This window comes from Bradyrhizobium sp. SMVTL-02, assembly GCF_051853005.1.
GTDB lineage: Bacteria > Pseudomonadota > Alphaproteobacteria > Rhizobiales > Xanthobacteraceae > Bradyrhizobium.
Map to the genome: position 1 here is coordinate 394081 of NZ_CP182469.1, position 56505 is coordinate 450585.

Below are 56505 nucleotides of genomic sequence, written 5' to 3' on the forward strand. Positions count from 1 at the left end.
GCCAATTTCGCCGGCCTCACCCGCCACATCATCGCGGTGTCGATCCCCGACACCGAGAACGCGATGCCAGTCGACCGTCTCGCGGATGCTGCGCGCAGCCTCGGCATGCGCATCGAGATTGCACCCGGCATTGAGGCCGCGCTGCGGGCCTTGTCGAAACTGGCTTACGAGGTGCCGCCGCGCATCCTGATCACCGGCTCGCTCTATCTTGCCGGCCACGTGCTCGCCCTCAACGGCACGCCTCCTGCTTAGCTGATCGCGTAGCCCGGATGGAGCGAATCCGGGATCTCGCCACAAGCGATAAAGCCCCCGGGTTACGCTTCGCTCCATCCGGGCAACAGGAAATGCCCATGCGTTTTGCCGCGATCGCCGACGTCCACGGAAACTACCTCGCGCTGGAGGCCGTCCTCGCCGACATCCGCGCCCACGGCATCGCCGACATCGTCAATCTCGGCGATATGCTGAGCGGTCCCCTCGATGCACGCCGCACCGTCGAGATGCTGATTCGGCTCGATGCCGTGCATGTGCTCGGCAATCACGACCGTTACCTGCTCGACCGTCCGCCGGAGAAGATGGGCTCGTGGGACCGTCCCGCCCATGCGCAGCTCAACGCCGCTCAGCTCGACTGGCTGCGCGCGCAGCCGATGACGCGCGTGTTCCGCGAGCAGGTTTTCCTCTGCCACGCGACGCCCGCGAACGATGAAGTCTACTGGCTCGACACCGTGCACCCCGACGGTACCGTCGCGCTATCGCCGCTCGACCGCATCGAACAGTTCGCGCAAGGCATCACGCAATCGCTGATCCTGTGCGCCCACACCCATCTCGCTCGCGCGGTGCGGCTTCGCGACGGCAGGTTGATCGTCAATCCCGGCAGCGTCGGCAGCCCCGGCTATCGTGACAAGCATCCGTTTCCACATGTCGTCGAAGCCGGCACGCCGCACGCGCGTTATGCCATCCTCGAATTGGCAAGTGGTGCCTGGGATGTGACATTGCGCCATGTCGCCTACGATCACGAAGCGATGGCAGCGCTGGCGCGCCGCAACGAACAGCCGGAGCTGGCGCACGCGCTGGCGACGGGGTGGATCAGTTAGTCGTCCGTTAAGAAGGCGAATTGAGCGGGGCGGGACGGCCGAACGTGCGCCATAGCTGGAGCAGGATGAGGCACAAGAGTTCTCTGAGCCAGGCGAGGATGCGGCGGAAGTTGTGGCCCACGGCTGAGAGGATGACGTTAGCCGCATCGCCGGCGCGGCCTTTGAGGTAGCAGCGGCCGAGGTGACCATCGGCCTTCAGGTGTCCGATGATGGGTTCGATGGCGGAGCGGCGGCGCAGCTCGCGCTTGATGACACCGAAGACGCCGCGCTTCTGGCCGGAGATGAAGATCCGTCGGGGATTTTGTGCGTCGTGGCCGCGGTATCCCTTGTCGACATAGGCCCGCTCGATCGCGCAGCCGGTGAGTGTCTCGGTGCGGTCGATGACGTCCCGCAAGGTGTGACCGTCGTACGGGTTATCGGGTAGCGCCCTGGCGTGCAGCACGAACAGGCCCCCGGGAGAACGGCGGTTGTTGGTGACGATGGAGGCTTTGACGCCGATCTATGGACCACGCCCGCGTTGCAAGAGGAATCGACAAAGGGATGAAGCGGTTTGCGCCAATCTATCCGGCTTCAATTTGGGGCTGTTGCCCCGAGCCATCATGGATATCCGCTCACTTCTGTCCTCAATAACTCGCCGGCCTCAAGAAGGGCCATGGAGTCGAACCAGGCTTCAGAAGTGTCGGTGGAACCGTTTCTCCATTCGTCCTTTCCGTCTCGCAAACCTCGGCGGGTTATTGTGCCTTCTGATCCCGACCTTGGATTTTCCTTTCCGGCCCTGTTTCTTATGCGGTGCGGCCCAGGAGGTTGGCGTCGTAGTCACGGCCCTTTGCGAGCATGCTCCAGGCCATGCGCGCAAGTTTTGCGGCCAGGGCAACAACCAAGACATTGGAGTGGAGCCGCTTCGACGCTGCCTCTAACCAGGCTGCGAAGCCATGCCGAGGCCAACTCTGACGCTGCAGAAGTACGGCTCTGGCACCTTGAATAAACAGCGTTCGCAGGTACCGATTACCGCGCCTCGATATGCGCCCGAGAATGGTTCGATCGCCGGTCGAGATTTGCTTTGGTACCAGACCAAGCCATGCTGCAAAGTCTCGGCCTTTATGGAAGGCATCACCGGTTCCGATGGCGGCGACCATCGCGCTTGAGATGATCGGCCCGACGCCGGGCGCACTCATTAGGCGGCGACAGTGTGGATCTTGATCAGCGAGTTCGTCGATTTCTTTCGTCATTGACGCGACCCGTCGGTCGAGATAGCGCCAGTCCTCGGCCAAGTCCTGAATGAGCTGGATCACGCGAGGCGATAAGTTGTCGTTTGGCGCTGAGAGAATCTGAGGAAGTGCCAGTCGGAGTGCTGCCGCTCCCTGCCGCACTGGTAGCCCTCGCTCAAGCAAAAAGCCCCGGATTTGATTGATGACCGCCGTTCTCTGCGTCACCAATCGACTGCGAACTCTGTGTAGTGCCTGTAAATCAAGTTGTTCGGCTGACTTCACTGGAACGAACCGCATTGTCGGCCGCTGAGCGGCCTCGGCGATCGCTTCAGCATCCCGAAAGTCATTCTTGTGACCCTTGAGGTATGGTTTGACGTACTGCGCCGGCAAGAGCCGTACTTGATGGCCTAATTTCTCGAGCCTGCGCCCCAGATGATGTGCGCCTGCACACGCCTCCATTCCGATCAGACAACGCGGAATATTGCCCAGCGACTGGTCAAGCTGATTTCTCGACCGCTTCTTGCGTAGCGTAATTGCGCCTGTGGCATCGAGACCGACGACGTGGAATGTGTTCTTCCCGAGATCGATGCCGATTGTGACAAGGTTCGTATTCGACATGGCTTGCGCTCCTGCTGCTGCCCCCCGCCGGGCTGCACGTTGCCGCTGAGAGCGGGCGTGGTCCATGCCATTAACTCGTAAGGCGCGGCTGCTTTGCCCTTGCCGATGCACTCCACCTCCGGGGCGTGGAAGGAATAAAGCTTGAAGCCGCGCTGGCGTTGCTGCTGCGAGCGGATCTGCGAGGCCCGGCTGAGCGGGAGGGCGAACGTGTTCTCAAGCACAGCCTGACCTTCGATCTTGCGGCGGATATCGCGGATGATCCGGCCCAGTCGGCTGCGCAGGATGCGCAACTGCCGCTGATGCCGCTTGAATTGCTTGGCATGGCCGTAGCGTCCCGCCATCATTGTCGCGGTTTTGGCAATGCGCAGATAGGACTGCCGCAGCTTGACCCCGTGCTTCCTCGCCAGACGGTTGAGCCCCTTGATCGCCGCGTGCAAGAGCTTGGCATCGGTCGGGAAGGTGATCGCCTTCGGCTGCACGGTGGTATCGACTGTGACCCGCTTGATGTCCTGGCTGCGTAACGCGCCGGCCTCGTGTGCCACCCGCAAGCTCTCGGCCAGCAACAGCTCCAGCTTGTCGCCGAGCCGCTTGCGCCAGTGGCTCAGGTCCGAGCGCTCGTGCGGGAATGCGTGCTGGAAGAACTCTTCGCCGGTGAAGTACTGGAAATATGGGTCGTGGACCCAGCGCTCGCACACCCCCTCATCGGACAGCCCGTAAATGTGCTTGAGCAGCAACAGCCCGATCATGAAGCGGCTCGCGATCCCGGGCCGACCATTCTCGCTATAGAGCGGCGCGATCTCGCCGTCGATCCAGTCCCAATCGACCTTGCCGGCGAGCTGAACCAGCTCGTGCTTCATATTGATGATTTGGTCCAGCCTGGCCCGGAACAGATCGCCCGATCCCGTCGTCCTGTGCTTCTTCGGTCGCATCGCCACCTCCGATGTGATGACGGAATCATGGTTGGCGATTCGACGGAATCTTGAGGGTTCTGTGAGGTCGCGTGGCAGGCGCGAGCCGCGCGCTCTGTGGTGCGTGCGACCTCATAGAAGCCGGATTGAACGAAGCTGCGGAGTTGTGGGCGCTATGGGAATAGTGCAGCGGGTGCGGCTGCGGGGAACGCTCGCCTGTGGTCGCCGCGCGTCCGCGAGTCATTCATCGGATGTGAGGGGCCCGATTGATCGGGCCAAGGGCGCGATCCAGCGAGCGATTTGCAGCGCTGGGATGCGCTACCGAACGATTGGCGGGGTGTTCGGTGACGAGCGCGGCCACGGCGACTTCGGACGTTGCCACCAAGAAGGTGATTACGGAAGGGGTGGATGGTACAGACGCTGGTCATGACGTATCACAATGAAACGGCTGGTCGCGCGCGCAGGCTCGCGGGACGATATCGACGCGCCGCATGGTGCCGCCACAATGCGGGCAGACGGGGATCTCGCATTTGGTGAGGGGATCGGCGCCGGCTTCTTGATCAGTCGGAGCGTTGCGGACAGCAAGGAGTTGACGGCAGAAAGCGATTTTATCGTTGCGTCCGCCATTGGCGAGGAAACCATAGTGGCGGATGCGGTGGAAGCTGTCCGGCAGGGTGTGCAGGAGAAAGCGACGAATGAACTCATCGGCCTTAAGCGTCATCACTTTGGTTTTACGATTCTGCCGATAGTCCTTCCAGGCAAAGCTCACCTTGCCGTCGGCAAGCGAGATCAGCCTACTGTTGGCGATGGCGACGCGATGCGTATAGCGGCCGAGATAAGCCAGCACCTGTTCGGGCCCACCGAATGGCGGCTTGGCATAGACGACCCAGTCGGTCCATCGAAGTTGAGCGAGGCGCTCGGCGAATGCGGCGGGATCGGCGAGACGGGCGAGATCGCCAAAGAAGCCCAACTGGCCAGCCGCGAAGGCAGCTTGCAGCTCTTGCAGAAACAGGCGGCGGAACAGCCTGGAGAGGACGCGCACCGGCAGGAAGAAGCCGGGCCGGCAAGCGACCCAGTGTGTGCCGTCGAGTGAAGGTCCACCACCAGGCACGACGCAGTGGATATGCGGATGGTGTTGCAGGGTTTGACCCCAAGTATGGAGGACGGCGGTCAGACCGAGCTGAGCGCCGAGATGCTTGGGGTCGGCCGCGATGGTGGTGAGCGTCTCGGCCGCGCAGCGGAACAGAATGGCATAGACCACCGCCTTGTTCTGGAAAGCAATCTCTCTGGCCGGCGCCGGCAAGGTGAAGACGACGTGGAAGTATGGCACGGGAAGGAGTTCGGATTGTCGCTCGGCAAGCCATTGCGCGCGCGCCGAGCCTTGGCACTTCGGGCAATGCCGATTGCGACAGGAGTTGTAGGCGATCCGGGTGGCACCGCAGTCGTCGCATTGCTCGATGTGGCCGCCAAGCACAGCCGTCCGGCATGCCGTGATCGCGCCCATGACGCGCCGCTCGACGCGACCCAGATGTCCGGCACGAGCTTGCCGAAACGCTTCGCCGTGGCGGCGGAAGATATCCGCCACTTCCAGAACTGGAGTCATCAGGTCCGCTCAGCCGGGCGGCACGACCTCCAGGCGGAGCCGGTCAAGCGGACTTGGCGTATTGCTGATGGTCTTTGTGGCGACTTGGGTATAGCGCGCCGTGCTCTGCAGACTGGCATGGCCGAGCAGCACCTGGATGATGCGCACGTCGGCCCCGTTCTCCAGGAGATGGGTCGCGAATGTGTGCCGCAGCGTATGCACTGTCACCGACTTGCTCAAGCCGGCCGCCGTACAGGCTGAACGGCAGGCGGCGTGCAGCACGTTAGGGACGAGCGGACGCTCGTCGTCGCGGCCGGGAAATAGCCATCGTTTGGGCCGAGTGAGCCGCCAATACGTCCGCAGAATCCTCAAAAGCTGCGGCGAGAGCATAACGTAACGGTCCTTGCCGCCCTTGCCGTGCTCGACCCGGATCAACATCCGCTGGCTATCAATGTCGACAACCTTCAAGAGGACCACTTCCGATACGCGCAAGCCTGCGGCATAGACGGTGGTCAGCGCGGTACGGCTCTTGAGGCTTGGGATTGCTTCCAGGAAGCGCACGACCTCGTCGGCGCTCAGCACCACCGGCAGTTTGCGCGGTTTACGCGCATAGGCGATGCGCTCCGGAACGGTGTCATGACCCAGCGTCACACCGTAGAAAAACCGCAGTGCGCAGACGATCTGGTTCAGCGCCGGCCAGGACATCCCCGTCGCAACCAGATGAACCTGGAAAGCACGGATATCCTCCAGGTCGAGGCGGTCAGGAGAACGACCGAAATATCGGCTCAACTTCGCTACGGCGTTGAGGTAGGATTGCTGCGTCGCCGGTGACAGATTGCGGACCGTCATGTCCTCGATCATGCGGCGGCGAAGTGGGCTGATCTCAGCCATCGGAAAACCTCCTGTCTAAAGGGTTGGGCTTCGAAAACCCGCAATCCTCTCAGACAGGAGGCAATCCTTGCTATGCCTCCCTACATGCCGCGCCAGCGGCTTCGTTCAATCCTGAAAATGAAATTGCAAGGTTCCGACGCCCGAAGCATCAAACCCCTGCAAACGCAAAACAGTCCACAACGACAAATGCGATTCTAGCTCAATCGCTTAGCCACTCTTCACGGACGACTGATTAGCCTCATCCTGAGGAGGCGCGTAAGCGCCGTCTCGAAGGACGAGCGTGCGCGCAGGCCGCCGCAACGAGTCATATGCGACAGCCCTGACGCAGGCGGGGAGAGGTGAAGCGACCATTGCGCCCCGTTACCGATTCTGCGCGACCCTTCAGTCACTTTGCCGCAACCACCGCCCCTCGCGCCGTCGGCGGCGTTCTACTGTGCATGGGGTTGTTTTCGCAGTTTCATTTTCCGAAGGCCGCAAACTCTCGCGCCACGGCCTGATAGACCTCGCGCCGGAACGGCACCACGAGGTCGGCGACACGGTCGAGGCGCTCCCAGCGCCAGGCGTCGAACTCCGCGGGCTGGCCGTTGCGCGGCGTCAGCGGATCGATCTCGTCGTCCTTGCCGGTGAAACGCAGCGCGAACCATTTCTGCCGCTGGCCGCGGAATTTTGCGAGGCGATGCGTCTGCGGTCCGTCATAGGGCGGGAATTCATAGGTGAACCAGTCCGTCTCGGCGAGGAACTCGACGCTGACGACGTTGGTCTCCTCCCACAGTTCGCGCATCGCCGCATCGCGCAGATTCTCTCCCTGGTCGACGCCGCCTTGCGGCATCTGCCAGTCGAAGCCCGGCAGGATGATCTCCGGCCCGTCGCCCTTGAAGCGGTGCCCGATCAGGACGCGACCGTCGGCATTGAACAGGGCGATGCCGACGTTGGGGCGGTAGGGCTTTGCATTCGTCACGCGTAAATCTCTCGTCGTCATTCCGGCGATGCATTAGCACCGAAGCCGGGACGACAATTTGATTTATTGATCCGCCAGCGCGGAAAATTCCTTCACCACGCGCTCGTAGACCGGGCGCTTGAACGGAATGATCAGCCCGGGGAGGTTCTTCATCGGCTCCCAGCGCCAGCTCACGAATTCGGCCTTGTGGCCGCCGCCGCCGGGCTTCTCGACGTTGATCTCGCTGTCCTTGCCGGTGAAGCGCACCGCGAACCACTTCTGGCGCTGGCCGCGGTAGCGGCCTTTCCAGGCGCGGCCTGCGACCGTGCGCGGGATGTCGTAGATCAGCCAGTCCGGGACCTCGCCGAGCCGCTCGACCGAGCGCACGCTGGTCTCCTCGTAGAGCTCGCGCTTGGCGGCTTCCCAGGTGTCCTCGCCGGGATCGACGCCGCCCTGCGGCATCTGCCAGACATGGGCATCGTCGACATGCTCGACGCCGCCGGCGCGGCGGCCGATGAATACCAGCCCCTTCGCATTGATCAGCATCACACCGACGCAGGTCCGGTAGGGCAGATCCTCGTAACGCGCCATTCCGCCAGACCTCTTCCCTGCACTTGGTGGCATGCCGGTCCCGCGCGACCCGTGCCGTACCAATCCGTTGATTTAGCTGGATTTTGATTTCAGCATCGCGGTTGTCAATGGCACCAAGAGGATACCTCGGTCGCCCAATGTCTTGGTCCAGGCACTGACGCGCTCGATCGAGACCGGCAGGGCCGAGGCGATCCCGACCGCGACGCCGCGCTCGCGGGCCGTCGCTTCCAGCTTGGTCAGGGCGCGGTCGATTTCGGTCGGGGTCGGCACCACGTCGATCGCGATGTCGCCCTTGCCGAACGGCATCGACGCGTTCGCCGCGGCCTGGGGCGCGATGCTGCGGGGCGAGGAACCATCGTCGAAGAAGCCGAGGCCGCGCTTGGCCGCCTCGCGGATGATCGGCTGCATCGCCGGCTCCGTCGCGATGAAGCGGGCGCCCATGAAATTGGTGAGGCCGGCATAGCCCTGCATCCGGCTGAGGTGCCAGTACAGGCGGTCCATGTTCTGGTCGGGGCTGAGCGAGGTCAGCAGCGTCTGCGGCCCCGGATCGTTGTCCGGGAAGTCGTAGGGCTCCATCGGGATCTGCAGGAAGATCTCGTGGCGCTGGGCCCGCGCCCGCTCGGCGAGCTTGCCGCGATCGGCGCCATAGGGCGTGAAGGCCAGCGTCACCGCTGGCGGCAGCTTCATGATCGCATCTACGGTCTTGGCGGCGCCGACGCCGAGGCCGCCGATCACGATCGCGACCACGGGCATCCCGGCGGCCTTGGCGCGGTCGGCATCCGCCGCATAGACGTTGAACGGCTTCATGTCGCCGGCGGCCGCGGGGATCATGCCGTAGCGCGACTTCTCCAGCAGCTTGGGATCGATCTCGGCCATGACAGGCGGCGGGGCGGACGCCGCCTCGCCCTTGTCGGCGGCCTCGCCGGCGCCGATCACCACGTCGTGCCGCGCGCCGGTCGAGCCGTCGATCATGGTGACGGTCTTCTGCTCGCCGGGCGCGGCCTGCTTGGGTGCCGTCTCGTGCTTGCCCTCTGGCTTGCTCTCCTGGCTCGAGGCCGGCTTCTCGTCCGTGACCTTCGGCTCGCGAATCGCGATCCGCGTCACCGGCTCGCCGCCGAGCGGGTCCTTGTTGAAGATGGCAAAGCCCGCAAAGGTCACCAGGAACAGGCCGAGCAGGCCGGCCAGCAGCTGCATGGCGGTGAACGGCAACCGCAGCCGGCGCTTGCGGCGCGGCTTGTCCTGTCCGAGCGGGGCGCTCAGATCATCGGCCGTTTCAGTCATGCCCGATCCCGAATCACTGGTCTCGACGATACCACGGCGCGGTCAAGCGGCGGCAGGCCGGGATAGGCCGGGGACGACAGGAGTTCCAAGCAAAAAGGGCGGCTCCAGGAGCCGCCCTTTTCGTGAGATCGCGCGGTGCGCCGACTTAGTTCGTCGCCTTGTTAGTTTGCCGCCTTGGGCTTGTCGGCCGCCGCCTTGTCGCTGCCCGGGGTGGGCGCGGCGGAGGCGCTGTTCTTGATGCCGTGGAGCAAATCGTCGGCGAGCTTGAGCGCCTTGTCGTCCTTGGCGTCCGGCGGCACGTAGGACTGCGAGCCGGTCTTCTCGTCGCCGTCGTTCTTGAGATGGCCTCGCAGCGAAGCCTCGCCCTTGGTGTCGGTGCGCGACTTCAGCTCGTCCGGCACGTCCTGCAGCACTTCGATGTCGGGCACGATACCCTTGGCCTGGATCGACTTGCCCGACGGCGTGTAGTAGCGCGCCGTGGTCAGGCGCAGCGCGCCGTTGCCCGAGCCGAGCGGGATGATGGTCTGCACCGAGCCCTTGCCGAACGAGCGCGTGCCGACGATGGTCGCGCGCTTGTGGTCCTGCAGCGCGCCGGCGACGATTTCCGAGGCCGAGGCGGAGCCGCCATTGACCAGCACGATGACCGGCTTGCCCTTGGTGAGGTCGCCCGCATGCGCGGTGCGGCGCTGGGTCTCCTCGGCATTGCGGCCGCGGGTCGAGACGATCTCGCCCTTCTCGAGGAACGAGTCGGAGACGGTCACCGCTTCCTCGAGCAGGCCGCCCGGGTTGTTGCGGAGATCGATGATGTAGCCCTTCAGCTTGTCGCCGATCTGATTCGAGAGGTTGGCGACCTCGCGCTTCAGGCCTTCGGTGGTCTGCTCGTTGAAGGTGGTGATACGGATATAGGCGATGTCGTCGGCCTCGACGCGCGCACGCACCGAGCGGACGCGGATGTTGTCGCGCACCAGCGTCACGTCGATCGGATTGTCCTGGCCCTTGCGGATGATCTTGAGCTTGATCTTGGTGTTGACAGGACCGCGCATCTTCTCGACCGCCTGGTTCAGGGTCAGGCCCTGCACCGCCTCGTCGTCGAGATTGGTGATGATGTCGTTGGCCATGATGCCGGCGCGCGAGGCCGGCGTGTCGTCGATCGGCGAGACCACCTTGATCAGGCCGTCCTCCATCGTGACCTCGATGCCGAGGCCGCCGAACTCACCGCGGGTCTGCACCTGCATGTCGCGGAAGCTCTTGGCGTCCATGTAGCTCGAATGCGGATCGAGCCCGGTGAGCATGCCGCTGATGGCGGATTCGATCAGCTTGGTGTCGTCGGGCTTCTCGACATAGTCGGAGCGCACGCGCTCGAACACGTCGCCGAACAGATTGAGCTGGCGATAGGTGTCCGCGGTCGCGGCTCGCGCGCTGGAGCCCATGAACACCGCGCGCGGCTGGGTCACGAACAGCGTCAGCGCCGCACCGGTGGCTGCGCTGAGGAGGATTACTGAAGTCTTGCGCATCATCCGCGAACCTTCTCGCCTTCATTTGCGGCCCACCATGGGCCTGGATCGATTGGAGTGCCGTCTTTACGGAACTCGACATACAGCACAGGTTGACTCGCGTTCGTGGCGAGAATGGAGGCGACTTGAGAGGTCGACCCCATGTTCGCGACAGGCTCCCCCGTGAGCACAAACTGTCCGATGTTGACCGAAATGCGCTCCATCCCGGCGATCAGGACATGATACCCGCCCCCGGCGTTGAGGATCAAGAGTTGTCCATAGCTGCGGAACGGGCCGGCATACACAACCCAGCCATCGCACGGCGTCGTGACCTGGGAGCCGGGCTTGGTCGCCAGCGAAATGCCCTTCTGCACCCCGCCGACCCCGTCGGAACCGCCAAAGTCCCTGATCTTGTTACCGTTAACCGGAAGGGGCAGGAGGCCCTTGGCCGAGGCGAAGGCGATCGCGGGGGTGGTCCGGGACCGGTCCTTGAAAGCGGCGGGGCCGGATTTGGCGCTGGCGGCCGCATTTGCCGCCGCTTTGGCCTCGGCCTGCCTTGCGGCCTCGGCGGCCTTCTCGGCAGCCTTGGCGGCGCTCTGCAGGTCCTGCTCCATCTTGGTGATGAGCCCCTGGAGGTCGCCGACCTGCCTTGAAAGGGCGATGGCGCGCGAATTCTCGGCGTCGAGATCCTTTTCGCGCGCCGCCTGCTGGCGCTGCCGCTCCTCGACCAGAGCGATGAGGCGGGTCTGGTCGCTCCTGACCCGGTCGCGGTCGGCGGCGAGCTGGTCGCGTTCGCTCGCGATGTTCTTGCGCAAGGCGATGAGCTCGCCGAGCTCGCCTGCTATTTTTTCCGCGCGGCCGCGCAATTCCGGCACGACGGCGCCGAGCAGCATCGCGGTGCGTAAGGATTGCAGTGCATCCTCAGGGCGCACCAGCAGCGCCGGCGGCGTGCGCCTTCCGGCCCGTTGCAGTGCCGCCAGCACCTCGACGATGTCGGCGCGGCGCGAATCAAGCGAAGAGCGCATCTGCTGCTCACGGCCGTTCAGCGCCTTCAGCCGCGTTTCGGCTTCGTCGATCTTGGCCTCGACGCCTCGCACATTGGCGGCCGTGTCGATCAGCTGCTGATTGAGCTGGGTGCGGTCCTGGCCGAGCGCCGTGATCTCGGCCTTCAGCTTGGCTTGCGCTTCCTCGGCGCTCTTCTGTCTTGCGCGCGCAGCTTCCAGCTCCTGCTCGCGCTGCTTGATGGCGTCGGGCGAGACGGCTGCGGTCTGCGGCGCAGGCGCTGCCGCCTGAGCTTGTGCGAGGCTTGTGCCTGCGAGGTTTGCGCCTGCGAGGCTTGCAATCAGCAGGTTGAGGACGGGCGCTCGCATCGCTTCAGGCAAAGGCTCGTTGTGGCGCGCATCACGCGCGGTGATAGGGGTGGCCGGCCAGGATGGTGGCGGCCCGATAAAGCTGTTCCAGAAGCATGACGCGGACCATTTGGTGCGGCCAGGTCGCAGAGCCGAACGCGATCGCGAGCTTCGCCTTACGGCGCAATTCGGGCGAAAGTCCGTCCGCCCCTCCGATCACGAAGATAGTATGTCCGGCACCCTCGTCGCGCCAGCGCCCGAGATGCCGTGCGAATACGGTGGAGTCGAGATTCTGGCCGCGCTCGTCCAATGCCACCAGGACGGATTTTTCAGGGATATGCGTCGAGATCGCCGCGGCTTCTTCAGCCATTCGCGTCGCGGCGTCGCGCGCGCGGCTTTCGGGAATCTCGTGGATGCTGAGCTCGCGGAAACCAAGCTTGCGGCCGGCCTCGTCGAACCGCTCGAAATAGCGGTCGGCAAGCTCCCGTTCGGGGCCCTGCTTCAGCCGGCCCACCGCAATGACTGCAACGCGCATGATGGTTTCAGCGTCGGGTTTTCGAGGTCGCGCGCATCAGGCGCGCGCACGACGCTAGCATGCGCGTCAGCCGATTCGAAATCGGCGTCGTCAGCCTCTAGATCGCCTTCGCCGCCCCTGGGCCCTGCGTGTACAATCTCTCGAGATTGTAGAACTCACGGACCTCGGGTCTGAACACGTGCACAATCACATCGCCGGAATCGATCAGCACCCAGTCGCAATTGGGCAAGCCCTCGACATGGATGTTCCTGATGCCGGTTTCCTTGAGGCCCTTCGTCACGTTCTCCGCGATCGCACCGACGTGCCGGTTCACCCGGCCGGTGGTGACGATCATGTAGTCGGAGTATGCCGATTTGCCGCGAAGGTCGATGGTGACCGTCTCTTCCGCCTTCATATCCTCGAGGCGGGAGAGGATCAGGCTCAGCGTCTTGTCGGCGTCGGGTTGCGCCTGCAAGGCCGCAGCTTTGGTCGATGTTTTACGCGTAGGCTTAGCAACCTTGGGTAAAACAGACTTGGACAATACAGATGTGGCCAGGGACCATTCCTTTCACTGTATCGCGAGGACCGAATCCGGCGCTCGCTTGTGACACTACATCATGTGGGGTTAAGGGTTTCAATATGCCAGAGAGGCCGACATCCGCAGGAAGCCTGCACACTCCATCTCATTTCGTACCTTTCCAGCTCCCGTCCGGGTTCCGCAGCCCGGTCGAGGACAGATTCAGCTTCAATCCGGTCAGGAACACCCAGGACGGGGCCGGCCGGTCCGCAAGCAGCGCTGCCTTGTTCTCCGGCAGACGGTAACGAGATAGCGCTTGGGCGGCGGGCGAGGCGAGGGCGCGAAAACTCTGCGGCGGGCGATCGATGACCGCCATCGGCACCTGGCCGGCGATGCGCCGCCAGTCCTGCCAACGATGGAATTGAGCGAGGTTGTCGGCGCCCATGATCCAGACAAAGCGCAGGCCCGAGAAGCGGCGGCGCAAGGTGTTGATCGTGTCGATAGTATAGCGTGTGCGAATGACGGATTCGAGACAGCTCACCTCGATGCGCGGATCATCGGCGACATCGCGCGCGGCCTGCATGCGCGCACCGAGCTCGTGCAGATTGCCGTTCTCCTTGAGCGGATTGCCGGGGGTCACCAGCCACCAGACGCGATCGAGCTGAAGACGCTTCAGAGCAAACCGGCTGATCGCGCGATGCGCCTGATGCGGCGGGTTGAAAGAGCCGCCGAGCAGGCCGATGCGCATGCCCTCCGTGTGGGGCGGGACCGCTTGCGCCACAAAACGCGGCACGACGAATTTGTTGCTCAATGCCCGCCCTGCAACATGGCTTACGGCCGCGTCTGCCCGGTTCCGTGGACGCGATACTTGAAGCTCGTGAGTTGCTCGGCGCCCACAGGGCCGCGGGCGTGGAAGCGGCCGGTGGCAATGCCGATCTCGGCGCCGAAGCCGAACTCGCCGCCATCGGCAAACTGCGTCGAGGCGTTATGCAGCACGATAGCGGAATCGACCTCGCTCAGGAATTTCTTCGCCGCACGCTCGTCAGCGCTCACGATCGCATCGGTATGATGCGAGCCGTGATTCTGGATGTGCGCGATCGCGCCGTCGACGCCGTCCACCACCTTCGCCGCGATGATCGCGTCGAGATATTCGGTGTCCCAATCCTCGTCGTTTGCAGGCTTTACGCGTGCATCGGCCTTCTGCACGGCATCGTCGCCGCGCACTTCGCAGCCGGCCTCGATCAGCATCTCGACCAGCGGCTTCAGGCTCGATCCAGCAGCCGCGCGATCGACCAGCAGCGTCTCGGCCGCGCCGCAGACGCCAGTGCGGCGCATCTTGGCGTTGAGCACGATGGACTTCGCCATGGCGAGGTCGGCGCTGGCATCGACATAGACGTGGTTGACGCCTTCGAGATGCGCGAACACAGGCACGCGCGCCTCCTGCTCGACGCGCGCGACGAGGCTCTTGCCGCCGCGCGGCACGATCACGTCGATGGTGCCGTTCAACCCCGACAGCATCATGCCGACCGCCGCGCGGTCGCGTGTCGGCACCAGCGTGACCGCAGCCTCGGGCAGGCCGGCCTCGCGCAGGCCCTGCACCAGGCATTCATGGATCGCGCGGCACGAACGGAAGCTGTCCGAGCCGCCGCGCAGGATCACGGCATTGCCGGACTTCAGGCACAGCACGCCGGCATCCGCCGCAACATTCGGGCGGCTCTCGAAGATCACGCCGACGACGCCGAGCGGCACCCGCACGCGTTCGATGGTCATGCCGTTCGGCCGCTGCCAGCTCTCGGTGACGACGCCGATGGGATCGGCGATGCCGCGCACGATGCCGATGCCCTCGGCCATCGATTCGACCCGCGCCGGCGTCAGCGTCAGGCGGTCAATGAAGGAGGAGGTCATGTTGCCGGCGGTGCGGGCCTCGGCGACGTCCTCGGCATTGGCGGCGAGGATCGCCGCCGAGTTGGCGCGGATTGCCCGCTCCATGGCTTCCAGGGCCCGGTTCTTCTGCTCCGGCGGCGTCAACCCCAGCGCGCGCGCGGCAGCACGGGCACGGGTTCCGAGATCGGACATCAGCGCCAAGAGATCGCTAGTACGATCGGCATTGCCGTCAACGGCTTTGAGGGGGGCGGCCATGGGGTTCAACCTTCTGCTAAGGCGGTGTCCTAGCACGGAAATCCTGCTTTTGCGAAGGGCGGGGAGGGTATGGCAGGTCTCCCCGGTGGCGGGCTGGCCAGGTCACTGGCCTAGCAAAAAGGGCCGCAGCGGGCCTTACCCGCCCACCACCAGATCGTCACGGTGGATCATCTCGGCCCGGCCGCTGATGCCGAGGATGGTCATCACGTCCGGCGAGGAGCGGCCCTTGATGCGTTCGGCGTCGTCGGCGTCGTAGGCGATCAGGCCGCGGCCGATCTCGCTGGTATCGGGGCCGCGCACGATCACGGCATCGCCGCGCGCGAACTGGCCCTCGACCTTGATCACGCCGGCCGGCAGCAGGCTGGCGCCGGCGCGCAGCGCCGTCACCGCACCGGCGTCGATCGTCAGCGTGCCCTTCGGCTCCAGCGTGCCCGCGATCCAGCGCTTTCGCGAGGTGATGGGATTGGCGGGCGTCAGGAACCAGGTGCAGCGGCCGCCATCGGCGATCGCCTGCAGGGGATGCTCGATCTTGCCGGAGGCGATCAGCATGTGGGTGCCGCCGGTCGTCGCGATCTTGGCCGCTTCGACCTTGGTGCGCATGCCGCCGCGCGACAACTCGGACTCGGCATCGCCCGCCACGGCCTCGATCTCCGAGGAGATGCTGTCGACGACGGGAATGAGCTTGGCGTTCGGGTTGTTCTTGGGCGGGGCGTCGTAGAGCCCGTCGATGTCGGACAGCAGCACCAGCAAATCGGCACTCGCCATGGTGGCGACGCGCGCGGCGAGGCGGTCGTTGTCGCCGTAGCGGATTTCGGTGGTCGCGACCGTGTCGTTCTCGTTGATGACGGGGATGGCGCGCCACTCCAGCAGCTTGCCGATGGTGGAGCGCGCATTGAGGTAGCGACGGCGCTCCTCGGTGTCCTGCAGCGTGACCAGGATCTGGCCAGCGCCGATGCCGTGCGCCCCCAGCACCTCCGACCAGATCCGCGCCAGCGCGATCTGCCCGACCGCGGCGGCGGCCTGGCTCTCTTCCAGCTTCAGCGGGCCGCGTGGCAATTTGAGCCGGCTGCGGCCGAGCGCGATCGAGCCGGAGGACACGACGAGGACGTCGCGTCCTTCCTTGTGCAGCTTGGCCATGTCGTCGGCGAGCGCGGCGAGCCAGGACGCCCGCACCTCGCCCTTGTCGGAATCGACCAGCAGCGCGGAGCCGACCTTGACGACGATGCGGCGGAATTGACTGAGTTCGGGGCTGGCCATGTGTGTATGTGCTGGGCGCTACGGGACGAAATTGCTCTGAAAACGGCGGCGCGACGGGCGGTGCCGACGAGGCTGCTTTTGCAGCAGGACGATGGCCGGCGCAAGGCGGCCGGAATGGTAAAGGGCGAAGGTCGGCCTTGTGTTGCCCGCTGACCCGGCTCTAATGCCGCCAACCAATAACGGGCTGGACGAGGAAACGAATGGATCGCCGCAAATTCCTGGCCGGATGTCTCGGATTGCCGCTGCTAGCGCATGTGGATGCGGGACATGCGCAGGTTGGCCTCACCAAGATCATCTTCCCGTTTGCGGCGGGGGCCGGCGGCGACACGCTGTGCCGGCTGATAGCGCAAGAGATCGCGCCGGTGCTGCAACGGACCGTCGTGGTCGAGAATCGCACCGGCGGTGACGGCCTGATTGGGATCAAATCGGTGAGGGGCGCGAGCCCCGACGGCAGCATGGTGCTGGTGACGACAGGCCCGACCATGTACCTGCTGCCGATGGTGGAGACGACACCGAGTTTCGACACGGCCAAGGACTTCGTGCCGGTGTCGCTGCTTGCGCGGTTCGAGTTCGCAGTGGTGATCGGCCCGGCCATCGATGCCGCCGATTTCAAGGGATTTGTCGCGTGGCTGAAGGCGCATCCCGACAAGACCTCGTTCGGTGTGCCGAGCAACGGCACCATTCCGCATTTCATGGGCTCCAAGCTTGAGAAGGACCTCGGCATTCCCCTGACGCGCGTACCCTATCGCGGCAGCGCGCCGATCCTCAACGACCTCGTAGGCGGTCACATCTCCTTCGGGATCACGACATTGGCCGATGCGCTGCCTCAGCATCGCGCCAAGGGCGTGAAGATCGTTGCGGTGTCGAGCGCGCAGCGTTCGCCGTTTGCGCCTGAGGTTCTGACGCTGAAGGAGAGCGGCATCGATCTCGTCGCGGACGCCTGGTACGGAATGTGGCTTCCCGCCGGCAGTCCGCCGGAATTCGCGAGCAAGCTCGGCGCCGCCGCAAGCGCGGCGCTTGCGAAGCCGGAGGTGAAGGAGAAGCTCACCGCGATCGGCCTGATCCCGGTCGGCAGCAATGCGGAAGGACTGTCGAAAGAGCTCGCCGCGAACACGGCGTTCTGGCAGCCGATCGTCAAGGCGACAGGATACAGGATCGAGAATTGAGGTCCGCTCCCTCGCCCCGCTTGTGGGCAGAGGGGCGGGTGAGGGGGAGTCAGCGCCGGGCGGTGAGAATCGAATTCTTCGATGCTGCCCATCGTCATTGCGAGCGGAGCGAAGCAATCCAGTGTCTTTCCGCGGAAGGATTCTGGATTGCTTCGCTGCGCTCGCAATGACCTGCTGAAAGATCGGGGTTCGAGAGGCGAAGACTAGCTCACATCTTCGCGCGCTGGGCGATGCCGTCCTTGATCGCGGCGAGCTCTTTCTCATCCCAGATGCCGATCAAGATCCCGCCCTTCACCTGGAGCTGGTTGTCGGCATAGGCAGCGATTTTCTCGCGCGACGTCGTGATGTGGTCGCTCGGATGCAGAGCCCAGTCGAACAGCTCGGCCTGCAACCGCGCGATGACGCCGGCGCATTCGGGATCATCGCCGCGGTCGACGTACTCTTCCGGATCGGTTTCGAGGTCGTACAACATCGGACGGAAGCCGGAGGCGTGGATATATTTCCAGCGGCCGTCGAACACCATGAACAGGCGGCAGCGTTCGATCGGCTGGTTCAGCTTCAGCCGCACGTCCTGCATGGCGTAGTCGTATTCGGAGAACACGACCTTGCGCCAATCCGGCGGCCTCTCGCCGCGCAGCAGCGGCAACAGCGAGCGTCCTTCCAGGATGTGGCCCGGCACCTTGCCGCCGAAATAATCCACGAAGGTCGGCGCAAGGTCGATGCCTTCCACCAGCGCGTCGCTGCGCGTGCCGCGCGTAGCGTCGGCTTCCCTGGAGGGATCGATGATGATCAGCGGAATCTTCGCCGACTGTTCGTGGAACAGGTCCTTCTCGCCCATCCAGTGATCGCCGAGATAGTCGCCGTGATCGGAGGTGAACACGATCGTGGTGGTCTCCAGCAGGCCGCGTTCACCCAAGAACTTCATCAGCACGCCCATCTGGTCGTCGATCTGGGTGATCAGGCCCATATAGGTCGGGATCACCTTCTCGCGGGCATCGTCGCGCGCCATGTTGCGGGAGTAGCGCATGTCCATATAGGCGCCGAACACCGGATGCGGATTTTGCCGCTCGCGCTCGGAGCGGATCACCGGGATCATGTCGTCGGTCGAATACATGCTGGCATAGGGCTCTGGCGCGATATAGGGCCAGTGCGGCTTGATGTAGGACAGATGCAGGCACCACGGCCGTCCGTCCGTCTCGGCCTCGGCAATGAAGTCCATCGCGCGCCGCGTCATGTAGGGCGTCTCGGAATGCTCCTCCGGCACGCGCGCGGCCTTGTCGGCATGCACCAGCAGCCAGCCGTTTTGCAGCGAACCATCCTCGGCCGCGCCCGAATTGGCCCAGTGCTCCCAGGGATTGGTCGCTTCAAAGCCTTGGCTGCGCAGATACTCGTCGTATTTCGGGCGCGGCCGTCCGGTCGGGTGCAGACCGTCATCGCGCTCATAGGGCTCGAAGCCGCATTCGGCGACGTGCACGCCGATCATCGATTCCGGCGGGATGCCCAGCGCCTTCATGCCTTCGAGGTCGGGCGCCATGTGGGTCTTGCCGACCAGCACGTTGCGCACGCCGATCTTCTTGAGGTGATCGCCGAGCGTGGGCTCGCCGACGCGCAGCGGCCAGCCGTTCCAGTGTGAGCCGTGCGAGCGCATGTAGCGCCCGGTATAGAACGACATCCGCGACGGACCGCAGATCGGCGATTGCACATAGGCCTTGGTGAAGAGCACGCCGCGCTTCGCCATCGCGTCGATGTTCGGTGTCTTCAGCGTGGGGTGGCCGGTACAGCCGAGATAATCATAGCGAAGCTGGTCGCACATGATCCAGAGAACGTTCTTCGCGCGCGCCATGCTTGTCGCTCCAACACTTCGTTTGCCGGATATTGCGCTATTGATGGCGCGAAGAAAACCTCTCCCGAAGGGAGAGGTGTCGAGAGAGCGGTGCTTAACTCACGCCGACCACGGCTCCGCTTCGGCCGCGCTCTTCGCCTTGGCGGAGACCGGGCTTTCGCCGATCACATCGGCCAATGCGCGCAAGGCTTCCTTGACGCCCTGGCCGGTGACGCCCGAGATCAACAGCGGGGTCTTCTTGGCGGCGCGCCTCAGGCGGTCCTTCTGCTTCTTCAGCTCGTCCGGCTCGACCGCGTCGATCTTGTTCAGCGCCACGATCTCGATCTTGTCGGTGAGCTGCCCGCCATAGGCGTCGAGCTCGTTGCGCACCGTCTTGTAGGCCTTGCCGGCGTGCTCGCTTGTTGCGTCGACGAGATGCAAGAGCACGCGGCAGCGCTCGACATGGCCGAGGAAACGATCGCCGAGGCCGGTGCCTTCATGCGCGCCTTCGATCAGGCCGGGAATATCGGCGAGCACGAACTCGCGGCCGTCGGCATTCACGACGCCGAGTTGCGGATGCAGCGTGGTGAAGGGGTAGTCCGCGATCTTCGGCCGCGCCGCGCTGACCTTGGACAGGAAGGTCGACTTGCCGGCATTGGGCATGCCGACGAGGCCGGCATCGGCAATGAGTTTCAGCCGCAGCCAGATCCAGCGCTCCTCGCCGGGCTGGCCGGGATTGGCGTTGCGCGGCGCGCGGTTGGTCGACGACTTGAAATGCGCATTGCCGAAACCGCCATTGCCGCCCTCGGCCAGCACGAATTTTTCGCCGACCTTGGTGAAGTCGTGGATCAGCGTCTCGCGATCCTCGTCGAAGATCTGCGTGCCCAGGGGGACCTTCAGCACGATGTTCTTGCCGTTGGCGCCGTGACGGTCCGAGCCCATGCCGTTCTCGCCCTTCTGGGCCTTGAAGTGCTGCTGGTAGCGGTAGTCGATCAGCGTGTTCAGCCCGTCGGCGACCTCGATGATGACATTGCCGCCGCGGCCGCCATTGCCGCCGGAGGGACCGCCGAATTCGATGAACTTCTCGCGGCGGAACGCCACGCAGCCGTTCCCGCCGTCACCGGAGCGGATATAGACCTTTGCTTCGTCGAGGAATTTCATGGGCCATAGGTAGGCCAGCCAGCCCCCTCCGGCAACCCGGATTGACCCGCAAATCGGCTGAAATTCCGCGAATTTCGGCCCTTGCTTAACCAGTCGGCCGGCGCCGGATCAGGAATTTCTGCATGCCCTCCAGCACCAGCTCCTTGCGCTGGTTGAACACGGTGCTGCGAAGCGTCACCACGCCGGTGGTGCGTCCCGGCACCAGCTCGGTGACCTCGAGCGCGGGATAGATGGTGTCCTCGGCGAAGACGGGTTTGAGGAACCGGCTCGATTGCTCGAGGAAGCCGACCAGGGAGTCCTCGACCATGAACGGAAACAGGCCGGCGCCGGGCGCGGTGTGGATCAGGGTCTGGAAGCCGTGGGCGAGCAGATGCGGCATGCCGCGGCTGCGGCAATATTCCACGTCGTAGTGCACGGGATGGGTGTCGCCGCTCGCGGCCTGGAATGCGGCGAACACGGCCGAGGTCTGGGTGCGGCTCGGCAGCACGAAGCGCTCGCCGACCACGAAATCCTCAAACCAGCGTTGTGTAGGGATCATGCGATGCTGGGTCGGATCGAAATCGGTCATGTCCAAGCTCTCTTGTCGGTGCGGGGCTTATCGCTACCGCGACGCGAACGGTGCGACAATCCGTTCAATTCAGCGGTAGTGGGCTTGTCGCGGTCGCTCACGTCATTAAAACGACCGCAAGCGACACTATTCGCCGATTCCTGACGCTCTCTCCCCGTCATTGCGAGCGCAGCGAAGCAATCCAGGCTGCTGCGGCGGAAAAATTCCGGATTGCTTCGCTGCGCTCGCAATGACGATCCCTCGCAGTCCGATCGATGCCCTTCTTCAAGAACCTCTCCGCCTACGACGATCGTTCCGCGCGCCTTGCCGGCATCGCGCTGATGGTGCTGTCGATCTTCATGTTCTCGTTCGGCGATGCCATGGGCAAGTTCCTGGTCGGGACTTATTCGGTGGGGCAGCTGCTGTTCCTGCGCGCCTGCGCGGCGCTGCTGTTGCTGTCGCCGCTGATCTGGAAGCAGCGTCACCGGTTCCTGCATCTGGAGCGGCCGGGCCTGCAGCTGTTTCGCGTCGTGCTCTCGACGCTCGAGGTCGCGGCCTTCTTCCTCGCGACCGTCTATCTGCCGCTTGCCGACGTCATCACCTATTATCTCGCCGGCCCCATCTTCGTCACCGCGATGTCGGCGATCTTCCTCGGCGAGAGGGTCGGCTGGCGGCGCTGGACCGCAATCCTGATCGGCTTCTGCGGCGTCCTGATCGCGCTGCGGCCGTCGGCCCAGACCGTCAGCCTGCCGGCGCTGATCGCGCTCGGCGGCAGCCTGTCCTTCGCAACCCTGATGCTGATCACGCGCAGCCTGCGCAAGACGCCCGACATCGTGATGGCGTCCTCGCAATTCATCGGCACGTTCTCGCTCGGCGCGGTGCTGTCGGCATTCCACTGGGTGCCGCCGACGCCGGGCAGCCTCGTGTTCTTCGCGCTGGCGGGGCTCATCTCGGTGACGGCGCTGTTCTGCGTCAACCGCTCGCTCAAGCTCGCGCCGGCGAGCGTGGTGGTACCGTATCAATATTCGATGATCGTCTGGGCCGTGATCTTCGGCTTCGTCGTGTTCGGGGATGTGCCCTCGATCGCGACCATCGTCGGCGCGGCGATCATCATCGGCGCGGGATTCTACATCTATCTGCGTGAGCGTGATCTCGGGCGCGAGAGCACGGAAGTGAATCCGCCGGCGTGATGCCCATCCTCCCCTGAAGGGCCGGGGGAGGGTGATCGGGACCTACCTCACCCGTCGCGCGCTGCTCCAGCTCTTCAGCGACGCCCACACGCCGCGGGAGAGGCGGAAGCAGTCGACGGGCGTCGAGGAGCCCAGCGCCAGGAAGCGGTGCAGCTGGACGCCGCTCCACTGGAAGCCGCACTTCTCCAGCACCTTGCGCGAGGCCGGGTTGGTGACGCGGGCGCCGGCATGGAGATGGTCGTCCTCGTACTCCTCGAAGAAGAAGTCGATCGCGCCGCGCGCAGCTTCGGTGGCGAAGCCCTGGCCCCAATGCTCGACGCCGAGCCAGTAGCCGAGTTCGGCGTGGCCGGGCTTGGAGCAGTCGATCCCGACCATGCCGACCGGGCCGCTGTCGTGCTCGATCAGGAACACGGTCTCGCTGCCGGGCTCGGCGGTGGCGCGGATGAACTCGATGGCGTCGTCCTGCGAATAGGGATGCGGCAGGCGGCGCGTGTTCTCGGCGACGCGGCGGTCGTTGGCGAGCCGGGCGATGGTCCTGACGTCGGCGAGGGTCGGCCGCCGCAAGGTCAGCCGCTCGGTGGCGACGACGCTGGGTCTCGCCTCCCGCAAGGTCACGCTCGAGAAGTCCTGCAACATGTCCGGCTCCGTGAAAGTCACTAAATCAAAGTGAGCAAGTCAAAGAAAAGGGGAGGCCGGTTTCCCGCCTCCCCTGGAGCCTTCGATCTGTTGATCTATGGGACTCCGCCGGTTTGGTAGGACCCGGCGGACTCCGATTTGATCCACCGTTCTATTCAGCCGCCTCTGCGATCGGGAGCACCGATACGAAGGTGCGGCCGTTGGCTTTGGCCTGGAACGCAACACGACCTTCAACCTTGGCGAACAAAGTGTGGTCCGTGCCCATGCCGACATTAAGGCCGGGGTGCCAGGTGGTGCCGCGCTGACGCGCAATGATGTTGCCGGGAGTGACGATCTCCCCGCCGAACGCCTTGATGCCGAGGCGCTTGCCCTTCGAATCGCGTCCGTTGCGCGATGAACCGCCTGCTTTTTTGTGAGCCATGGCTCGTCTCCGAAATCCTGCGTATTTCTAGATCAATTCCTTGACGGAATCATTTCACGATTTCTCACGCATCAATTCGTGAATTGGCGTGATCACATCCCGTTATTCGGCGGCTTCCGCTGCCGGCTCCTTGGCCACCTTCTCCTTCTTCGGACGCGGGCCCTTGGTGGGCTTGGCGCCGTCAGTCAGAATCTCGGAGATACGGAGCACCGTGATCTCGTCGCGGTAGCCGCGCTTGCGGCGCGAGTTCTTGCGGCGGCGCTTCTTGAAGGCGATGACCTTCGGGCCGCGCTTGTGGTCGAGCACCTCGACCGCAACGGACGCGCCTGCGACCGTCGGAACGCCCAGCACGGGCGTGTCGCCGCCGACCACCAGGACTTCATTCAACTGCACGATCGTGCCGACTTCGCCGGCGATCTTGCCAACTTCGAGAACATCATCCGGCACGACGCGGTATTGCTTGCCGCCGGTTTTGATGACTGCGAACATCGTTCTTTCTCCGTGTTCAATCCCGGCCTCGGGACGAGCATCGTCCGGGTCGGCTTTTTGTCAGTCGCTATGGGTTTATATGCGTTTTGTGCGGACGGGAGTTATCCCATTGAAAGCCCACGCAAAAACATGCGGCGCGAGAAACGCCCCGCGCCGGCTGGGGGACTTATAGCGGCCAACAGCCGCAAGTCAAGGAAAACCGGGCGAAAACGGCCCGGATTTGAAGGATTTGGCTGCGCCGGCGGCCTTCCGCCAAATCTCGGCCGGCTTTGCAACAAACCGGTTCCCCCGCAGTTAGTTCGCCGCAACAGATATGCGGGCAAGGGCTCCCATGGCAACAGACGAACTGGTCAAGACGACGGGCATCGCCCAGCACGGGGCGAGCCGCCTGCCGTCGGTCGATGTCGACAGCTTCAACATCGAGATCAAGGACGACGACGGCTTCCTCGGCGATCGCGCCAGCAAGGGTGCGTTTCGCGAGATTCTCGAACGGTGGCGCAAGCCGCTGCGCAAGAGCGGCGAGGACCCCTTCGGCGACGAGCCGTCTGACAAGATCAGCAAGAAGGTCCTCGATGCCGTTCTGGTCGGCGACGACACGGAGGCAACGGCCGTCGTGCACAGCGCGATCGAGGATTTTGCCCAGGAGCTCGCTTACGTCACGCGGCGGTTCCTCAAGACCAAGGCCTGGGCCAAGACCGAATGCATCGTGGTCGGTGGCGGCTTTCGCGCCAGCCGGCTCGGCGAAATCGCCATTGCCCGGGCCGAGATCATTCTGAAAGCGGAAGGCTTCAAGGTCGACCTGCTGCCGATCCGCTTCGATCCCGATGATGCCGGCCTGATCGGAGCCCTGCATCTCGCGCCGTCCTGGATATTCGAGGCCTATGACAGCATCCTCGCGGTCGACATCGGCGGAACCAACATCCGTTGCGGCATCGTCGAGACGCGCTGGAAGAAGGCGCCTGACCTGTCGAAGGCGGTGGTCTTCAAATCCGATCTGTGGCGCCACGCCGATGATGAGCCGAGCCGGGAAGCGGCAGTCAAACGGCTGGTCAAGATGCTCCAGGGCCTGATCGATGACGCCCAGGCCGAAGGCTTCAAGCTGGCGCCCTTCATCGGCATCGCCTGTCCCGGCGTGATCAACGCGGACGGTTCGATCGAGAAGGGCGCGCAGAACCTGCCGGGCAATTGGGAAAGCAGCAAGTTCAACCTGCCGGCGAGCCTGGTCGAGGCCATCCCCGAGATCGGCGGGCACGACACCGCGATCCTGATGCACAATGACGGCGTGGTTCAGGGCCTCTCCGAGGTGCCGTTCATGCAGCATGTCGAGCGCTGGGGCGTGCTCACCATCGGCACCGGGCTCGGCAATGCCCGCTTCACCAACCGCCGCAAGGAGAACGGCAACGGAAAGGACCGGGACTCTACGGAGAACGGGAAGAAAAAAGGTAAAGCGGACAAGGAGTAACCTTGATCGGTTAGGTTAAGGACCGGATTTCGTTGCGGCGTGCTGGCGTTGCACGCTAGGGTGGAATCGTCGCTTTACCTGGCCGGCGAAGCCGCCCTTCACGGCCAGCATTGCAATGAGCGGCACGGGACCGCCAGTGTTTACCGCGTCTGGCGGTCCCACCCCGTTTTTTTGAATGTCGGTGAGCCTCAGCTCCAGCCGACGCGCTGAAAGAACGCCGCGATCTCCGCCGCCGCGCGATCCGGATCTTCCCGATGAGGGAAATGGCCGACGCCGGGAAACTTCGCGAGATCGAGCGCACCGAAGGTCTCGGAGAGCCGATCGGTCCACGCATAGGGAAACAGCGGATCGTGCTCGGCCCAGCGCACGCAGGTCGGCACCTCGATCGGCGGAAGCTTTGGTGCTTCGCCCCTCATCATCGCGACCCGCCCGGCATGCGAGGCCCGATAATGCGCAAAGCCGCCGGCGAGATTGCCTTCCTTGAAGTAATTGTCGGCGAAGGCGTCGAGCACGTCGTCGAACGCGTTCTTCCGGTGCGCCCAGCCCTTCAGGAAATGGCGGATATAGACCCGGCAGCTCTCGCGGCTCGCCCCGACCAGCGCCGGTGCCATCTCCATCTGGTGGAAGGACTGATACCAGATGTGGTTGAGCCGATCGGGTGCCGCCATGCGCGGCCCGATCCCGGGATAGACGAAATCGAAGAAGAACAGCCCGGCGAGCCGCTCCGGCGCCTGACGCGCCAGCGGCTGCATCACGGCGCCGCCGACATCGTGGCCGACGACGCCGAATCGCTCGATGCCGAGCCCCTCCATCAGCGCCAGCATGTCGGCCGCATGGCCGTCCGGCCCATAAGGCCCGTCCGGCTTGTCGCTGTCGCCGAAGCCGCGCAGATCAGGCGCGATCAGGGTGAAGCGGTCGGAAAGCCGCGCCATCACCGGCTCCCAGGTCAGCCAGAATTCCGGCCATCCATGCAGCAAAAGCAGCGGTTTGCCGCGTCCGGCGCGAACCAGGTGGAAATCGGCGCCGTTGGCGCGGGTCGTCAGGTGCTCCATGGCAGTTCCTTCCCAAGGAGGCGGATGGAGGTGAAAGAGGCAGCTGATTTTCCCCCTTCGCGCCTTGTCTGGCCCGCCATCCTCGCCTATTAACGCCCCCAACCACGGGGGCCGCAGCTCCTATATGGCGCCTTCAGGAGAGGTGGCAGAGTGGTTGAATGCACCGCACTCGAAATGCGGCATAGGTGCAAGCCTATCGGGGGTTCGAATCCCTCCCTCTCCGCCATCGTGACCGGTTGTCCAGCCCGGACACATAGGTAACGGGTCGTACCTAAGACATGGGTGACAACCTCGTGCCGAACGGGTTGTCGAGAGGCTGCAGGGTTTTCTGCTCCAAGTCGAAATATCCAAGATCATAGTGCATGAAGCTGACGAGCCAAATGCCATCGTCGACTTCCTTGATGCCGAGTTTCTGGCCGGCCAGCACGAGGGAGATATTGATTCTCTTGCGGTACAGGCAGAGGCGACCGCAGGAGGTGACGAAGACGTCGCGGTCATGGAAGGGATAAGCCAGTTCCGGCAAGCCGTCGTAGCGGCGGGTTGAGGCTGAGTAGAGGTCTGCGGGGCGTTTCATGTCGAGAGCCTCATGCGGCCGCTCTTCATTGAACTCGTGCAGGAAGCTGTCGAAGCGGTCTTGCTGTTGCAGGCTGTTGAATCCCGGCGGGCGGGTCGCTTCCTTTTTGAGAGTGAGGTGCATCCGCTCATGACGTCCGTTCTGCTGTGGATGGCCCGGTTTGATGCGCTCGATGGCAATGCCGAGCCTGAGCCACCACACCGATAGCTTTGAGAGATTGAACAGAGCGTTGGGACTGGCAAAAGGCACGCCATTGTCGGAACGAATGGCAAGTGGCAGCCCGCGGTCGCGGAACAGCCGCTCAAAGGCCGTTATGGCAGGTTCTTCGCGTGTCGAGTCCAGAGCTTCGCAGAGCAGCAGGAAGCGCGAGGCATGGTCGGTGACGGTCAGCGGATAACAGTATCGGCCATTGCCGAGCTTGAACTCGCCTTTGAAGTCAGCACACCACAGATCGTTCGGGGATGTGCCCTGCGACAGCGGCGTGCCGCGCGCGCGGTGGCGCGGCCCGCCGCCGCGCTTGACCAAGCCGTGGCGATCGAGAACCGCATGGATGGTACTTTTGGCCGGAACCCTGACATCACCGTCGAGCCGCCTGACCAGGAGCTCACGGATCTTGCGCGCCCCCCAATGCGGCTTCTCTTGCGGGAGATGCCGAACTCCCGGCAGACCTCGACCATGCCTTCCCCATCCAGAAGCCGGGCCACAAAACGCAGGCGCTCTTCCATAACCGAACTCGCTTTCCACGGCATCCACACCTCCCGCAGAACAAAAGCGGAAAGTGTAACCCATGTGTCCGGTACGTTCTGTCACCTATGTCTCGGACCGCTCACGGAAATCGAGAAAACTCCTGAAGACGGGTCTCTTCTGGATGCCAGGCTTCTGGCGCCGTCCAGCCCGACCATGCTCTCTCAGATCCTGCGTCGAAAATGACGGAAGACCCGCCGATGACGACGGGCCTTCCGTGATCAATGCCGTTCAACGCGCGTGCGCGACTCCCGCGACGCCACCGCTGTCGTGGCGGGAGCGCGCGTCCAGGCTGAGCGCGCCGGCGCCGAAGGCGACGATCTGAAGCAGGCCGCCTGCCATCATCACGTTCTTGAGGAAATGGATCATCTGGTTCTGGTCGGCAAAGTTGTTGTAGAACGAGATTGCTGCTGCCACCGAGAATACCGCCAGCGCCAGCGCAACCGCGCGTGTCTGATAACCCGCGATCAGCAGCAGGCCGCCACCGAGTTCAACGAGAACGGCAATCGCATAAGAAAGCGGCGGTACGGGTAATCCGGCAGAGGCGATGTAGGCGGTCGTCGCACCATACGCAGCAAGCTTGCCGAAACCGCTCATGGCGAAGGGAAGGCCGATCAGCAGTCGGCCGATGAAAGAAGCATAACGGGTCGTATCCATTGTAGTCACTCCTGTGCTTGGTTGAAGTCGCATGACAACGACACGACGTGTTTCGTTGCCGGGTGGGAATCTGGTTTGTTGAGATCAGACGGACGGAGAATTCAGGGCGTGTAGACGTGGTCGGGATGCAGGCTGCGAAGATCGCCCGCGAACTCGTCGAGTGCGTCGTGTCCGACGATGACGCCCGGAGGAGCATGGACGGCTGCATCCTCAGCGAAAAGGTCGCGGATCGCAGCCCTGCGGCGGTCAGGATTGTTCTCGCCGAACACTTCCGCGACATTGCGCTTCAACAACGTCGCGATGAGGTTTGGGTCGTCGCTTGTAGAGGGCCTGACGTCTTCGACGTGCGTCTCGCTCGATTGCTTGGTCATGACGAGAGCTCCTTGGTTGCGCCCTCAAACTGACCTCGCTTGATTGAGATTTAAATAGAAATGAAAGAAAGGCATCGTTTCTATTTTTGTCCTATTGGTTGCACCGTGTGCCAAGTCCCGACTGTTGCGCCAGCACCGTCCGGGCCGTCGCCACGAACGCCCGCGCCGCCGGCGACAGCGTCCGGCCCTGGCGCTGCAGCAGTGACACGGGTCGCGTGAGGGCCGGCCGGACCAGCGGCCTTGCGATCAGCGTCGGAAACTGGTCGGCCGGCAGCATCGTCGCGGGGAGGATGGCGAGGCCGAGGCCCTGCGCCGTCATGGCAAGCGCGGTGTTGATCAGCGTCACTTCATAGGTCGGATCGAGGCGCTTGCCCTGCGCGCTCAGCGCCTGATCGATCTGCATGCGGATCCGGCTCTCGCGGCGCATCGCGATGGTCGGCAGTTGCGCCAGCTCGTCCCATGTGAGGGCACGGCGTGCGGCGAAGTCGGCGGTGCGGCGGCCGATAGCGCTGAGGCGGCCGCTTGCCAGTGTCTCGGTCGTCATGTCGGCGAATTCGCCCTCCACGCTGCCGATCGCGAACTCCGCGTCGGTCGCGCTCAGGCGCGCCACGAGATCGTCGGCGGCAACATCGCGCATGTCGATTTCTATATTGGGATGGCCAGCGCGGAATCTTGCGAGCACAGACGGCATTAGCGCCGAGGCGGCGCCGGCCGAGGCAAGAAACGCGACGCGGCCGGCGCGGGCCTGCGCGAGGTCGCGCATCCGGCGCGACAGGCCTTGCGCATCGCTCAGCATGCGTTCGGCGGCGTGGATCGCCTCTTCGGCAGCCAGCGTCGGCTGCACCGAGCGCGTGGAGCGGTCGAACAGTTTGACCCCGAGCTGGGCTTCGAGCTGCTGGATCAACAGGCTCGCCGCCGATTGTGTGATCCCGAGCTCGCGGGCGGCCCGCGTGATGCTGCGCGTCCGGTACACGCCCGTGAAGGCCTGTAATTGGCGCAACGTGATATTCATAGGCGAACCTCATGAATTGATGAGTTCTTTCTGGCTTATCTTATAAGCGAGCCTGCAATAAAATGCATGCTGACGGACGACGAAGCCGCGGGTTGCGAAGGGATGAAACGAGCATGAAGACACAGGTGCTGGTCGTGGGCGCCGGGCCCGTCGGATTGACCGCGGCGATGGATCTGGCCTCGCGCGGGATCGACGTCGTCGTGGCTGAGATCCGTCACGCCGGCGATCCGCCCAGCGTCAAATGCAATCACGTGTCGGCGCGCTCGATGGAGATTTTTCGACGGCTCGGCGTGGCCGCCAAGCTGCGCGATGCGGGGCTACCTGCGGACTTTCCCAACGATTGCTCCTACCGGACCACGGCGACCGGCATCGAGCTCTGCCGCATCGACATTCCCTCCCGCGCGCGCCGCTACAGCGCCACCGGTGGTCCCGACACCTGGTGGCCGACGCCCGAGCCGCCGCACCGGATCAACCAGATCTATCTCGAGCCGATCCTGTTCAGCCATGCCGCGGCGCAGCCGCGGATCAAGATTCTGGCTCGCACGGAAATCACCGAGATCGAACAGCACGGCGATCACGTGGTCGCGCTCGCGCGTGATCTCGACAGCGGCAGCCCGCTCCGCATCGAGGCGTCCTTCGTGATCGGCTGCGACGGCAGCCGGTCCCTCGTGCGCAAATCGATCGGCGCCAGCCTGTCCGGCACGCCCGTGATCCAGCGCGTGCAGTCGACCCTCATCGAGGCGCCGCAACTCAAGGAACTGATGGGCGCGCACAAGCCGGCGTGGATGGTGCTCTCGCTCAACCCGCGCCGCTCCGGCACCACGGTTGCGATCGACGGCCACGACCGCTGGCTGATTCACAATCATCTGAAGCCCGACGAGCCCGAATTCGACTCGGTCGATCGCGACTGGTCCATCCGCGCCATTCTCGGTGTCGACGAGCGCTTCGAATACAAAGTTCTGAGCAAAGAGGACTGGGTCGGGCGGCGTCTCGTGGCCGATCGCTTCCGCGACCGCCGGGTCTTCATCTGCGGCGACGCCGCGCATCTGTGGATGCCCTATGCCGGCTACGGCATGAATGCGGGCATCGCGGATGCGGTCGACCTTTGCTGGCAACTGGCCGCGCATCTGAATGGCTGGGCGCCGGCCGCGATCCTCGATGCCTATGAGGCGGAGCGCCAGCCCATCACCGAGCAGGTGTCGCGCTTTGCGATGGACCACGCGATGAAGATGATGGCGCAGCGCGGCGGCGTCTCCGTGGAGATCGAGGACGACACGCCGCGCGGCCACGCTGCGCGCGCGGCATTGGCGAGAGCGGCCTACGATCTCAACGTGCAGCAATATTGCTGCGCCGGCCTCAACTTCGGCTACTATTACGATGCCTCGCCGATCATCGCCTATGATGGCGAGACGCCGCCGCCTTACGCGATGGGCAGCTTCACGGCCTCCACCGTGCCGGGCGCCCGCGCGCCGCATCTGTTCCTGAGCGACGGGCGGTCGCTCTACGATGCGTTCGGCGCGGGCTACACATTGTTGCGGTTCGACCCGGCGATCGACGTGACACGGCTGCAATCCGCAGCAAGGGAGCGCGGCGTGCCGCTCGCGCTGGTCGACATCGCGCCAGAGGAGGCGAACGGTGAGTATGCTGAAAAGCTGGTGCTGGCCCGGCCCGATCAGCACATCGCGTGGCGCGGGCAGGCCGCGCCCGACGATCCAGTGGGCTTGCTGGCGCGGATCACCGGCGCAGCGGCGTAAGGCGACTTCAAACGGACGGCCTGGCGGCGAAGGCCGCCAGCTGCGTTCCAAGAACAAAAGCACACTGAGGAGGAGGAGAACGTGGTTCACGTTGCAAGGCGCCGCATCCTGGCCATGCTGACGGCTGTGGCTTTCGCGGTGTTGCCGCTGGAGGCGGGCCGCGCCGCCTATCCGGAGCAGTTGATCAAGATCATCGTGACCTTCCCGCCCGGCGGCAGCGCCGACACCGTGATCCGCGCGCTCGAGCCGCTCGTCACGGCCGAGCTCAAGCAGAGCCTGGTGATCGAGAACCGAGCGGGCGCCGGCGGCAACATCGGCATGGCCGCGGTCGCGCAGGCCAAGCCCGACGGCTACACGCTCGGCGTGGCGCCGGCGGGTGCGCTCACCGTGAATCCGCACCTTAATGCCTCGATGCCGTTCGAGCTGAAGGATCTCGTGCCGATCACCCTGCTTGCGGAAATTCCCTTCGTGCTGGTCGCATCAGCGAATGTTCCGGCGCACTCCACCGCTGAGACGATCGCGCTCGCCAAGGCCAAGCCGGGCGCGCTGTCGATCGGGCATGGCGGCAACTCGACGGCGATGCATCTGACCGCCGCGCTGTTCACGCAGAAGACCGGGACCTCCATGGAGTTGGTCCCGTATCGCGGGACCGCGCCGGCGACGGTCGATGTTCTCGCAGGCCATGTCCCCTTCGCGGTGCTGGACATTCCGTCGTCGCGGCAATTGATCCTCGACGGCAAGCTCAACGCGATCGGCGTGTCCTCGGCGCGCCGCCTTCCGTCCTTGCCCGACGTCCCGACGCTGGCCGAGAGCGGCATTGCGGGTTTCGAATCCGTGGGCTGGTTCGGGCTCGTTGCTCCCGCCGGCACGCCCGCGGATGTCATTGCCAGGCTGAGCGAAGCCTTCACCAAAGCCCTGAAGGATCCCTCGGTGGCGGAGAAGATCAGAACCCTCGGCACGGAGCCGGCACCCATGGCGCCCGAGCAGTTCGGCCGCTTCATTCAGAGCGAAAGCACGAAATGGGGCAAGCTCATCAGGGAGGCCGGCATCAAGGGAAACTAGACACGAGACGGTGACGCTGCACGTTACTGTGACACTGGGGCAACGGGCTCCTCGCCGTCATCATCTTCAGCGCTCGCTGCCGGCGACACGCGTGGCCGCGCGGCGGTTGGCCTGAGGCTGAAAGCCTCAGGCCTGTCCCAGCACCGTTCGCGCCTGCGCGCTCTTTGCGAATTTCTTCAGCGGCATCGGCTTGCCGAACAGAAAGCCCTGCACGAGGTCGAAGCCGAGCTCGTTGGCGGCGACGAGGTCGGCGCGGCTCTCGACGCCTTCGGCGATGGCGCCGACACCGTAGCCTTGCGCAAGCTCGACGATGTGGCGGCACACCGTGCGCTTCAGCCGGTCATCGCCGCTGCCGGTGACGAAGTGCCGGTCGGCCTGCAGCTTGATGAAGGGGATCTTGCCGAGGTCCATCAGCGACGGCCAGTTGGCGCCGAGATTGGCGATCGACAGGCCGATATTGTGCAGACGCACCTCGCGGGCGACCTCGACGAGCAGATCGAGGTCGCGGATCGCCTCCTCGCTGTCGATCTCGATCGTCAGTCCGCCGAAGGCCGGATGCGTCGGCACACGGCGGCAGAGATCGCGCACGGCCTGCGGCTCCTTCAGGTAGGAGGCCGGCAGGTTGATCGAGAGATCGACCGGGCCCTGCCGCTCCAGCAGATAGTGCCAGTCCTGCACGGCGCGCTCGATCACGAATTCGGACAGGCTGCGCAGATGCGGATCGTCCGCTTCGGGAATGAAATAGGCGGGCGGCACCACGCCCCAGGTCGGATGCCGCATCCGCACCAGCGCCTCGGCGCCGCTGCGGATCAGCGTCCTCGCGTCGATCTTGGGCTGGTACCAGAGCTCGAGCCAGCCGGCATGCAAGGCCTCGCCGACATGCACGGCCGGGCTCGGCGCCGGCTCCTCCGGCAGCAGCATCGCGACGCGGTCGCGCAGCGTCTCCGCGGCAAAGGGCGTGGTCAGCGGCGGCAGCATCGCAAGACCGTATTCCTCGCCGACCTGCTGCACGGCCCTGACGATGATCGACTCGCGCGCGCCGACGGCGAGGACCTTGCCGTCGAAGGACTCGCGCACCAGCGTCTCCAGGAATTTCCCGGGCTCGATGCCGTCGGCGGCGATGCCGAGCAGGATCAGGTCCGGCAATTCGCGCGTCAGCACGGATTGCAGCTCCTCCGCGCTGGCGCATTCGCTGGTGACGAAGCCGAGGTCCTCCAGCACTTCGGCGAGGAATGCACGCAGGTGGCGCTTGCCGTCGGCGACGCAAGCGCGCGGCGTCATCTTTCGCCGCCCGAAGGTTTTGGGCCTTCGTCCGGCGAGCTCAACAATTTCATCGTTCATCGCAAACCACTCCCGTTCCGCGAACGGTGTTAGCGACGGGAGCAGTTTCAAATATGGAGAGCTTCGGCCGATTGTTGAATTATCTGGGTAACGTTAAAGCGCGCACCACGTCTAAAATTGTCCGGATCTCGTTGGAGAAGTTTTTACGCCTCACCTCGCGTGACGGCCGCGTGACGCCGTCATCGCGGAAGAATCTCGAATGATGCGACTAGCCGCTGGCGCGAGGTCGGTGTCCTGCAATAGGACGAGCCCGTTCGCGGTTCGCCCAATTGAATAATGGACGCCCTCAATTGCTTGTGGCCTTGTCGTGTTGAGCCATCCCGACCGCCTTGTAGTCGTAGGTCGGATAGAACTCGGTGCGGTACGGACCCCATGCGGTATCCTCGATCACGCGATTGACCTCGCGCAGCCGCGAAGGGGGCAGGCGCAGCGTGACGACCTGGCCGATGCCCATCACCACGTACCAGCTCACGACCTCGATGCCGGGCGGCGGAAACGCCTTGCGGAAGCCCTGCTTGTCGAGCTGAGCATTCAATTCGCTCAAGGGACGCGACTGGTCGTGCTTGAAGAAGATGGTGAGCAGCACCGCATTGTCCGCGGTCGGCGCCGCATCGCCCTGCGGCGGCGACGTCTGCGCCATCGTCGTCGATGTCAGCGCCAGCGCGACCGTCAGCAGGGCAGCCATCGTCAACGTCCGTCGGTTCGATCTCATCGCGGATTCCTTCCCATGCTCGTGCGATGGACTGGAGCATAGAAGCGACGCACGCAGCGGGAGAACTCATAATCGCGCGATGCGCGCATGTTCCGCCGCCGCCCGTGACGGTTCTGCGACAATTCGGGCGGGCGAGACGGCGCGCGTGTGAACCAGATCACATATGCATTGCCGCAGCTGCGCTATTGCTCAGCTCAGCCGATGGTGGGCTGTGTTTGGGATTACAGCTATGTCGATGCGGCGAATGATGTATTGGTGGTTCAGGTTCGTGCTGTCAGGGCGGTTTATGGATCGCTTCCTGTGCCTGCCGCGTTAGCGCGCTGCGCAACGTGGCCCTCTGCCGCCGAATCCCGATCTAGGTCTGTCCGATCAATTTGCGAAACGCCGCCGCGCCGTCCTGCACGGCGTCGCGCCCCTTCCAGGCGAGATAGGAGAGCTTGCCGCCGAGCGTGTCGTGGCTGCGCAGCCGGCGCGAGCCGAGGATGTGGCCGACATTGGCCGGGAAGCGGCTCACCTCCGCGGACACCAGCGCCGCGATCGCGTCCATCAATCGCTGGAGGCGGATGCCCCATTCGCTGGCCTCGATGCCGTCGATGCAGACCTTGAGCGCATGTTCGGTGTCGTAGATCTCGGTGAGCAGGTCGCGGGCGACCAGCACCCGGTTGTGACGGAGTGCCATCCTGAGAGCGAGGCGCTTGTCGTCGAGCCGGTCGAGCACCATGTGCACGACACAGGCATAGGGCGTGGCGGCGACGTGGGCCGCAGCCTTGCTCGCGGCGGGCCGTGTGGCAAGGCGCACCAGTTGCCAGGACGTCTTCAGCCGGCGCGCCACCAGCGCCAGCGCAAAGGGCAGCGCATCCGGGTGAGATTTCTTGAAGGCATCGAGCTGCGCGGTGATCCTGGCCACCAGGCCGTCGTCGAACTTCGCGATCTTCTCGGGCAGCTTTTCGTTGAACTTCGGCAGCGTGTCGCCGGCGCGCAGCACATGCTGCATCTTCCTCACGTCGTCGAAGGCGGTGCGCGAGGCCGTGTACTGCGCGAGCTTGCCGCGGGCGAGTTCGGTGCTCTCCACTGATGCAAGGGTGTTCTCGAGCACCTTGACGACCTTGATCTGGAAGCTCGACGCGATCTTTTGCACTTCCTTCGGGTTGTTGGCGGCGACCTGGTCGTTGATCGCCTTGATGTAGTCGCGCGCCATGGTCGGCAGCAGGTCGCGGCAGATCCACTCCCAGATCGGGGTCAGGGTGTTGCGCGAGATGCGTCCCGCATTGGCATGCTCGGGCGCGCCATCGATCAGCAGCAGCTCGAGCGGGGCGAAGAAATAGCGCGAGGGGCTGGCCGCGCGCGCCTGGGTCGATCCGTCCTTGCGAAATTCGGCGCGCAGGCGGGCCTGAACCTCGGCCGAGCCGGGCATGTCGATGCCGCACAGCTCGAGCCGCTCGAGTTCGCTGAGCAGACAGCTGCGCGACAGCGGCGTCAGCCTCTGCAGGAATTCCGACAGCCGATCGATCTCGTTCATGGCACGCAATCTTCCGCAACGATTCCAGCAGGCTGACCAGCCCAATGCATGGAGGCATTTGCGCGCTCGCAATCCTGCCTAGAGAAGCAAGTCGCCGTTAATTAATCCGTAAAACCTGGGGCCGGGGCGTCCGGGCCGGGGGCGACCAATCGGCGAGACTTGGCCTGTTTGCCCGGGATTTGGGCGAAGTTCTCAACCCCTGCATGGTCGGGACCTGCCGCGCGCAAGCATAAATTGTGCCCATGCCCACGTTTTAGCGCAAAACTGACAAAATCACCGTAATCATACGGAGCAAAAAGTTAACCACAGACCGACCCCGGTTCCGCTAAACAGGTCACATGGGGTCACAGAATGATACGGCCGCCGATTCGCGGCCGTCGGAATGGTACGACAGCAGCACCGCTCCGGCTGAAGAGCTCGATTTCGTCCGCCTGAACGCCGTCCGGGCCAAGGCAGCCGACGACATGGCGGCCGCCATCGCCCGCGAGCTCAACGGACCCCTGACCGCGCTCCTGCTCTACATGGGCGAGATCAAGCATCACAGCGATCAGCTCGCGCCTGTCACGGCCGACCGCGCCTATCTGCAACGGGTGGTGGAGAATGCGCTGGCGCAGACCGAGCGCGTCTGCGGCCTGGTCAAGCAGCTTGCCGGCCCCCACAAGGGTGCCCCGCCGATTCCGTCCCGGATCGAAGACGCAGAATCGAACGCCCCGCGCGCACCGCAAGCCCGGCGCGTGCCCAGCGCCGAACCGATGGGCCTGTCGGGCCAGAAACGGCTGACCAAGCGCGAGCGCGAGGTGCTTCGCCTGATCAGCGAGGGGTGTTCGAACAAGCAGGGTGCGCTTCGGATGCAGATCAGTCCGCGCACGTTCGAGAGTCATCGCGCCGAGGCGATGCGCAAGCTCGGTGCGCGCAACACGGCGGATCTCGTCCGGGCCGCGCTGCTGCATTCGATCGACTGAGGTTCTTCTCTTGCGCTGCCGCCGGTTGTGCGGGGGCGGGAGAAGCCCGATCGCGGTCAGAAACAATCTTCTGTGAAGGGACGTGCGCGCGATGTGGGCCGCAGCGGCTTGAGGTCTTCCTTCGGCGCATTCGGGATGATCGTGATGGTCCAGCGCGGAGGGCTCGATTCCTGTTCCAGCACCGAGCGTACGAAGCCAGTCACCGTCGAGTCGCCGGACTTCACGGTCGCCATTCGACCGTTGAACTGAGCGATGCGGAAGCGACGGACCTCCTTCTGGTCCGCAGTCTCATAGGTGAACATGGAAACCCTCCTGGTTTCCCGCGACTATCGCCACCTATGATTAGTCATCTCTAAAAATCGCAAACCGTAGAAGTACGGCGGGTTTAGCCCGCGCTTTAGCCTTGCGGCTCCTGCGCACGCGCGGCGGCGTAGGCCGCATCCATCCGGTCCAGGAGATCGCGGAATTCGGTCTCTTGAAGCGCCTCCGCAGTCTTCTCCAGCCGCAACGCCAGCGCCGCGAGCCTGACATAGCCGAACGTTCCCGCCGCGCTCTTGAGCGAATGCGCCTCGCGCGCGATTTTGCCGTGGTGCTGCCAAAGCGGAAGCGTGCGAAACAGCTGCAGACGCGCACAGGTCTCGCTCCAGAACACGGCGCGCACCTCGCCGGCGCCGTCCTCGCCGATCTCGCGCACCAGCGCCGCGTATGCGCCCGGCTCGCGTGCGGGCTCGAAATCGAAGGTTCCCTGCGCGGGTGCAACGGTCACGTCAAACATGGTCTCGCCCTGGTCACGGTTCACCGGTCGCGCGGCGCATGCAGCGCGCGACTCGCCCCCGTGTCTAGGGCGTCGGAATTTCAGTTCCGGTAGCGGGACCGAAGGTGTTTGCAGGCCGCCGTTAGCCGCCGGTTTACCACGTGCCGCTCAGCGCTGGCCGAGCAGGCGGTCGTACTGGGCCTTCACCGCGCCGTAGCACTCGCAAGCCGTCTGGCGCAGGCCGTCCAGGTTCAGGATCTGGATGTGCCCGCGGCTGTAGTGGATGAAGTTGGCATGCTGCAGGGTGTTGGCGACCAGCGATACGCTGTTGCGCCGCGCGCCGATCATCTGCGCCATCGCCTCCTGGGTCAGCAGCAGCCGGTAGTCGCCCGACAGATCATGGGTGTGCAAGAGGCAGCGCGACAGCCGCGATTCCACGGGATGGGCGGCGTTGCAGCCCGCGGTCTGCTGGACCTGCGCGTAGACCGCCAGCCCGTGGCGGGTGAGAAAGGTGCGCAGGGTCCCGCTCTGGTCGGCCGCGGCGCGCAGCCGGTCGAGATCCATCACGGACGCGGTGCCGGGAACCAGCACGATCGCCGTATTCAGGGCGCAGGCATCGCCCATGGACGAGAGCGCGCCGAGCAGGCTGTCGCGGCCGATCATGGCGACCTGCACATGCTCGCCCTTGGCGAGCTTCACCACCAGCGAGATGACGCCCCGATGGGGAAAGTAAGCGCGCTTGAGCGTCTCGCCGGCCGCGACCAGCACGGCCTCATGCGGCAGCTCGATCGTGCGCAGGTACGGCCGGAGCAGTTCATAGTCGCCCGCCGACAGCGCGGACAGGAAACCGTTGGAAGGGCGCACCATCGTTTCCAAAGCTGCCTCCCGTCTCCTCATCGGTAAGTCGCGGCGAGCGAGATTGCTCCCGGCGCGCGTAAGTTCCATCATGTTCACGTCGGGATATATTGGCAATTGGGACAAGATGTCCGAGTGCAGCAATCGCGCCTGCGGTGCTGTGTTCACCGCAGCATGCAGGTGACTGCGCCCGGCTCGCGTCACTGCCGTGCTCCGAGCAGGCGGGAATGCGAGGCCTTCACCGCCGAATAGCAGTCACAGGACGTCGCTTTCAGCGCGGGCAGATCGACGATTTCGATTTGTCCGCGGGTGTAGCGAATGATGCCCGCCCGCTGCAGCGCATGCGCGACCATGGAGATGGCGTTGCGCCGCACCCCCATCATCTGCGCCAGCGCTTCCTGCGTCAGCGGGAGGCTTGCGCCGTCGGACAGGTCGCGGGCTCGCAACAGCCAGCGCGCCAGCCGCGCCTCGACCGAATGCAGCGTATTGCAGAGCAACGAGTGCTGCGCGTGTGCAAGCAGGACCTGCTCATGGCGCACCATCAGGTTTCGAAACGACGGGGTTGCAGCGGCGATCTTCCGGAATGTCGCGGCTTCCAGCGCAGAAGCAGTGCCCGGGAAGAGCACGACCGCATCCGTCGGTGCGATGCCGTCGGCAAGCGCCGCGCCGCCGCCGACGACGCTGTCGCGTCCCAGCATCGCAACCTCGATCCTCTGCCCTTCGGACAAGCTCACCAAGATCGAAATGGAGCCGCCGTGCGGGAAGTAGGCGTGTCTCAGTGCGGCGCCGGCCGCGCCCAGGACAGATTGCCTGACCATTTCGACGGTCGCCAGATGGGGGCGCAGCCGGTCGAAATCTGCGGCGTCGAGCATTTGCAGCAACTGATTGGGTGGGCGGCCGCTCGCGGTCATGCAGGATCAATCCCAGTGCGCTCAAGCTACGATCGAAGCCGCGTCAAGTTGCAAGCAAGAGAGATCTTATCCTGGAGGTTGTGGTAATGTCCATAACGGGCAGACACGCCGGAGCGTGTGCGGCGGAACTAAGAGTTGCGTTCTGATTCGCGCACGCGCTTGGCGCATCGGTCCAACGGCGCCACTCGGGAAGAACCTGCAGGGGGGCCTCGATGAGCCGGAAGCTTTCGGTCGGCGGCAGAGATCGGTTGTCAATGCCATCGGACGTCGGGCGATCCGCGCAGCCTCCTTTGCCAACCAATTTACATGAACCATCAGCGATTGCTTCGCGCCAGTCCGTGACACCGCATGTAAGCGTTCGTTGACCCTAAATGCCGATCCTGCGGACTTCAGCAGAGCACGACGCGCTGGCCATCTGAGCACCCGCGATCGCCCGCGATTGCCCGCGAGCCGCGCCTATCGTCCCCAAGAGTCGGACATTTTCGCGCACATCGTCCCGCCTTTCCGGACACGTTTACCCAACCTCAATCGTCGTCACCTCGCGCTGCGGGTTTTGCCGAAAAGCGGTTGCCGTGTGCGGCCGAACCGCAAACTTGTCTTTAATATCCGTATTAGCACGGAGGATGAAATTAACGGGACCGTGAAAGGGGTTGTCTAACGGTCTACAGGCTTCCGCCGATTCCAGGCTTGGCGCAGGCCTCGAAGTCCAGCTCAGTAAGGCGTACCCCATGGATGATCTGTTGCGGGAGTTTTTGACGGAGACCAGCGAGAGCCTGGACACCGTCGACAATCAGCTGGTGAAGTTCGAGCAGGAGCCGAACAACGCCAAGATCCTGGATAACATCTTCCGCCTGGTCCACACCATCAAGGGCACGTGCGGCTTCCTCGGCCTGCCCAGGCTCGAAGCGCTGGCGCATGCCGGCGAGACCTTGATGGGCAAATTCCGCGACGGCATGCCGGTGACCGCCGAAGCGGTGACGGTGATCCTGTCCTCGATCGACCGCATCAAGGAGATTCTGGCCGGCCTCGAGGCGACCGAAGCCGAGCCGGAGGGTACCGACCGCGACCTCATCGACAAGCTGGAAGCGATGGTCGAGCAGGGCATGGCGGCCATGTCAGGCTCGGCGCAGCCGATGCCGGCCGCCGGGGCCGCTCCCGTCGTCGAGGCGCCGCCGCTGGCGCCGGAGGCCCCCATTGCCGCGCCGGCCAAAGCGATGACCACGGGCTCGCTGGTCGAGCAGACCCTGGAGCGCCCCTTGCGTCCCGGCGAGGTCTCGCTCGACGAGCTCGAGCGCGCCTTCCGCGAGACCGCGATCGAAGCCCCGGTCCCCGCGCCGGTCGCCAAGGCCGCGCCGGCGCCGGTCGCCGCGGCCCCTGCCGCGAAGCAAGCTGCAAAGCCCGCCGCCAAGGAGAAGGCCGCGCCGAAGAAGTCGATGGCCGACGAGACCGCGAGCGAGGGCGACCGCGTCGCCAACCAGTCGATCCGCGTCAACGTGGATACGCTGGAGCATCTGATGACCATGGTCTCCGAGCTGGTGCTGACCCGCAACCAGCTGCTGGAGATCTCCCGCCGCAACGAGGACACCGAGTTCAAGGTGCCCTTGCAGCGCCTCTCCAACGTCACCGCCGAGCTGCAGGAGGGCGTCATGAAGACGCGCATGCAGCCGATCGGCAATGCCTGGCAGAAGCTGCCCCGCATCGTCCGCGACCTCTCGAGCGAACTCGGCAAGCAGATCGAGCTGGAGATGCACGGCGCCGACACCGAGCTCGACCGCCAGGTGCTCGATTTGATCAAGGACCCGCTCACCCACATGGTGCGCAACTCCGCCGATCATGGCCTCGAGACCCCCGCCGAGCGCCTGGCGAGCGGCAAGGGCGAGCAGGGCACCATTCGCCTCTCCGCCTATCACGAGGGCGGCCACATCATCATCTGCATCGCCGACAACGGAAGAGGCCTCAACACCGAGAAGATCAAGGCCAAGGCGCTCTCGTCAGGTCTCGTCACCGAGGCTGAGCTGGAGAAGATGTCGGAAGCCCAGATCCACAAGTTCATCTTCGCGCCGGGCTTCTCGACCGCGGCCGCCATCACCTCGGTGTCCGGCCGCGGCGTCGGCATGGACGTGGTGCGCACCAATATCGACCAGATCGGCGGCACCATCGACATCAAGAGCGTGGCGGGCGAAGGCTCCTCCGTCACCATCAAGATCCCGCTGACGCTCGCCATCGTCTCGGCGCTGATCGTCGAGGCCGCCGGCGACCGCTTCGCCATCCCGCAGCTCTCGGTGGTCGAGCTGGTCCGTGCCCGCGCCAACAGCGAGCACCGCATCGAGCGCATCAAGGACACCGCGGTGCTGCGCCTGCGCAACAAGCTGCTGCCGCTGATCCACCTCAAGAAGCTCCTGAAGATCGACGACGGCGCGGCCTCCGATCCCGAGAACGGCTTCATCGTGGTCACGCAAGTCGGCAGCCAGACTTTCGGCATCGTCGTCGACGGCGTGTTCCATACCGAAGAAATCGTCGTGAAGCCGATGTCCACAAAACTCCGTCACATCGACATGTTCTCCGGCAACACCATTCTGGGCGATGGCGCGGTGATCATGATCATCGACCCCAACGGCATTGCCAAAGCGCTCGGCGCCGCCGGCTCCTCGGCCCATGACATGGGCGACGAGAACGGCGCGCACCACATCGGCTCGGGCGAGCAGACCACCTCGCTCCTCGTCTTCCGCGCCGGCTCCTCGCAGCCCAAGGCGGTCCCGCTCGGCCTCGTCACGCGCCTCGAAGAGCTGCCGGCCGACAAGATCGAGTTCAGCAACGGCCGCTACATGGTGCAGTACCGCGAGCAGCTGATGCCGCTGGTGGCCATGGAAGGGGTCACCATTGCGAGCCAGGGTGCCCAGCCGATCCTGGTGTTCGCCGACGACGGCCGCTCCATGGGCCTCGTGGTCGACGAGATCATCGACATCGTCGAGGAGCGCCTCAACATCGAGGTCGGCGGCTCCAGCCCGGGCATTCTCGGCTCGGCCGTGATCAAGGCCCAGGCCACCGAAGTGATCGACGTCGGCCACTTCCTGCCGATGGCGTTCGCCGACTGGTTCACCCGCAAGGAGATGAAGCCGTCGATGCATTCGCAGTCGGTGCTCCTGGTCGACGACTCGGCCTTCTTCCGCAACATGCTGGCGCCGGTGCTCAAAGCGGCCGGCTACCGCGTCCGCACCGCGCCGACCGCGCAGGAGGGCCTGGCGGCGCTGCGCGCCCAGAGCTTCGACGTGATCCTGACCGACATCGAGATGCCGGACATGAACGGGTTCGAGTTTGCGGAAGTTATCCGCTCCGACAACAACCTCGCCGCGACGCCGATCATCGGCCTCTCGGCGCTGGTGTCGCCGGCGGCGATCGAGCGCGGCCGGCAGGCCGGCTTCCACGATTACGTCGCCAAGTTCGACCGCCCCGGTCTGATCGCGGCGCTGAAGGAGCAGACCGCGGGCGCCGCCGGCGCCTCGGAGCTGAGCCGTGCGGCGGCCTAACCAGCGGGATCAGGAGATACGCTTATGAGCAGCAAGACCCAGTCCGGCGGAGGCGCCATGGTCGAATACGTCACCGCGATGATCGGCGGCCAGCTGTTCGGCCTGCCGATCTCCCGGGTCCAGGACGTGTTCATGCCCGAGCGCGTCACCCGCGTGCCGCTGTCCTCGCGCGAGATCGCCGGCGTCCTCAATCTGCGCGGCCGCATCGTCACCGTGGTCGACATGCGCTCGCGTCTCGGCCTGCCCAGGGACGAGGACGGCAAGACCCCGATGGCGGTCGGCGTCGATCTGCGCGGCGAATCCTATGGCTTGCTGATCGACCAGATCGGCGAGGTGCTGCGCCTGCCCGAGGACGGCAAGGAAGAGAACCCCGTCAATCTCGATCCCCGCATGGCCAAGCTCGCCGGCGGCGTCCACCGCCTCGACGGTCAGCTCATGGTCGTGCTCGACGTCGATCGCGTCCTCGAGCTCGAAACCAAAGTGCAAGTGGCAGCGTAAGCCAACGAAAACATCGAAGCCGGAGAACCAGAAATGAAAACGTGTTTGGTGGTCGATGATTCCAGCGTCGTACGCAAGATCGCGCGCCGGATCCTGGAAGGCCTCGAATTCCAGGTCACCGAGGCCGAGGACGGCTCGAAGGCGCTCGAGATCTGCCAGCGGCAGCTGCCCGATGCGGTGCTGCTCGACTGGAACATGCCGGTCATGGACGGCTTCGAGTTCATGGGCCACATGCGTCGCTTGCCCGGCGGCGACCAGCCCAAGGTGGTGTTCTGCACCACCGAGAACAACGTGGCTCATATCGCTCAGGCGCTCAGCGGCGGCGCCAACGAGTACATCATGAAGCCGTTCGACAAGGACATCATCGCCGACAAGTTCGCTGAAGTTGGTTTGATCCCGGTCGGACAAGCCATGGTCTGAGTGTGTCTGGCCCAAAGTGTTTGGGCCAGAGTGTTCCAGTACAGCTTTCCGAGAGGCCATCCGTGACCCCGACCGAGTACGAGTATCTGCGTAAGTTTCTGAAGGACAATTCCGGTCTCGACCTGTCCGCAGACAAGCAATATCTGATCGAAAGCCGCCTGCTGCCGCTCGCCCGCAAGGCCGGGCTCTCCGGCATCGCCGAGCTCGTGCAGAAGCTGCAAGCCGGCTCGCGCCAGCTGATCACCGACGTGGTCGAGGCCATGACCACCAACGAGACCTTCTTCTTCCGCGACAAGGTCCCATTCGATCATTTCCGCGACCACATCATGCCGGAGATCATCAAGGCCCGCGCCGGCAAGCGCAGCGTGCGGATTTGGTGCGCCGCCGGCTCGACCGGGCAGGAGCCCTATTCGCTGGCGATGTGCCTGAAGGAGATGGCCGCGGCGCTCACCGGCTGGCGGGTCGAGATCATTGCCACCGATCTGTCGCAGGAAGTGCTGGAGAAGGCCAGGGCCGGTGTCTACAGCCAGTTCGAGGTGCAGCGCGGCCTGCCGATCCAGATGCTCGTGAAGTATTTCAAGCAGACCGGCGAGACCTGGCAGATCAATCCCGAATTGCGGGCGATGATCCAGCACCGGCAGCTCAACCTGCTGCATGATTTTGCCCAGCTCGGGACGTTCGACGTCATCTTCTGCCGCAACGTGCTGATCTATTTCGACCAGGACACCAAGATCAACATCTTCAACCGTCTGGCGCGCCAGATCGAGCCCGACGGTTTCCTGGTGCTTGGCGCGGCGGAAACCGTGGTCGGATTGACCGATACGTTCAGGCCGATTCCGGACCGGCGTGGCCTCTACAAGCCGAACGAACCGCGTGCTGCGGTTGCCAAGCCGGCGCTCGCCGGCGCGGCGGCGCGCATGGCGGTGATGGCAGGACGATAGGCATGACCGAGGATGGCAAGGGCGCCGAACGCGTCACGTTCAGCCGCGGCTATGATGTCTGCATCATGGCCATCGACGGCACCTGGCGTCGCGACTGCAAGCTCAACGCCATTTCCGACACCGATGCGGTCCTGACGGTTGAAGGCTCGATCCAGGGGCTGAACCTGAAGGAGTTCTTCCTGCTGCTGTCGTCGACCGGCCTTGCCTACCGTCGCTGCGAGCTGGTGCGGGTCAACGGCGCCGAAATGGACATCCAGTTCCTGCGCGGCAAGAACCGCAAGAAGCGCGGCGCAGCCGGCGGTCACGACGCGGCAGCCTGATCCGGCACGCCCAGCTCTTTCCGCCAGTTACTTTATATTTGCTGAAACATCCGGATGAATTTGCCGCAGCGGTTTTACGGGGCCGAAGCGCGCGCCGTGTATCCATTGCCCGTCTCAATCTCAGGATCCGGCAATGCCCAGAAGTTCCCTCTCCCCCGTCACATCGAACCTGCCCGACGTCGCCGAGCGGCGTGCGCTTCAGCTCCTGGTCGTGGACGACGACGCCACGCAGCGCAGCCTGATCACCGTCGCCGCCAAGCAGGCCGGCCACGAGGTCACCGTGGCGCCGTCGGTGGCCGAGGCGATCGAGAAGCTCCGCGCAGCGCGCTTCGACTGCGTGACGCTGGATCTCGTGCTGGAGGATGGCGACGGCATCGACGTGCTGCGCGAGATGGCCGAGGCGAAATTCGCCGGTGCGGTGATCGTCATCAGCGGCATGGACGGCAAGCGCCGCAGCGCCGCCCGCAGCTTTGCCCGTTCGGTCGGGATCGAGCTGCAGAGCCTGCCGAAGCCGCTCGATCTCGCAGCCCTGCGCATCAGCCTCGCCAATCTCGGCAAGACCGCGATGGGACTGCCGGCGATTCACACCTGGGGTGGTGTCGCGACCGACGCGATCGTGGAGCGGCACCGCGCCTGACTCGCGGAGCTGCCATGCGGTAGATCGCGGCAGACAACGCGCGATTGCGGCTTACGCGGGATTATCCGATAACTACAGCTGCTGCAGGGCGCGGTCGAGCTCCGCTCGGCAGGCGTTGAGAGCGGCGCCTGCCGTGGCAAAACGGGGCGTGACGTCGTCGAGCACGAAGATCTCGGTGGAACCCGCGGTAGCGCTGTCGTCCTTCGGCTCCATGTCGTCCTCGGTCATGGCCGCGTCGATCAGACGCATACTGAGGTCGATGCGCGCGATCAGAGAGCGAAGTTCGGCTGCGATCAACTGACGGCTGTCGGTATCAGCCATCGCGGCGAGCGGGGGCGCGCCTGCGTAATTTAGCATGGATATTCTCCGTCTCCCGCAATAAGGCACCCACCCGCTACTTGTGCGTTAAGTCCATGTCCCGTACAAATACGGGTGGGCCGAATCCGCGCCGAACGCCATAACGGGAGGCGCGGACGCGAGTCCTTCATGCCAACTGGATGTGTGGCACATGGCCGAACAAAGCTCTCGCGGTGAAATCTTCGTAGTCGATGACGACCCTGCCGTTCGCGACACCTTGTCGATGGTGTTGAAGGCGGCGGGCTATGAGGTGATCTGTTTTGCGGACGGTGCAGCGCTGCTGTCCGTTGCGCGAAACCGCACACCGGCAGCGATCCTGCTCGACGTGCACATTCCCGGAAAGTCGGGTCTCGACATTCTGAGGGAGCTGCACGGCGAGGATTACCCGGCGCCCATCTTCATGATCTCCGGGCAGGGCGACATCGCCATGGCGGTGAGCGCCATCAAGAACGGAGCGCTCGACTTCATCGAGAAGCCGTTCCGCGGCAGCGAGATCGTCGGTCGTCTCGACGAGGCGATCGGCGCTTATGCACGCCGGCAGGCGGAGAACGCGTCGCCGAAATTCGGCTCGCTGCATTTCCCCGGACGCGAGCCGTTGACGCGCAGGGAACGTGAGGTGCTCGAGCAGTTTGCCTCCGGTGCCTCCAACAAGGAGGCCGGCCGCACCCTCGGCATCAGCCCGCGCACCATTGAGGACCACCGCGCCAACATCATGAAGAAGCTCGGTGCGCGCAATGCCGCCGACCTGATCCGCATCGTGATGACCGCGGCCCAGCGCGCGTCGTAGCTTTTACGCGAGATGTCGTAGCCCGGGTCAGCGAAGCGACACCCGGGACTGCCGGCGCAGGATGTCGCTTCGCTCATCCGGGGCTACGGTGCCTCAGCCGTCAACGCCCTGCGGATGATCCGCGCCAGATCCGACTTGCGATAGGGCTTTGCCAGCAGCAGAACACCGGAATCCAGCCGGCCGTGATGGATGATCGCATTCTCGGTATAGCCTGACGTGTAGACCACCTTGAGATCGGGGCGCGTCTTCATCATCTCGTCGGCGAGCTGCCGTCCATTCATCTTGCCGGGCATGATGACGTCGGTGAACAGCAGGTCGAAGCATTTTCCGGCGGCGACGATCGCGAGCGCCTCCGCGGCGTTCGCAGCCTGCAGGGTGACGTAGCCCAGCGCATGCAGTTGCGCGAGCACGTAGTCGCGCACCAGGCGGTCGTCCTCGACCACCAGGATCGTCTCGTGTCCACCCTCGATCGTTGCGGGCGTCACGCCGTCGCCGACTACAGTCGCGGTCTGGCCCGGCGGCAGGTACATCTTGATCGTGGTGCCGTGGCCTTCCTCGCTGTAGATCTTGATGTGGCCGGCGGACTGCTTGATGAAGCCGTAGACCATGGAAAGCCCGAGCCCGGTGCCCTTGCCCGGTCCCTTCGAGGTGAAGAAGGGATCGAACACCCGCGCCAGCATGTTCGCCGGAATGCCGGTGCCGGTATCGCTCACGGCGATCAGCACGTAGTTGCCGGGCCTGATATCGTTGACGCTGGCATAGACCTCGTCGAGATAGGCGGTGCCCGTCTCCAAGATCAGCTTGCCGCCGCCGGGCATGGCATCGCGGGCATTGAGCGCGAGGTTGAGGATCGCGGTGGTGAGCTGGTTGGGATCGACGATCGCGACGCAGCTCTCGTCCTCGAACACCGATTCGATCTGGATCTGCTCGCCCAGCGTCGGCCGCAGCAGCTTGGCGGTGTCGACGATCAGCGAGTTGATGTCGATCTCGCGCGGCTGCAGCGGCTGCTTGCGCGCAAACGCGAGCAGGTGCTGGGTCAGCTCGGCGCCGCGTCCGGCCGCCTCGTCGATCATCCTGGTGATCGTCGCGAGCTCGGGTTCCTTGGCCACCGCTTCGCCGAGAATTTCGATCGTCCCGGTGATCACGGTGAGGATGTTGTTGAAGTCGTGCGCCACGCCGCCGGTGAGCTGGCCGACGGCCTCCATCTTGTCGGCGTGGCGGATGCGCTCCTCGGCCGCGATCTTGTCGGTGAGGTCGCGGTAGAAGACGTTGAACAGGATGCCCTCGCGACGCTTCAGTGCCGTGACGCTCAGCTCGGCCTTGAACTCCGTGCCGTCGCGGCGGCAGCACATCAGCTCGCGGCGGCGGTTGATCATCTGGCCGTCTCTGGAATCGAGGTAGCGCGCAAGGCCTTCGCTGAACTTGTCACGGTCACCGGGAGCGACGATGAGTTCGATCGAGCTGCGGCCCAGCGCTTCGTCGCGGCGCCAGCCGAACAGCTCTTCGGCCCGCGAGCTCCAGGCCAGGATGATGGCGCGCTCGTCGGTCTGGACGAAGGCGTCGAGCGCGGTCTCGACGATGTTGCGCGCGAGCTGCTCGCTCTCGCGCAGGGATTCTTCCGCGAGTCTCGCCTCGGTCATGTCGCGGCCGACGAAGAAGAAGCGCTTGGCCTTCTCGGACCAGTTGCCGAGCCATGACAGCCAGACCTCATGCCGGTCCTTGTGGAAGCAGCGGGTGTCGCCGAGCTTCGGGTGTTCGCCACGCCTGAGCGCGCGCATCTCCTCCTGGGATCGCTTGAGATGCGAGGGATGGACGAAGTCCGCGCCGCTGCGGCCGATCATCTCGTCCGGCCGGTAGCCGAGAATGGCCTCGCAGCTCGGGCTGACCTGCACGACATGGCCCGCCGGGTCCATGATCATGATCAGATCCTGCGAGGCGTCGAAAAGCTGTCGCCGCTCCTCGAGCTGCTGTTGCAGCGCCCGCTCGGCCCGTCGCGCCTCGGTGAGGCTGCGCGCGACTCCGGAGGCGCCGACGATTTCGCCCGACGGCCCCTTGATCGGTGAGAGGCTGAGCGAGATTTCGACCGGCGTGCCGTCCTTGCGCAGGCGTATCGTCTCGAAGCGTTCGATCGGCTCGCCCCGGGCGATCCGTCGAAGATAGTCCTTGCCCTGCTCGCGGCGGTCGGGCGGCACGATGATCGCGGTGGATTGCCCGATCGCCTCGCTCGCCGTATAGCCATAGAGACGTTCGGCGGCGGGATTCCATCCCGTGATGACGGCATCGAGCGATTGCATGACGATCGCATCGTCGGATGATTCGACGGCCGCGCTGAACAATTGCTCGCGCGCCGCATGATGGCTTCGTGCCGCCTCGGTGCGGCGATGCTCCCGGATCTCGCGTTCGAGCGCGGCCGTCTTCGCCTGCGTCTCCTCGACCATCCGGGCAAAGGCCCGCGCCAGCACGCCGGTCTCCCCGCTCGCGTCGACGGGAATGTCCGCGGGCCGCCCGCTGCCGATTGCCTCCACCGCCGCGGTCAGGCGCCCGATCGGACGAGTCAATGAGCGCGCCAGCAGCACCGCGAGCGCGGCCGCGGCGAGCACGGCAAGAATCCCGACGAGAAGGGACGTCTTTTGAATGGCAGCCGGCACGCGACCGAAGACGGACGGGGGAACGGTCACGATGATGGCGACCCACTCCTTGCCCGCGAGCAGCGCCGGCGCGATCGCCGCGCCGCTCGGCCGGCCTGACTCGTCGGTTGTGAGCCGCGTGACTAGGTCCGGCGTGCCGGCCAGCGCCGACAAGAAAGGAAAGTCTTTGCGCCAATCAGTGGGGTGGCCGCGCAACGAGCCGAATTCCTGCGTCCGGTCGGGATGGACGAGATAGTCGCCGCGCGAATTCACGACGTATATCTCTCCTCCCGGGCTCCTGGTCGAGCGGACGCGGTCGAGCGCGGGACGCATGTCGATATTGGCGATGACGATCCCGAACGGCTTGCCGTCCGACGTGAACAGGGGCATCGCGACGCGAAGAGTCGGGATGTGGAGGCCCGTCGTGCCGCCCTGGCGGGTGGCAAGATCGATGGACGAGACATAAACCTCGCCGGGTGGCAGCCGTATCGTTTCCTGAAAATAGGCTCGCTCGCTCTTGTGCTCCAGTTCGCTGTCGGGGACGATCCGTACCGTTCCATTCGGGCCGGATCGATCGACGCGGACCAGCTCGCGCTGGTTATCGTCGAGACCGATGACGCGAAACTGCGCATAGCTGGGTTTGGCCTCGATCTCGGCTACGAGCCGCGCCGCGATGCGCTCGCGCCAGGTCTGCTCCGAAACGCCGTCGGTAGGGTCAATGCCTCCACCGAGGTGGGCGCGGATCAGGCCGTTGATGGCTGCGGCGGAGCGATAGCCGGTCAAATCGCCGCGAGCGCCGGCGACGTAGGATTCCAGATTGGTGGCCAGCAGGCGTGACTGGGCCTCGACCCGCTCCAGGACTCGCGGAATGACCGCTTGCGTGATGTTGCGATAGCCCAGCCAGCCGACGGCGCCCACGGTCATCGCCACCAGCAGGATCATCGCGATCGCCAGCCGCGTTGCGAGCGTCATGCGGACGTTCGCAGGACCTGCCGGACGGCCGCGCCTGCTCCGGTCCGGTGCAGAAAGGAGGGGCTCGTCATCGGCGGCCGGAACTGACATCGGATTCTTCCGGCTCGCTCGACTTCAGGCAGCCATCGACCGCGGCGAGCAGCGCGTCGGGCCGGAACGGCTTCTGAAGACTCGCCACCGCGCCGAGCCTGGTCGCCATTTTCAGGAAATCCGGCTCCGCATAGACGTCCGGCGTGATCGAGCGCCCGGAAACGACGATGATAGGAGTGCCGGGGGCCAGCGCCCGGATGTGGCGCATCGTCTCCAGCCCGTCCATGGCGGGCATGAAGATGTCGAGAAACAGCAGGTCGAACGGGCTGGCCTCGAACAGCGCAAGCCCCTTGTGGCCATCGCCAGCGACAGTGACGTGATGGCCGGCCCTTTCCAGAAGCAGCCGGACGGTGATCTGCACGGCCGGGTCGTCATCCACGATCAGGATGTTGGCCACGTCAAGAATCCTCCGGGTCGCATGGAACGTTCCAGCGACCTCAAATCACAAATGCGAAATTGTTGCGCGGATTCTGGCTGCGCCGCAAGCGCCTCGCGTTTGCTCCGACTGCCCTTCCTGCCACCCCGGAGAGACCATGCCTCGCAGATCATACGCACTCTTGCGTGCATATGAGGCGGAACCTCGGACAAGGCCGCGTTCGCGCCCTTCACCCCGTCGGCTATCCGGCGGGAGATCTCGCAGAACGTCCAGATGGCGGCATCGGGAACGCAGACGCTGGCAACCAGCATCGGTGCTGTCTCCGGCGCCATTGCAGAAACCAACCGCTCGCCCGACGACGTGATGGGGGCCGCGAACCAGGTATCGGGCGTGGCCGAACGCCTCGCCACCGAGGCCCGGGCCATCTCTCAGGCTGTGCACCGGTCCGGTGGACCGGCGCGACGGCGACGATGCCGATGATCGCGGCCGGAAAGGCGACTGCGTGGTTTAACGCAGAGCAGCATTAAGCCACCGGCCGCGGGCTCGTTCGAACCTCTCCCGCTTGCGGGAGAGGTCGCGCCGAAGGCGCGGGTGAGAGCTTTCTCCTCGTGGGGAGTCTCACTGCGGAAGCGCACCCTCTCTCCAACCCTCTCCCTCAAGCGGGAGAGGGAGCCCACGTCTGCCGTCTCGCTCAAGGCGGTCTTCGCCGGGCTCTTGACGGTGATCATCATCGGGCTCTTTGTCGAGAACCTGATCTTCCGCGCAATCGAGCGGAACACCGTCCAGAAATGGGGCACGCAGTCATGACCAAGAAGAAAACACCCGATCAGCTCCGCAGCGCGCGCTGGTTCGCGCCCGACGATCTCCGCTCGTTCGGCCATCGCTCCCGCACCATGCAGATGGGCTACGCGCCCGAGGAGTGGAAGGACCGCCCGATCATCGCGATCCTCAACACCTGGTCGGACGCCCAGCCCTGCCACATGCACTTCAAGTCGCGCGTCGACGATGTCAAGCGCGGCATCCTGATGGCCGGCGGCCTGCCCCTGGAATTGCCGGCGCTGTCGCTGTCGGAATCGCTGCTCAAGCCCACCACCATGCTCTATCGCAATTTGCTCGCGATGGACGCCGAAGAGCTGCTGCGCAGCCATCCCGTCGACGGTGTCGTGCTGATGGGCGGCTGCGACAAGACCACGCCGGCGCTGCTGTTGGGCGCGACCTCGATGAACATACCGGCGATCTACCTGCCGGCAGGTCCCATGCTGCGCGGCAACTGGAGGGGCAAGACGCTCGGCTCCGGGTCCGACGGCTGGAAATACTGGGACGAGCGCCGCGCCGGAAAGATCTCGGAAAAAGACTGGCTCGACATCGAAGCCGGCATCGCCCGCAGCTACGGCACCTGCATGACCATGGGCACGGCTTCCACCATGACCGCGATTGCTGAGGCGATCGGCATGACCCTGCCCGGCGCCTCCTCGATTCCGGCTGCCGACGCGAACCACATCCGCATGGCCTCTGAATGCGGCCGCCGCATCGTCGAGATGGTCTGGGAGGATCTGACGCCGAAGGTGATCCAGACCCGAAAAGCCTTTGAGAACGCGATTGCGGTCGCGATGGCGATGGGCTGCTCCACCAATGCGATCATTCATCTCATCGCGCAGGCCCGCCGCGCCGGGCAGGACATCGGGCTCGACGATTTCGAGATCGCCAGCCGCAAGGTGCCTGTCATTGCCAACGTGCGGCCGAGCGGCGATGCCTATCTTATGGAGGACTTCTTCTATGCCGGCGGCCTGCTGGCGCTGATGGGGCAGATCAAACAGCATCTGCATCTCGACTGCGTCACGGTAACAGGCAAGACGCTGGGCGAGAACATCGACGGTGCCGAAGTGCACAATGCCGACGTGATCCGCTCGGTCGACAATCCCATCTACAAGGAAGGCGCGCTCGCGGTGCTCAAGGGCAATCTCGCGCCTGACGGCTGCGTCATCAAGCCGAGTGCCTGCGTGCCGCGCTTCCTTAAGCATACCGGGCCGGCGCTGGTGTTCGACGACTATCCTTCGATGAAGAAGGCGGTCGACGATCCCGATCTCGACGTCACCGAGGATCACATTCTGATCCTGCGCAATGCCGGGCCGCAAGGTGGCCCGGGCATGCCGGAATGGGGCATGCTGCCGATCCCGACAAAACTCGTGAAGCAGGGCGTGCGCGACATGGTGCGCATCTCGGACGCGCGCATGAGCGGCACCAGCTACGGCGCCTGCATCCTGCACGTCTCGCCCGAATCCTACATCGGCGGCCCGCTGGCGTTGGTGCAGAACGGCGACCGCATCACCCTCGACGTCGCAGCCCGCACCATCAATCTCGATGTGCCCGAGGCAGAGCTCGAAAAGCGCCGCGTCGCCTGGAAGCAGCCCGAGCGCCGCTTCGAGCGCGGCTATGGCTGGATGTTCACCAAGCACATCAAGCAGGCCAATGACGGCTGCGACTTCGACTTCCTGGAGACGGATTTCGGCGCGCCGATTGGCGAGCCGTCGATTTACTAGCAACCTGTCATTCGGGGGCGCCGCGAAGCGGCGAGCCCGGAATCCATAACCACGATCGGGAGTATGGATTGCGGGCCCATCGCTTCGCGATGCCCCGGAATGACGAGAAAAGAGAGCACTACATGTCAAAACTTTCCGAAGCCACCCGCAACAAGCTCAAGTCCGTCTCCACCGCCACGGTTGCCACCGCGCTGTTCAAGCGCGGCCTGCGCATCCAGATGATCCAGGATGTGCATCCCGTCGGCCCCGGCCAGCCGACCATGGTCGGCGAGGCCTTTACGCTGCGCTACATGCCGGCGCGCGAGGACCTCAACACCATCGACGTCTTCAAGGACCGCTCGCATCCGCAGCGCAAGGCGGTGGAGGATTGCCCGCCTGGCGCGGTGCTGGTGATGGACAGCCGCAAGGATGCGCGTGCGGCCTCGGCCGGCGCGATCCTGGTGACGCGGCTGATGAAGCGCGGCGTTGCCGGCGTCGTCACCGACGGCGGCTTTCGCGATTCCGCCGAGATCGCCAGGCTCGGCATTCCCGCCTACCATCATCGCCCGAGCGCACCGACCAATTTGACGCTGCACCAGGCGATCGAGATCAACGTCCCGATCGGCTGCGGCGACGCGCCGGTGTTTCCCGGCGACGTCATCCTCGGCGATGCCGACGGCGTCATCGTGATCCCCGCTCATCTCGCCGACGAGATCGCCAGCGAAACCTTCGAGATGACCGCGTTCGAGGACTTCGTCACCGAGGAAGTCGGCAAGGGCCGCAGCATTTTCGGTCTCTATCCGGCGACCGATCCGCAGACGCTCACCGATTTTGCGGCGTGGCGGAAGAGGAACGGGAGGTAGTCACTTCGCCTCTCCCCGCGTGCGGGGAGAGGCCGGAATGCGCGCTGCAAGCGTGGATTCCGGGCGAGGGGGCTCTCCGCGCAGTCCGTCTCTCACCGTGATTGCGGAGGCAGCCCCTCACCCCGACCTCTCTCCGTAAGAAACGGGGGAGAGGGAGATCAGGCCTCCGCCATTCCCGCCGCCCACAGCGCGAACGCATAGACGATCGCGACTTCATCGAGCCGGTCGAACCGCCCCGACGCGCCGCCATGGCCGGCGCCCATGTTGGTGCGCAGGAGAACCGGGCCGCCGCCTTTCATGGTGGCGCGCAGGCGCGCGATCCATTTGGCGGGCTCCCAATAGGTGACGCGCGGATCGGTCAGGCCGCCCATCGCCAGGATCGCCGGATAGTCCTTCGCCGCGACATTGTCGTAGGGCGAGTAGGACAGGATGGTGCGAAAATCCTTCTCGCTCTCGATCGGGTTGCCCCATTCCGGCCATTCCGGCGGGGTCAGCGGCAGCGTGTCGTCCAGCATGGTGTTGAGCACGTCGACGAACGGCACCTCGGCGACGATGCCGGCGAACAATTCGCCGGCGCGGTTGGCGACCGCGCCCATCAGCATGCCGCCAGCCGAGCCGCCATGGCCGACGATGCGTTTCGCGCCGGTATATTTCGCATCGACCAGCGCGCGGGCGCTGGCGGCGAAATCGTCGAACGTGTTGGTCTTCTTCTCGCGCTTGCCGTCGAGATACCAGCCCCAACCCTTGTCGGCGCCGCCCCGGATATGGGCAATGGCGTAGACGAAGCCGCGATCGACCAGCGACAGGCGGTTGGCGTTGAAGGAGGCGGGCATCGCCATGCCGTAGGAGCCGTAGCCGTAGAGCAGCAGCGGCGCCGTACCGTCGAGCTTGAGCCCGCGGCGATGGAGAATCGAGACCGGAACCTCGGCGCCATCATGCGACTTCGCCATGATGCGCGTGGTGACGTAGTCGGCCGCGTTATGGCCTGACGGAATCTCCTGTCGCTTGCGCAGGGTGCGCGTGCGCCTGACCATGTCGTAGTCGTAGACTTCCGACGGCGTCGTCATCGACGAATAGGCAAAGCGCAGATTCGTCGTCTCGAATTCGTAGGAGCCCATCGTATCCAGCGAATAGGCCGCCTCGTCGAAGGCGATGGCGTGCTCTTCCTTGCTCGCGAGATCGCGGATCACGATCGACGGCAGCGCATTGGCGCGCTCCAGCCGCACCAGGTGGCCGGCATAGAGATCGAGATCGATGATGTAGATGCCGGGACGATACGGGATCAGGTCGCGCCAGTTCGCCCGCTCGGGCGAGCCAAGCGGCGCGGTGACGATCTTGAAGTCGATGGCGTCGTCGGCGTTGGTGAGGATGAACAGCTCGTCGCCGCGATCGGCGAGCGAATATTGCACGCCTTCCTCGCGCGCTGCGACGAGGCGCGGCGGCGCCTCGGGATTTGCGAGATCGATCAGCCGCTGCTCGCTCGTCTCGTGGTCGCCGCCCGCGATCACGCAGAACCGGCCGCTGGTGCTCTCGTGCAGATGGGTGAACCAGCCGGCATCCTGCTCCTCGTAGACCAGCGTATCGTCGGCCTGCCTGGTGCCGAGCTTGTGTCGCCACACTTGCATCGGCCGGTGATTGTCGTCGAGCTTCACATAGAAGAAGCTCTTGCAGTCGGCGGCCCAGACCACCCCACCGTCGGTCTCCTCGACGAGATCGTCGAGATCCTTGCCCGTGGCCCAGTCGCGCACGCGGATCGAGAAATATTCCGACCCCTTGGTGTCCGCGCTCCAGGCCTGCAGCTTGTGATCGTACGAGTGCCGGCTGCCGCCGAACTTGAAATATTTGTGGTCTTTTGCGAGCGCATCGCCGTCGAGCACGATCTCGCCCTCACCGCCGTCGCGCGGCATGCGGCCGAACAATTCGTGCTGCCCGCCTTCGCGGAACCTGCGGAAATAGGCAAACGGCCCGTCCGGCGACGGCACGCTGGAATCGTCCTCCTTGATTCGTCCGCGCATCTCGCC

General features: G+C 64.6%; 51 protein-coding genes, 1 tRNA gene and 4 pseudogenes (2 of these 56 cut by a window edge). 19 read left to right on the forward strand and 37 right to left on the reverse strand.

Features of this window, described 5'->3' with window-relative positions:
- Positions 1–252 carry the 3' end of a bifunctional folylpolyglutamate synthase/dihydrofolate synthase gene (locus ACNJYB_RS01875; RefSeq protein ID WP_439372442.1) on the forward strand. Its footprint begins 1092 nt before the window's first position, so 252 of the gene's 1344 nt are visible here — the last part of the coding sequence; its start codon lies off the left edge, out of view; its stop codon occupies positions 250–252.
- 98 nt (positions 253–350) lie between these two features.
- A complete protein-coding gene (locus ACNJYB_RS01880) occupies positions 351–1091 on the forward strand; it encodes a metallophosphoesterase family protein (protein ID WP_439372443.1) in 741 nt (246 codons plus the stop codon).
- 7 nt (positions 1092–1098) lie between these two features.
- Here the strand turns inward: ACNJYB_RS01880 and ACNJYB_RS01885 are convergent.
- The 15 genes and pseudogenes from ACNJYB_RS01885 to proB all read right to left on the reverse strand — a co-directional run.
- Positions 1099–1587: pseudogene (locus ACNJYB_RS01885) on the reverse strand (IS5/IS1182 family transposase); the annotation flags it as partial.
- 286 nt (positions 1588–1873) lie between these two features.
- Positions 1874–2917, reverse strand: coding sequence for an IS110 family transposase (locus ACNJYB_RS01890; RefSeq protein WP_128944741.1), 1044 nt, complete (start codon positions 2915–2917; stop codon positions 1874–1876).
- Positions 2918–2940: 23 nt separating this feature from the next.
- Positions 2941–3846 (reverse strand): annotated as a pseudogene (locus ACNJYB_RS01895) (IS5 family transposase); the annotation flags it as partial.
- A gap of 403 nt (positions 3847–4249) precedes the next feature.
- Positions 4250–5431, reverse strand: a complete 1182-nt coding sequence (locus ACNJYB_RS01900; RefSeq protein WP_439375460.1) for an IS91 family transposase — start codon at positions 5429–5431, stop codon at positions 4250–4252.
- A 6-nt stretch (positions 5432–5437) separates the two neighbouring features.
- Positions 5438–6298 carry a tyrosine-type recombinase/integrase gene (locus ACNJYB_RS01905; protein WP_439368084.1) on the reverse strand — a complete coding sequence of 287 codons (861 nt, stop codon included), beginning with the start codon at positions 6296–6298 and terminating at the stop codon, positions 5438–5440.
- Positions 6299–6755: 457 nt separating this feature from the next.
- Complete coding sequence (locus tag ACNJYB_RS01910; protein ID WP_439372444.1) at positions 6756–7256, reverse strand: RNA pyrophosphohydrolase; 501 nt, start codon at positions 7254–7256, stop codon at positions 6756–6758.
- 63 nt (positions 7257–7319) lie between these two features.
- Positions 7320–7826 carry an RNA pyrophosphohydrolase gene (locus tag ACNJYB_RS01915; RefSeq protein WP_439372445.1) on the reverse strand — a complete coding sequence of 169 codons (507 nt, stop codon included), beginning with the start codon at positions 7824–7826 and terminating at the stop codon, positions 7320–7322.
- A gap of 72 nt (positions 7827–7898) precedes the next feature.
- The gene (locus ACNJYB_RS01920) at positions 7899–9107 is read right to left on the reverse strand and encodes a divergent polysaccharide deacetylase family protein (protein WP_439372446.1); all 1209 of its coding nucleotides are present in this window, start codon (positions 9105–9107) and stop codon (positions 7899–7901) included.
- A 161-nt stretch (positions 9108–9268) separates the two neighbouring features.
- Complete coding sequence (locus tag ACNJYB_RS01925) at positions 9269–10624, reverse strand: S41 family peptidase (protein ID WP_439372447.1); 1356 nt, start codon at positions 10622–10624, stop codon at positions 9269–9271.
- Positions 10621–11970, reverse strand: a complete 1350-nt coding sequence (locus ACNJYB_RS01930; RefSeq protein ID WP_439372448.1) for a murein hydrolase activator EnvC family protein — start codon at positions 11968–11970, stop codon at positions 10621–10623. Before ACNJYB_RS01930 ends, ACNJYB_RS01925 begins: the two co-directional genes overlap by 4 nt.
- Before the next feature lie 31 nt (positions 11971–12001).
- Positions 12002–12484, reverse strand: coding sequence for a 23S rRNA (pseudouridine(1915)-N(3))-methyltransferase RlmH (rlmH, locus tag ACNJYB_RS01935; protein ID WP_439372449.1), 483 nt, complete (start codon positions 12482–12484; stop codon positions 12002–12004).
- Between the two features lie 97 nt (positions 12485–12581).
- Positions 12582–12938, reverse strand: a complete 357-nt coding sequence (gene rsfS, locus ACNJYB_RS01940; RefSeq protein ID WP_439372450.1) for a ribosome silencing factor — start codon at positions 12936–12938, stop codon at positions 12582–12584.
- 208 nt (positions 12939–13146) lie between these two features.
- On the reverse strand, positions 13147–13791 hold the full coding sequence (locus tag ACNJYB_RS01945) for a nicotinate-nucleotide adenylyltransferase (RefSeq protein WP_439372451.1): 645 nt from the start codon (positions 13789–13791) through the stop codon (positions 13147–13149).
- Positions 13792–13811: 20 nt separating this feature from the next.
- Entirely contained in the window at positions 13812–15119 is a 1308-nt protein-coding gene (locus ACNJYB_RS01950) for a glutamate-5-semialdehyde dehydrogenase (protein WP_439372452.1), read from the reverse strand.
- Between the two features lie 135 nt (positions 15120–15254).
- Positions 15255–16376 (reverse strand): glutamate 5-kinase, encoded by a 1122-nt coding sequence (gene proB / locus ACNJYB_RS01955; RefSeq protein WP_439372453.1) that lies wholly within the window; start codon positions 16374–16376, stop codon positions 15255–15257.
- Positions 16377–16576: 200 nt separating this feature from the next.
- On the opposite strand from proB, the gene ACNJYB_RS01960 reads away from it, so the two are divergent.
- Positions 16577–17542, forward strand: a complete 966-nt coding sequence (locus tag ACNJYB_RS01960) for a Bug family tripartite tricarboxylate transporter substrate binding protein (protein WP_439372454.1) — start codon at positions 16577–16579, stop codon at positions 17540–17542.
- Between the two features lie 208 nt (positions 17543–17750).
- Here the strand turns inward: ACNJYB_RS01960 and ACNJYB_RS01965 are convergent, their stop codons facing one another.
- The 3 genes from ACNJYB_RS01965 to ACNJYB_RS01975 all read right to left on the reverse strand — a co-directional run bounded on the left by ACNJYB_RS01965 (position 17751) and on the right by ACNJYB_RS01975 (position 21093).
- Positions 17751–19385, reverse strand: a complete 1635-nt coding sequence (locus tag ACNJYB_RS01965; protein WP_439372455.1) for an alkaline phosphatase family protein — start codon at positions 19383–19385, stop codon at positions 17751–17753.
- A 99-nt stretch (positions 19386–19484) separates the two neighbouring features.
- Positions 19485–20525 (reverse strand): GTPase ObgE, encoded by a 1041-nt coding sequence (gene obgE / locus ACNJYB_RS01970; RefSeq protein ID WP_439372456.1) that lies wholly within the window; start codon positions 20523–20525, stop codon positions 19485–19487.
- A gap of 85 nt (positions 20526–20610) precedes the next feature.
- Complete coding sequence (locus ACNJYB_RS01975; RefSeq protein ID WP_439372457.1) at positions 20611–21093, reverse strand: MaoC family dehydratase; 483 nt, start codon at positions 21091–21093, stop codon at positions 20611–20613.
- A 254-nt stretch (positions 21094–21347) separates the two neighbouring features.
- On the opposite strand from ACNJYB_RS01975, the gene ACNJYB_RS01980 reads away from it, so the two are divergent.
- Entirely contained in the window at positions 21348–22262 is a 915-nt protein-coding gene (locus ACNJYB_RS01980) for a DMT family transporter (protein WP_439372458.1), read from the forward strand.
- A gap of 42 nt (positions 22263–22304) precedes the next feature.
- Here the strand turns inward: ACNJYB_RS01980 and ACNJYB_RS01985 are convergent, their stop codons facing one another.
- The 3 genes from ACNJYB_RS01985 to rplU all read right to left on the reverse strand — a co-directional run bounded on the left by ACNJYB_RS01985 (position 22305) and on the right by rplU (position 23808).
- Positions 22305–22898 (reverse strand): GNAT family N-acetyltransferase, encoded by a 594-nt coding sequence (locus tag ACNJYB_RS01985; protein ID WP_439372459.1) that lies wholly within the window; start codon positions 22896–22898, stop codon positions 22305–22307.
- Positions 22899–23049: 151 nt separating this feature from the next.
- On the reverse strand, positions 23050–23319 hold the full coding sequence (gene rpmA / locus ACNJYB_RS01990; protein ID WP_018643862.1) for a 50S ribosomal protein L27: 270 nt from the start codon (positions 23317–23319) through the stop codon (positions 23050–23052).
- A 102-nt stretch (positions 23320–23421) separates the two neighbouring features.
- Complete coding sequence (rplU, locus tag ACNJYB_RS01995; RefSeq protein ID WP_439372460.1) at positions 23422–23808, reverse strand: 50S ribosomal protein L21; 387 nt, start codon at positions 23806–23808, stop codon at positions 23422–23424.
- A gap of 331 nt (positions 23809–24139) precedes the next feature.
- Here rplU and ACNJYB_RS02000 point away from each other — a divergent pair, with 331 nt between their 5' ends.
- The gene (locus tag ACNJYB_RS02000; RefSeq protein ID WP_439372461.1) at positions 24140–25270 is read left to right on the forward strand and encodes an ROK family protein; all 1131 of its coding nucleotides are present in this window, start codon (positions 24140–24142) and stop codon (positions 25268–25270) included.
- A gap of 188 nt (positions 25271–25458) precedes the next feature.
- Here ACNJYB_RS02000 and ACNJYB_RS02005 read toward each other — a convergent pair whose 3' ends face one another.
- Complete coding sequence (locus ACNJYB_RS02005) at positions 25459–26322, reverse strand: alpha/beta fold hydrolase (RefSeq protein WP_439372462.1); 864 nt, start codon at positions 26320–26322, stop codon at positions 25459–25461.
- Between the two features lie 136 nt (positions 26323–26458).
- Here ACNJYB_RS02005 and ACNJYB_RS02010 point away from each other — a divergent pair.
- A tRNA-Ser gene (locus tag ACNJYB_RS02010) sits at positions 26459–26548 on the forward strand.
- Between the two features lie 45 nt (positions 26549–26593).
- Here the strand turns inward: ACNJYB_RS02010 and ACNJYB_RS02015 are convergent.
- The 4 genes and pseudogenes from ACNJYB_RS02015 to ACNJYB_RS02030 form a co-directional block, all read right to left on the reverse strand.
- Positions 26594–27645: pseudogene (locus ACNJYB_RS02015) on the reverse strand (integrase core domain-containing protein).
- Positions 27646–27871: 226 nt separating this feature from the next.
- The gene (locus ACNJYB_RS02020) at positions 27872–28297 is read right to left on the reverse strand and encodes a DoxX family protein (RefSeq protein WP_439372463.1); all 426 of its coding nucleotides are present in this window, start codon (positions 28295–28297) and stop codon (positions 27872–27874) included.
- Between the two features lie 101 nt (positions 28298–28398).
- Positions 28399–28668 carry a nuclear transport factor 2 family protein gene (locus ACNJYB_RS02025; protein ID WP_439372464.1) on the reverse strand — a complete coding sequence of 90 codons (270 nt, stop codon included), beginning with the start codon at positions 28666–28668 and terminating at the stop codon, positions 28399–28401.
- A 91-nt stretch (positions 28669–28759) separates the two neighbouring features.
- Positions 28760–29680 carry a LysR family transcriptional regulator gene (locus ACNJYB_RS02030; protein ID WP_439372465.1) on the reverse strand — a complete coding sequence of 307 codons (921 nt, stop codon included), beginning with the start codon at positions 29678–29680 and terminating at the stop codon, positions 28760–28762.
- Positions 29681–29793: 113 nt separating this feature from the next.
- Between ACNJYB_RS02030 and ACNJYB_RS02035 the strand changes: the two genes are divergently transcribed.
- On the forward strand, positions 29794–31434 hold the full coding sequence (locus tag ACNJYB_RS02035; protein ID WP_439372466.1) for an FAD-dependent oxidoreductase: 1641 nt from the start codon (positions 29794–29796) through the stop codon (positions 31432–31434).
- A gap of 81 nt (positions 31435–31515) precedes the next feature.
- Positions 31516–32496 carry a Bug family tripartite tricarboxylate transporter substrate binding protein gene (locus ACNJYB_RS02040; RefSeq protein ID WP_439372467.1) on the forward strand — a complete coding sequence of 327 codons (981 nt, stop codon included), beginning with the start codon at positions 31516–31518 and terminating at the stop codon, positions 32494–32496.
- 126 nt (positions 32497–32622) lie between these two features.
- On the opposite strand, the gene ACNJYB_RS02045 is transcribed toward ACNJYB_RS02040, so the two are convergent.
- The 3 genes from ACNJYB_RS02045 to ACNJYB_RS02055 all read right to left on the reverse strand — a co-directional run bounded on the left by ACNJYB_RS02045 (position 32623) and on the right by ACNJYB_RS02055 (position 36068).
- Positions 32623–33837: an EAL domain-containing response regulator gene (locus ACNJYB_RS02045; RefSeq protein WP_439372468.1), complete on the reverse strand. Its 1215-nt coding sequence runs from the start codon at positions 33835–33837 to the stop codon at positions 32623–32625.
- 286 nt (positions 33838–34123) lie between these two features.
- Positions 34124–34549 (reverse strand): hypothetical protein, encoded by a 426-nt coding sequence (locus ACNJYB_RS02050; protein ID WP_439372469.1) that lies wholly within the window; start codon positions 34547–34549, stop codon positions 34124–34126.
- 355 nt (positions 34550–34904) lie between these two features.
- Complete coding sequence (locus tag ACNJYB_RS02055; RefSeq protein WP_439372470.1) at positions 34905–36068, reverse strand: hypothetical protein; 1164 nt, start codon at positions 36066–36068, stop codon at positions 34905–34907.
- 338 nt (positions 36069–36406) lie between these two features.
- Here ACNJYB_RS02055 and ACNJYB_RS02060 point away from each other — a divergent pair, with 338 nt between their 5' ends.
- Positions 36407–37030 carry a LuxR C-terminal-related transcriptional regulator gene (locus ACNJYB_RS02060; protein WP_439372471.1) on the forward strand — a complete coding sequence of 208 codons (624 nt, stop codon included), beginning with the start codon at positions 36407–36409 and terminating at the stop codon, positions 37028–37030.
- A 56-nt stretch (positions 37031–37086) separates the two neighbouring features.
- Here the strand turns inward: ACNJYB_RS02060 and ACNJYB_RS02065 are convergent, their stop codons facing one another.
- From ACNJYB_RS02065 to ACNJYB_RS02080, 4 genes are all read right to left on the reverse strand, one after another.
- Positions 37087–37332 (reverse strand): hypothetical protein, encoded by a 246-nt coding sequence (locus ACNJYB_RS02065; RefSeq protein WP_439372472.1) that lies wholly within the window; start codon positions 37330–37332, stop codon positions 37087–37089.
- Between the two features lie 95 nt (positions 37333–37427).
- Positions 37428–37805, reverse strand: coding sequence for an Hpt domain-containing protein (locus tag ACNJYB_RS02070; RefSeq protein WP_439372473.1), 378 nt, complete (start codon positions 37803–37805; stop codon positions 37428–37430).
- A gap of 147 nt (positions 37806–37952) precedes the next feature.
- Positions 37953–38651 (reverse strand): Crp/Fnr family transcriptional regulator, encoded by a 699-nt coding sequence (locus ACNJYB_RS02075; RefSeq protein WP_439372474.1) that lies wholly within the window; start codon positions 38649–38651, stop codon positions 37953–37955.
- A 188-nt stretch (positions 38652–38839) separates the two neighbouring features.
- Positions 38840–39550 (reverse strand): Crp/Fnr family transcriptional regulator, encoded by a 711-nt coding sequence (locus ACNJYB_RS02080; protein ID WP_439372475.1) that lies wholly within the window; start codon positions 39548–39550, stop codon positions 38840–38842.
- A gap of 728 nt (positions 39551–40278) precedes the next feature.
- Between ACNJYB_RS02080 and ACNJYB_RS02085 the strand changes: the two genes are divergently transcribed.
- From ACNJYB_RS02085 to ACNJYB_RS02110, 6 genes are all read left to right on the forward strand, one after another.
- A complete protein-coding gene (locus tag ACNJYB_RS02085) occupies positions 40279–43077 on the forward strand; it encodes a hybrid sensor histidine kinase/response regulator (protein WP_439372476.1) in 2799 nt (932 codons plus the stop codon).
- Positions 43078–43101: 24 nt separating this feature from the next.
- Positions 43102–43575: a chemotaxis protein CheW gene (locus ACNJYB_RS02090; protein ID WP_439372477.1), complete on the forward strand. Its 474-nt coding sequence runs from the start codon at positions 43102–43104 to the stop codon at positions 43573–43575.
- Positions 43576–43608: 33 nt separating this feature from the next.
- Positions 43609–43995 (forward strand): response regulator, encoded by a 387-nt coding sequence (locus ACNJYB_RS02095; protein ID WP_028143851.1) that lies wholly within the window; start codon positions 43609–43611, stop codon positions 43993–43995.
- Positions 43996–44057: 62 nt separating this feature from the next.
- Positions 44058–44936 (forward strand): CheR family methyltransferase, encoded by an 879-nt coding sequence (locus ACNJYB_RS02100; RefSeq protein WP_439372478.1) that lies wholly within the window; start codon positions 44058–44060, stop codon positions 44934–44936.
- Between the two features lie 2 nt (positions 44937–44938).
- Positions 44939–45256 (forward strand): PilZ domain-containing protein, encoded by a 318-nt coding sequence (locus ACNJYB_RS02105; RefSeq protein WP_439372479.1) that lies wholly within the window; start codon positions 44939–44941, stop codon positions 45254–45256.
- A 133-nt stretch (positions 45257–45389) separates the two neighbouring features.
- Positions 45390–45893 carry a response regulator gene (locus ACNJYB_RS02110; RefSeq protein WP_018645938.1) on the forward strand — a complete coding sequence of 168 codons (504 nt, stop codon included), beginning with the start codon at positions 45390–45392 and terminating at the stop codon, positions 45891–45893.
- 72 nt (positions 45894–45965) lie between these two features.
- On the opposite strand, the gene ACNJYB_RS02115 is transcribed toward ACNJYB_RS02110, so the two are convergent.
- Positions 45966–46250 carry a hypothetical protein gene (locus ACNJYB_RS02115; RefSeq protein WP_439372480.1) on the reverse strand — a complete coding sequence of 95 codons (285 nt, stop codon included), beginning with the start codon at positions 46248–46250 and terminating at the stop codon, positions 45966–45968.
- A gap of 151 nt (positions 46251–46401) precedes the next feature.
- On the opposite strand from ACNJYB_RS02115, the gene ACNJYB_RS02120 reads away from it, so the two are divergent.
- Positions 46402–47037 (forward strand): response regulator transcription factor, encoded by a 636-nt coding sequence (locus tag ACNJYB_RS02120; protein WP_183248584.1) that lies wholly within the window; start codon positions 46402–46404, stop codon positions 47035–47037.
- Between the two features lie 83 nt (positions 47038–47120).
- On the opposite strand, the gene ACNJYB_RS02125 is transcribed toward ACNJYB_RS02120, so the two are convergent.
- Positions 47121–50726 (reverse strand): PAS domain S-box protein, encoded by a 3606-nt coding sequence (locus ACNJYB_RS02125; protein ID WP_439372481.1) that lies wholly within the window; start codon positions 50724–50726, stop codon positions 47121–47123.
- Positions 50704–51123, reverse strand: coding sequence for a response regulator (locus tag ACNJYB_RS02130; protein ID WP_439372482.1), 420 nt, complete (start codon positions 51121–51123; stop codon positions 50704–50706). The genes ACNJYB_RS02125 and ACNJYB_RS02130 overlap by 23 nt, the downstream gene beginning before the upstream one ends.
- A gap of 672 nt (positions 51124–51795) precedes the next feature.
- Here ACNJYB_RS02130 and ACNJYB_RS02135 point away from each other — a divergent pair.
- From ACNJYB_RS02135 to ACNJYB_RS02145, 3 genes and pseudogenes are all read left to right on the forward strand, one after another.
- Positions 51796–51909: pseudogene (locus ACNJYB_RS02135) on the forward strand (ABC transporter permease); the annotation flags it as partial.
- Positions 51906–53642 (forward strand): L-arabinonate dehydratase, encoded by a 1737-nt coding sequence (gene araD, locus ACNJYB_RS02140; protein WP_439372483.1) that lies wholly within the window; start codon positions 51906–51908, stop codon positions 53640–53642. The pseudogene ACNJYB_RS02135 and the gene araD, both read left to right, overlap by 4 nt.
- Positions 53643–53764: 122 nt before the next feature.
- The gene (locus ACNJYB_RS02145; protein ID WP_439372484.1) at positions 53765–54484 is read left to right on the forward strand and encodes a ribonuclease activity regulator RraA; all 720 of its coding nucleotides are present in this window, start codon (positions 53765–53767) and stop codon (positions 54482–54484) included.
- A gap of 158 nt (positions 54485–54642) precedes the next feature.
- On the opposite strand, the gene ACNJYB_RS02150 is transcribed toward ACNJYB_RS02145, so the two are convergent.
- Positions 54643–56505, reverse strand: the 3' portion of a protein-coding gene (locus ACNJYB_RS02150; protein ID WP_439372485.1) for a S9 family peptidase. The gene runs 237 nt beyond the window's last position; 1863 of the gene's 2100 nt are visible here — the last part of the coding sequence; its start codon lies off the right edge, out of view; it ends in the stop codon at positions 54643–54645.

Coding starts and splice junctions, on each gene's coding strand:
- ACNJYB_RS01880 (WP_439372443.1), top strand. CDS start 351: ATGCGTTTTGCCGCGATCGCCGACGTCCACGGAAACTACCTCGCGCTG.
- ACNJYB_RS01890 (WP_128944741.1), bottom strand. CDS start 2,917: ATGTCGAATACGAACCTTGTCACAATCGGCATCGATCTCGGGAAGAAC.
- ACNJYB_RS01905 (WP_439368084.1), bottom strand. CDS start 6,298: ATGGCTGAGATCAGCCCACTTCGCCGCCGCATGATCGAGGACATGACG.
- ACNJYB_RS01915 (WP_439372445.1), bottom strand. CDS start 7,826: ATGGCGCGTTACGAGGATCTGCCCTACCGGACCTGCGTCGGTGTGATG.
- ACNJYB_RS01920 (WP_439372446.1), bottom strand. CDS start 9,107: ATGACTGAAACGGCCGATGATCTGAGCGCCCCGCTCGGACAGGACAAG.
- ACNJYB_RS01925 (WP_439372447.1), bottom strand. CDS start 10,624: ATGATGCGCAAGACTTCAGTAATCCTCCTCAGCGCAGCCACCGGTGCG.
- ACNJYB_RS01930 (WP_439372448.1), bottom strand. CDS start 11,970: ATGCGAGCGCCCGTCCTCAACCTGCTGATTGCAAGCCTCGCAGGCGCA.
- rlmH (WP_439372449.1), bottom strand. CDS start 12,484: ATGCGCGTTGCAGTCATTGCGGTGGGCCGGCTGAAGCAGGGCCCCGAA.
- ACNJYB_RS01950 (WP_439372452.1), bottom strand. CDS start 15,119: ATGGCCGCCCCCCTCAAAGCCGTTGACGGCAATGCCGATCGTACTAGC.
- proB (WP_439372453.1), bottom strand. CDS start 16,376: ATGGCCAGCCCCGAACTCAGTCAATTCCGCCGCATCGTCGTCAAGGTC.
- ACNJYB_RS01960 (WP_439372454.1), top strand. CDS start 16,577: ATGGATCGCCGCAAATTCCTGGCCGGATGTCTCGGATTGCCGCTGCTA.
- ACNJYB_RS01965 (WP_439372455.1), bottom strand. CDS start 19,385: ATGGCGCGCGCGAAGAACGTTCTCTGGATCATGTGCGACCAGCTTCGC.
- obgE (WP_439372456.1), bottom strand. CDS start 20,525: ATGAAATTCCTCGACGAAGCAAAGGTCTATATCCGCTCCGGTGACGGC.
- ACNJYB_RS01975 (WP_439372457.1), bottom strand. CDS start 21,093: ATGACCGATTTCGATCCGACCCAGCATCGCATGATCCCTACACAACGC.
- ACNJYB_RS01980 (WP_439372458.1), top strand. CDS start 21,348: ATGCCCTTCTTCAAGAACCTCTCCGCCTACGACGATCGTTCCGCGCGC.
- ACNJYB_RS01985 (WP_439372459.1), bottom strand. CDS start 22,898: ATGTTGCAGGACTTCTCGAGCGTGACCTTGCGGGAGGCGAGACCCAGC.
- rpmA (WP_018643862.1), bottom strand. CDS start 23,319: ATGGCTCACAAAAAAGCAGGCGGTTCATCGCGCAACGGACGCGATTCG.
- rplU (WP_439372460.1), bottom strand. CDS start 23,808: ATGTTCGCAGTCATCAAAACCGGCGGCAAGCAATACCGCGTCGTGCCG.
- ACNJYB_RS02000 (WP_439372461.1), top strand. CDS start 24,140: ATGGCAACAGACGAACTGGTCAAGACGACGGGCATCGCCCAGCACGGG.
- ACNJYB_RS02005 (WP_439372462.1), bottom strand. CDS start 26,322: ATGGAGCACCTGACGACCCGCGCCAACGGCGCCGATTTCCACCTGGTT.
- ACNJYB_RS02020 (WP_439372463.1), bottom strand. CDS start 28,297: ATGGATACGACCCGTTATGCTTCTTTCATCGGCCGACTGCTGATCGGC.
- ACNJYB_RS02025 (WP_439372464.1), bottom strand. CDS start 28,668: ATGACCAAGCAATCGAGCGAGACGCACGTCGAAGACGTCAGGCCCTCT.
- ACNJYB_RS02030 (WP_439372465.1), bottom strand. CDS start 29,680: ATGAATATCACGTTGCGCCAATTACAGGCCTTCACGGGCGTGTACCGG.
- ACNJYB_RS02035 (WP_439372466.1), top strand. CDS start 29,794: ATGAAGACACAGGTGCTGGTCGTGGGCGCCGGGCCCGTCGGATTGACC.
- ACNJYB_RS02045 (WP_439372468.1), bottom strand. CDS start 33,837: ATGAACGATGAAATTGTTGAGCTCGCCGGACGAAGGCCCAAAACCTTC.
- ACNJYB_RS02050 (WP_439372469.1), bottom strand. CDS start 34,549: ATGAGATCGAACCGACGGACGTTGACGATGGCTGCCCTGCTGACGGTC.
- ACNJYB_RS02055 (WP_439372470.1), bottom strand. CDS start 36,068: ATGAACGAGATCGATCGGCTGTCGGAATTCCTGCAGAGGCTGACGCCG.
- ACNJYB_RS02060 (WP_439372471.1), top strand. CDS start 36,407: ATGGGGTCACAGAATGATACGGCCGCCGATTCGCGGCCGTCGGAATGG.
- ACNJYB_RS02065 (WP_439372472.1), bottom strand. CDS start 37,332: ATGTTCACCTATGAGACTGCGGACCAGAAGGAGGTCCGTCGCTTCCGC.
- ACNJYB_RS02070 (WP_439372473.1), bottom strand. CDS start 37,805: ATGTTTGACGTGACCGTTGCACCCGCGCAGGGAACCTTCGATTTCGAG.
- ACNJYB_RS02075 (WP_439372474.1), bottom strand. CDS start 38,651: ATGGTGCGCCCTTCCAACGGTTTCCTGTCCGCGCTGTCGGCGGGCGAC.
- ACNJYB_RS02080 (WP_439372475.1), bottom strand. CDS start 39,550: ATGACCGCGAGCGGCCGCCCACCCAATCAGTTGCTGCAAATGCTCGAC.
- ACNJYB_RS02085 (WP_439372476.1), top strand. CDS start 40,279: ATGGATGATCTGTTGCGGGAGTTTTTGACGGAGACCAGCGAGAGCCTG.
- ACNJYB_RS02090 (WP_439372477.1), top strand. CDS start 43,102: ATGAGCAGCAAGACCCAGTCCGGCGGAGGCGCCATGGTCGAATACGTC.
- ACNJYB_RS02095 (WP_028143851.1), top strand. CDS start 43,609: ATGAAAACGTGTTTGGTGGTCGATGATTCCAGCGTCGTACGCAAGATC.
- ACNJYB_RS02105 (WP_439372479.1), top strand. CDS start 44,939: ATGACCGAGGATGGCAAGGGCGCCGAACGCGTCACGTTCAGCCGCGGC.
- ACNJYB_RS02110 (WP_018645938.1), top strand. CDS start 45,390: ATGCCCAGAAGTTCCCTCTCCCCCGTCACATCGAACCTGCCCGACGTC.
- ACNJYB_RS02115 (WP_439372480.1), bottom strand. CDS start 46,250: ATGCTAAATTACGCAGGCGCGCCCCCGCTCGCCGCGATGGCTGATACC.
- ACNJYB_RS02120 (WP_183248584.1), top strand. CDS start 46,402: ATGGCCGAACAAAGCTCTCGCGGTGAAATCTTCGTAGTCGATGACGAC.
- ACNJYB_RS02125 (WP_439372481.1), bottom strand. CDS start 50,726: ATGTCAGTTCCGGCCGCCGATGACGAGCCCCTCCTTTCTGCACCGGAC.
- araD (WP_439372483.1), top strand. CDS start 51,906: ATGACCAAGAAGAAAACACCCGATCAGCTCCGCAGCGCGCGCTGGTTC.
- ACNJYB_RS02145 (WP_439372484.1), top strand. CDS start 53,765: ATGTCAAAACTTTCCGAAGCCACCCGCAACAAGCTCAAGTCCGTCTCC.